Source organism: Candidatus Flexifilum breve (assembly GCF_016713355.1).
Genome location: NZ_JADJPI010000019.1, coordinates 173,014 through 230,684, shown reverse-complemented (window position 1 = coordinate 230,684; position 57,671 = coordinate 173,014). Strand labels below are relative to the sequence as shown.

Sequence of the window (57,671 nt, the reverse complement as noted above, 5' to 3'; positions counted from 1 at the left end):
TCGGCTCAATCGAGGACGCCGTCCAGCCAACCGCAACCGCGCAGGGATCGCTCGCCTTCAACACGATGGTCGAGTTTGGCACGCGCGACCCGGATGTGACTGAGCTTTTGCTCGCCCATCACGCGGGGATCACGCAGATTGTTGCGGATGTGCTGCGCGCCGGGCAAGTGGCTGGAACGGTCACCAGCCAGCAGCACCCGCTCGAATTGGCCTATGCGATTGTCAGCGCGCTCCATGGCGTCGCGACCGTCAAAGGCGTCAAAGCGGATTTTCCGTACGCCGCCGCGATCACCCGCGTTATCCTCCGCTTACTGTATGTGTGAAAAATTCAACAAACCCTAAGCATTCTTCGACCCCAACCTCTGCTACACTAGTCCGCATTCTGAAACGACCGTTTCAAAATCGAGCACCACCGCACACAGTCAGAGTAGTAAGAGGGCAACAGCATGACAGTCACTGTACCTCCGATGGTTTCCGGCGGACTGCCCGTCATCGGGCATCTGGTCGAGATGCTGCGAAATCGCGAGAGCTTATTCAAACGAGGTTACGCCGAACACGGCGACCTGTTCACGATCAAGCTCGGGCCGCAGCCGTTCTGGTGATGATCAGGGGTGCGGAGCACAACCGCGTGTTTTACAGCGAAACGGATAAAGCGCTGAATATGCAGGAGGGCTATGCCTTCCTCAAAGCATCGATTGGCGAGGTGTTGTTCACAGCCAGCGCCGAAGCGTACTACAACCAGCGCCCGCTGCTGCAGGAGATCTTCAAGCGCGAACGCATGGTCGGTTATATCGAAGCCATGAATGTCGAAGTGCAGAAGTGGCTGGACGCGCTCGGTCAATCCGGCGAGATGGACATCACCGCCGAAATGCTGCGCCTCACGCAGTATGTCGCCGGGCGTGCCCTAATCGGTAAAGACTTTGCGCGTGAACTGGGCGACGAGTTCTGGCAGGAATACGCCGCCATCAGCGCTTCGCTCGACCCGGTGCTGCCGCCGAATCTGCCGCTGCCGAAGTTCAAGCGCCGCGACCGCGCCAAGGTGAAGATCGCCGCGACGCTCAAGCGGGTGATCGCGGAGCGCAAGCAGAACCCTGGCCAATACGACGACCTCGTCACGATTCTGCTGACAACCCAGCTCAAGGATGGCACGTTCCTGCCGGAAGAGCAGATCGTCACGATCTTCATGGGGTTGCTGTTCGCCGGGCACGAGACGACGGCGGGGCAGGCCGCGTGGTTGATCGCGCTGCTGCTGCAAAATGCCGAGTATCGGGCGCTCGTGCAGACGGAAATCCGCGAGAAGGTCGCGTACGGCGCGCAGATCGACGCGGGTGTGCTGCACGGGCTGGATCATCTGTACTGGGCAATCGACGAGACGACGCGTCTGCGTCCCTCTGCCGACACGCAGATTCGCACGGTGACGACGCCCACGCAGATCGGCGCGTACGAAATCCCGGCGGGCTGGCGCATCATGGTCAGCGCGGCGACGTCGCATATGAAAAGCGATGTGTTCGCCAACCCGGATCAGTTTGACCCGCTGCGCTATGCCCCAGAGCGCGCTGAGGGCAAGAATCCGTTTGCGATTGTCGGGTTTGGTGGGGGCATCCACAAATGCACAGGTATGAACTTCGCCAAGAACGAAATGGCGATCATCACCGCGCGCCTCTTCCAGCAGTTTGACCTCGAACTGCTCAGCCGGGAGATCCATGTTGTCACGGGCAACGGCGCAAATCATCCGTCGGCGGTGCGGGTGCGCTATCAGCGCAAGCCGCTCAGGGAATTGACCGACGCGGCGACGATCCGCGAAGCGGTCGCGGCGGGCTGCCCGCACATGAGTCAGCACGCCGCGGCGGAAGAAAATTGATCAACCTCTTTTCGATCTGCTCCTCACCCAGCTTAAATGGGTGAGGAGAAATATATATTTTCCGCGCGCTTGCCAACCCCGATTCGATGAGATGCCGCTGACAGCCGTTAGGTACGGATACCGAAGATTAGCTGACGATGATTGTGGCTAGGACTATTCTCCTTTTTTTCACAATCTAAACTCAAGATCGTTCCCTATCGCGTATAAACTTAGAATTGCATATTGCCCTACTACATTGGAGACCTCATGGGTTATCTGAATGCCACTGTGCTGTCCACAAGTCCGCGCATGCTCTGGGACAACCTAACAGCGCCAGCTTCAAGTCTTGATTTAGCCAACAAACAACGCGCCCGCTTACTGGCCGCTGTGATCCTTGGCTTTGTTCCCGTCGCCGGGATTGCCATCTTTGCGGGGACGATCAGCAGCCTGATCACCGGGGTAGACGCTCCGCCTCCCCCAGCTGCGCCCATCGTCGCCTGGATACTGGCATTCATCGCCTATTTTCTGAGCCGCACCGCCAATTATCGCTGGGGCGCACTGCTCATCATCGCCATTCCGCTTCTGGCGACAGTGGGTATTGTCGCAACCGCTGAAGGTAGTAACACCAATCCGACGATCTATTTCTTCATGTCGCTGTCCATCTTGTTAGCCAGTTTGCTGCTCACGGCGCAGGCGACGGTGATCACCGGCATTGTCGCGATCATCGCCATCATCATCGCTTCGTATGAGAGATCACAGACCGGAACTATTGATGTCGGTTCGATGTCCTTCGCGCTGATTATCACCGTCACCAGCGCGCTGGTGAGCAGCATTCGCGACCAGAACCTGAATGCGCTGCAAGCTTCTCAGGCGGAACTCCAACAGCAGGTCATCGAGACCCGCCAAGCGCGTGAGCGGGCTGAACAATCAGACAAGGTGAAATCCGCCTTTCTTGCGAGTATGTCGCATGAACTCCGGACGCCCCTGAATGCCATCATCAACTTCACTCGCTATGTCGCCAAAGGTTCAATGGGACCGGTCAACGAGCAGCAGTCGCAAACGCTGGGCGAAGTGGTTGACAGCGCGAAACAACTGTTGAATCTCATTAATGACGTGTTGGATATGTCGAAAATCGAGGCAGGTTCGCTGAATCTGTTCATCGAAGACAACGTCAATGTGCGCAACATTCTGGATAATCTGCTCTCAACCGGAAAAATCCTCTTGGTTGAAAAGTCCGTTGAGCTGCAAGCAGAGATACCCGACGACCTCCCGACGATCCGTGGTGATCGGCAGCGCATTCTCCAAATCCTTTTGAACATCGTTGCAAACGCTTGTAAGTTCACCGAAACCGGCACAATAAACGTCAGTGCTGTGCATTCTGGCGATGAAATCGTCTTCTGCATTCGCGATACCGGGCCGGGAATCGCTCCCGAAGACCAAGCGGATGTCTTTCAAGCATTCAAGCAAACGACATCCGGATTGCGGCAGGGTGGCGGCACCGGGTTGGGGATGCCGATTTCCAAAAGCCTGGCCGAAGCCCATGGCGGACGCTTGTGGTTGGAAAGCGAATTACATAAGGGATCGAGCTTCTATGTTGCTCTGCCGATCAAGTCTGCGCTGTTGGCCCCGTCCATTTCAGCCTGAACTGTAGAGGAATAGGTCATGCACAGCAAACCACATATCCTGTATGTTGAGGATGAAATTCGCAGTCGTCGTGTTATGCAGATGATCACGAGTGATCTCGACCTGCCGGCTGTCACGCTTTTTGAGGACAGTACTGACTTTCTGGAACGTGTCCTCGCCCTATCGCCGAAGCCCGACCTGATTTTTCTCGACATCCATATGAAGCCCTATACCGGTTTCCAACTGCTGGAAATGCTGCGTGCGTCAGGTGGTTTTGAGACCATCCCGATTGTCGCGATGACGGCCAGCGTCATGAATGAGGAAATTCAAGCACTGCGTACAGCGGGTTTTGATGGGTGTATCGCCAAGCCGATTGATTTTGACTCGTTCCCGGAGATTCTGAACCGCATCATGAGCGGCGAAAAAGTCTGGAGGATTCTGGGATGAGCACGATAACTGAACCGGGGTCGCTTAGGCACAAGACGATCTTCATCGTTGAAGATAACATCCAGAATCGCCTTGTCTTTCAAATGACCTTGTCCATGAGTGGTGCCCGGGTGGAATTTGAACGTACCGGGCGTGAAGTCGTCACCCGCTTGCGCGCGCTGCAAACGGTGGATCTTATTATCCTCGACTTAATGCTCTTCAACGGGCGGTCGGGGTTTGATGTCTATGCCGACATTCGGGCGGTTGAAGCCTTTGATCCTATTCCCGTGGTCGCGGTGTCCGCGATGGAGCCCGCCATTGCCCTGCCCAAAACACGCCAATTGGGCTTTAACGGGTTCATCGCCAAACCCGTTGATGATGAGCTGTTTCCCGGGCAGCTTGTCCAGATTCTTGCAGGTGAACAAGTTTGGTACAGTGGCGGACATTATCACACGGTAGCCCCGTAAATCGACCGTATAAACACAGCAGGAGTTCGTTGTGAGCAAAGCGCATGTCCTAATCATCGACGACAACGTCAAAAATGTGAATGTCCTCGCCAATCTGTTGGATGACGAAGACATCAGTCATACCGAGGTCACAAACCCGCATCGATTGGAGCAGACCTTCGAGAGCATTGAAGGCGTGAACCTGGTCTTTCTCGATCTCGAAATGCCGGGTATCGACGGCTATCAAGTCCTTGCCCGCATCAAATCAGATGAACGCTTTAATGGCGTGCCGGTCATCGCCTACACCGTTCACGTGAGCGAGATTCACGCTGCCAGCCAATCCGGTTTTGACGGCGTTTTGGGTAAGCCAATCGACCCGGATCGCTTCCCCGATCAGATTGCGCGTTTACTCCGTGGCGAGGCCGTCTGGACGACGACCTAATCCGGAATCAACTCAAGGCATTGCACTCTGAAAAAGACAGGCGTGGACAATATCCACGCCTGTCTTTTTGGACCCCCCCCCGGCCCTAACAGGGTAGGGTTTTCGCTTCCCCTGAATACGTTTTTCTCCGCTGGGGACCTGTAGGGACGAGGCATGCCTCGTTTCCTCTGGATTAGGCAATGTTGTCTGTGAAAGCAAAAGAGGTGTTTTAACGGATAGGGTGGTTGTGAGCCAGGAGGACGAGGCGCCTCGTCCCTGCGTTAGAACTACCCCTGAGAGCCCCGGCCCCTCCCCGAATTCAGGGAGGGGAGCCAGCAAAAACGCTGTTCAGCGCCCCTCTCCCCGCTTGCGTGGGAGAGGGGTTGGGGGTGAGGGGGAGACGCGAATAAGGCTTATCCCTAACTGACGTTATTTTAGTACTGTCCGTTAAGGAGGCTGCTGGTTGAGCGCTTCACCCGCCGGCCATCGCGCCGATGATGCGGAACGGTTGCTTACCGGCGGTGACTTCTTCGGGCACGGGGGCATCCGGCGATTCATGTGAGATGTCTTCACCATTCGCATAGAAGCGCACGAACGGGCGGCGCTGTTTGGTCGCGCTGTCGCGGATCGTGCCGCGCAGCATCGGGTAGGCGGCTTCCAGCGCATCAAGAATTTTGCGCTGCGTAATCGGCTCCGCGACGTCAAGCTCAACCGGCCCGGACACACGCGCCAGCGTGCGCAGGTGGGTGGGCAGCGTCACGCTAATCATGGCAGAACCTGCACCTCAACCGACAGTACCGGGGGCAGATCGTGCACAATCGCCTGCCAGTGATCGCCGGAATCAGCGGAGACGTACACCTGACCGCCGGTCGTGCCGAAGTACACCCCGCACGAGTCCAGCGAATCAATCGCCAGCGCGTTGCGCAGCACGTTCACGTAACAGTCACTTTGCGGGAGGCCGTCCGTCAACGCTTCCCACTCGTTGCCGCCGGAACGACTGCGGTACACGCGCAGTTTGCCATCCGGCGGGAAGTGGTGTGAATCGCTGGTGATGGGCACCACATAAATCGTATTCGGTTCGTGGGCGTGCACGCCGATGGGGAAACCGAAATCGGTCGGCAGGTTGCCGCTGATCTCGTGCCACGAGTCGCCGCCGTTATCGGAACGCATAACGTCCCAGTGTTTTTGCATGAAGAGAATATTCGGGCGCGAGGGGTGCATGGCAATACTGTGCACGCAGTGTCCCACTTCTGCGGTCGAATCCGGGAGTTCGTAGGGTGACACCAAGCCCTGATTCGCGGCGCGCCACGTCTGCCCGCCGTCATCGCTGCGGAACGCGCCCGCCGCTGAGATCGCGACGAAGATCCGGTTAGGGTCATTGGGGTTGAGCACGATGGTGTGCAGGCACATACCGCCCGCGCCGGGCTGCCACAGGTTGCCCTTCACATCGCGCAAGCCAGACAGTTCCTGCCACGACTTCCCCCCATCGGCGGAATGAAACAGGGCGGCATCTTCAACACCCGCGTAGAGCGAGTCCGGATTGGTCGGCGAGGGTTCGAGATGCCACACGCGCTTAAACTCCCACGGGTGCTGCGTGCCGTCGTACCATTGGTGTGTGCCGGGCGTGCCGTGGTAGGCGAACTCATTGTTCATCGTCTCCCACGTTTTGCCACCGTCGTCCGAGCGCTGAATGATCTGCCCGAACCAGCCGCCCGACTGGGAAGCGTAGATCCGGTTGGGATCGCTCGGCGTCCCCGTGATGTGATAGATCTCCCAGCCGGGGAAGTGTGGGCCTTCGACCGTCCAGTTTTTGCGCTGTTCGTCGGAACGCAATACGAAAGCGCCTTTGCGTGTGCCAACCAGTACACGGACTTCGCTCATATGATTACCCCTTGAGATGCGGATTAGGCAAATATCAGAATAGAACAATTGTTCATTTATGTCAAGCCTATGCCGGACTCGAGTGCTGGCGGCTGGGGAGTGCGCCGCCCGATTTGGTTGTTGTACGCTAAATAGCGTATAGTGATAGGGCACGAGTCCGACAACAGCCAGTCCTCTCGACCGCTGCTTGGTTCAGCGCAGGGTGGTTTCTGTATTTCCTGAGTACTCTCGCTCAGGGAGTATTGACGTCTATGGGCGCCTTCAGCCAGATTGCTGGCTCGTGCAAATCCGTTTCGAACGTAGATAGGGTGTATAAGGGCAGCGTCACATGCAGCAAACGTCGAACAGCAGTCAGAATATCGTGTTTAAATTCCTACTTGCTTCACTCCTCGTTTATGCCCTGATGGGCGTGTTTTCGGGCGTACCCGCCAGCGCGGATTTCACCGCGTTTATCGTCGGGTTGGTCATCCTGTTTGCCGGGTTAGTGGGGCTGCTCGCTTTCGGGTGGTATGCCGTTGTCAAACCGCTGCCCGCGCACCTCACGCCGAGCAAAAATCTGCCGCTGACTCGCGGACTGCGTCAGGGCGTGGCCTTGGCGCTCACGCTGCTGAACACCATCGGCATCATCGGCGGTCTGTGGGATGTGACGTGGCATGTCCGCTCCGGGCTGCCTTTCGGCGAAGACTTTTTCTGGGAACCGCATCAGTTCATTTACGTCGCGCTGCTTGTGCCGATCCTTATCGGAGCGTTCCTGTGGGTGCGCGTGCTGCGCAACAGCACCGGCACGCTGCGGCAGCGCCTCAAAGCGGATATTCCGGTCACGCTGATCATCGTCGGCAGCATGTTGAGTCTGTTCACGCTCCCCGCCGATCCGCTGTGGCACTTCCTCTACGGCGAAGACCTGACCGGGATGAGCGTCCCGCACCTCGTGTTCAGTGTGTCGAGCACGATCACCGCGGTCGGCGTGTTGAGCATCCTGCTCTCGTATACGCCCGCTCGGAAGACGTGGGCGAGCATTTTCAAGCTCAGCCGCCTCGAACTGCTGATTGTGTTCTCGCTGGCGCTGATGTTCGTCTCGCTGCTCATCCCCATGCTCGGGGATTGGGAAGCGGTGGTACTCGCGCCGGATACGCTGCCGCGCCTGCCCGCGCTGGTCGAAGCGCGACCTGATTGGGCGCTGCCGTTCCTCGCCGCGTTCGCCGCGTTGTTCCCTACAACGATGGCGCTCCACATCACCAAACGCTTCGGCACGGCGACGTCTTTGTGGCTGATCGCAGCGGTCGTGCGCAGCGGTTCGTTCCTGATCCTTGGCTACGGTGATACAGGCTTATCGACGATGCTGCTTACCCTGCCCTTGGTCATCGCGTTGGACATCGCCGTATGGTATCGTGTCTCACGCGGACAGGCTATCAGCCCGATCTTCACGGCGCTTGTGGTTACGGTGGTCGGGACGGTCGCGCTGCTCCCGCAAATTCCGCTGTGGTTTACCGATCCAATTCTCAGCACTGGCAACGTGCCGCTGATGATCCCCGCTCTGTTCGTGGGCGCGCTGGTCTCCACGTGGATGGCCGGGCAGCTCGGCGAGGTGGTTGCCAATACACCGCGCTTCGCCCAGCCCGCCGAACAGCCGATTATCGTCCGCTCGGCGGCGCGGGTCGTGTCGGTGGCCGCTGTGGTCATCGCCGTGATCGCCGCCTTCTTCATCGTCACCTCGACCATGCCCGGCGCATAGTCGGATTCGCAGCGGGGCAGCGCCGTCGAATTTTGGTGGGCTGCCCCAGCGTACCCTATATTAAAGCGGCTGTCCTGAGCACGTCAGGACAGCCGCTTTTTTGCCGTTAGACCTTACTCCGCTTCGCTCACCGTCAGCGTGAATTCACCCGTGCCGATGTCGATGAACGTCGCCGCCTCGATGATGAACGTCCCAGCATCCAGCTCGATTCCATTCCAGCCGGCGTCGAAAATCCCTTCGGCGTTATTATCCTCTGTCAGTTCTCCATTTTCATACAGTAGGTTCCCCGCCGGATCGTAAATCCGCGCAACAGCATCCAAGCCTGCCGCGCCAGACTCGACGATATCGAGTACGGCTGGCTCAGCCAGTGTCAGGGTGAACTGCACACGCTGACCCATTTCCGTGAATTCAACGGGCAGCGCATCTCCCACCGCGATGGGGCCGCCATCGAGGATGGTGAGTTCACCCTCAAACTGCCCGGTGTACAGCGCCGTATAGCCGTCCCACTGAGCGCCGGAGAATGCCCCCGAAAACACGAAGACGGCGAAAAAGTGCGCCGGGCTGCCAACGGCCTCGGGCACATCGAGGACCACTGCCTCCGGGTTACTGTCGGCGATGATGAGTGTGCCGCTGCCTTCGGTTGCGTCTTGCAGGACGAAATAGTCGCCGTAAACCAGATCATCGAAGTACAAGTCACCGTCAAAGAAACCATCGATTGACTGAATACCCGTGAGGTTATTGATGATGATCGAGACGGCGCTCAGGTTGATGTCCGCTTCGGCGATGGCTGCCGTTTCGTCAATCAACGTGAAGTGCAGATCGTTCAATGACACATTCCCCAGCACTGCCAGCATATACCGGTGTCCCGCTTCGAGCGTGAACTCCTGTTCGCCGATGAGCGCCGATGCCAGCGGTTCAGCCTCGGCGGTCACCGCGAACGTGTGTACGCCTGCTGCCAGATCGAGATAGCTGGCAGGCAGCGTCATCGAGCCATACAGCACGGGCGTGCCGTCGGTCCCCGCCACAAGCTCCCCGTCGATGTAAAGATTGACAGCGGGCGCGTCGAAAACATAATGCCCGACGCGCAGTTGCGCGCCGTCAGTCTGCGCTGAGGTTACGGTCGCGCCAAGCAGCAGCAAGCATAGGATCAGCAAGCCTATCCGTGCGAACCCGCGAAACTTCCCGTTTAATTGAGCTGAATTCCATTGGTGTTGCATGGTCTTGCTCCTCAAAATGGGTAAGTAATATCCTTGCACGGGGCGCATCTGCCCCGCCATTGCATGACTTGCCAATGGCGGGCACAAACGACACCAACCGCTAGAACCCTTGCGCCTCATAGGTGATACCGGGGAAGCTCACCGCCTCCGGCGCCAGCGCGGCATGAGCGTCCGCGTCGCCCTTCAGGATGTCGAGCAGGAATGCTGTGGTGAAGTGACCACGAGATCATGGGCGCGATCCCATCCCATACGGGATCGGCACAGTCGTAATAGTAGATGTCACCGAGCCACGGGACTACCGTACACGAATTGATGATCACTCCGTGCTCAGCGTTTTCAAAAACGACGTGCGTTTTGACCGTACTGCCGAGGTGAGCATAGATCGGGATACTGGAGTGTTCAGGGACGTTAGATGTATCGCCCGTTGAACCAAAAACCATCGTTGGGACAGTGACCGAGGTTATACCGCTGTAATCCGACCCCCAAATGTCGCCGTCAGCATCTAGCGCGATAACGGCATCCACCCGCGCATCATACGACTGTGGCCATGCGCCCTCCGGTGCTGCATCTAATCCGTACAGTGCGGCGATTTCGTCCTGATGCGGTGCGAACTCCGTACAATCATATACCCAAGCTGCGCCGTCAGCTTGGCTTAAGAAGGTCGGGCAGCCGCTCAAATTCATCTGCGCGCCGCCGCCCACCAACGCCGTCCAGCCACCCGACGAGACACCCATGACCGCCAACGTGTCAACGTCGATCAACCCCTCAAGTTCGCCTCCTGCCGCCGTCAACTGATCGGCATACTGGATCGTCAGTTGGGTTTCAGTGGGACGCGAATACGCACCACCCCAGCCATTCCAGACACCGTCCACGTCTATCGTTTCGCCGTTATGCTCCATCGCCATGACGACAAAGCCATGTGATGCCAGATGCTCCATCAAGTAGCTGGACTGCTGACGATACCCGAGCAGCCCCGGCGAGTTGATCACTAACGGATAGGGCCTGTTTCTCGTGTCGGGTACCGCATTCGCCAGCGCGTGCCCGGTGATCGGACCTTCAAAGTCAGCGGGGAATCCAACCGACACATTCCATTCAGCCGAGGTGAAGTAAGTGATGCCTTCGGCCGCTCCATCCGGGTTAAGGGCGGGATACCAGACCGTCACCCAGAAATGATTCTCGCCTTCCGCAATCGAATAATCACGCACGCCAACCCAATAGGGACCGTGGAGGGCATACGTCGGGGCGTCGGGGCGGAGACCGACCTGAGGCGGAACAAGCGGCGTCGTATCCTGCGCCGCGATGGGGACGACCACGACGGAAACCAACAGCAGAAACAGCATGAACAAGCCTATCCGCGCGAACCCGCGAAACTTCCCGTTCAATAGAGCCGAATTCCATTGGTGTTGCATGGTCTTGCTCCTTAAATTGGGTAAGTAGTTGCCTTGCACGGGGCGCATTTGCCCCGCCATTGCATATGTTTGCCAATGGCGGGCATAAACGACACCAACCGCTAGAACCCTTGCGCCTCATAGGTGATTCCGGGGAAGCTCACCGCCTCCGGCGCGAGGGCGGCATGCGCGTCCGCGTCGTCCATCAGGATGTCGAGCAGGAAGGCTGTGGTGAAATGGTTCATCAGGTCATGGGCGCGGTTCATGTCCCAGACCGGATCCGAGCAGAAGAAGAAGATTCCGAGATCGACAATCGAGGGCGCATCAGCACAACTGGAACTAGCGACGAAATGGCCGGCGTCTGTGAGTGTCACCAAAATCTTCTGTTGGCTGGCGACATTGTCGTAGGTGGGGCGGACACCCCACATATAGGGCGTGGAGGTATCGAGCGTGCCACCAATCGCGAGGACGGGCATCGTGATTTCCGCCAACCCCTGTTCGCCGAACATATACGAATCGCCCGCGATCGTGACGATGGTGTCAACGCGTGGATCGCCCGTAGAAGGCCACAAGCCTTCTGGCGCGGCGTCCAGCCCGGCCAGTTCGGCCATCTGTGCCTGTGAATTGGCGAAGACACACAAAAACTGATCGGGATCATCCGCTGCCAGCCCCGCGCAGCGCTCGGCGTAGGCGTTCATGTCATAACGCGCACCGCCCGCGGCGAGCGCCGTATAACCGCCATAGGATTGTCCCGCCACCGCAATGCGCTCCATATCGATCAACCCGGCCAAGTCACCATCGGGTGCAGTCAGGGTCGCCGCGTAATCGATCGTGTGCGTGATAGCATACGGACGGTCAACGGTGGTTCTGACCAGATCGGAAGACGTCTCGTCCGTGAACTCCTGATGATCCGGCCCAACGACGACGAAGCCATAAGAGGCGAGGTGCTCAACGAGCCAAGCATAGAAGATATCTTCGCTCCCCCACCCATGTGAGAACACGACCAGCGGGTAAGGCGCAGCGGTCGTATCTGGCGCAGCATCAACGAGGGCGTGCCCCGCAATCTCGGAACTGCTATCCATCTGATACTTGGCCCAGCTAATGACGTAGGTGGTCGCTTCCGCAGCGCCATCGGGGTTCAGCGCCGGATACCAAACGCGCACCGTCTGCGGATTGTCTTCACCTTCCAGCGCAAAGCTCTGCGTGCCGACCCAGTACGGGCCGTGCAGGGCATAGGTCGGCGCGTCGGGGCGGAGACCGACCTGCGGCGGTGCGACGGGCGCCGTGTCCTGCGCCGAAATGGGGATAACCACGGCCGAGCCTAACATCAAGCACAGGATCACCAGCCCCGTCCACGCCAATCTGCCAAATTTCCCGCTGAGTCGAGCTGAATTCCATTGATGTTGCATGGTCTTGCTCCTTCAATTGGGTAAGTAGTAGCCTTGCACGGGGCGCATTTGCCCCGACAATCACCGAAAGCCATCGTCTGTTGGATAAATCAGTGTGTGGTTAGGTTGAACGGATCCGGGTCATGGTGTGCCTCCGTCAGCCGGGCACTGCGGTTCGATCTGATAGAGCGACCGTTCCGCGCAGGTGAACTCGCGCACATAGCGCTGAGTCTCAATCCAACTGAGCAGTTCGCTCAGGCTGGGCTGCGCGACATTCCACTCGGTAGGAATACCCGGGAAGGTTAAGGAGAATGCCGATTCTCCATCTGGACGAAAACGCAATGAGAAGATAAAACTGCTCTGACGGGGGGCGCGCCAGATTTCGCGCCCTGACTGATAACCCCACAGGATAATCTCACCGTTGTCGCTGCCCGTGATGACCTGCTGTTGATTGGTACTCAACTCAATCTACCACTCTCCTGCCGTGCCGCTACCGCTGAACGAGCGGATCACCTGCCCGCTCTGATAGTCGCGTTCCTGTAAGGTGGCGCTCAAGTCGCCAAGGAAGAAGGTGGCAGGCGTCGGTCCCCACTCTAAGGCATAGCCTACGCTCGTGGTCGCAATGGTCCGCAGCACCTGACCAAACGTGGGCGAAGCCGGATCAATGTCCCATTCCGTAATGCCCGTCACATACGCCGACACGGTGAACGCGCGCCGGCCATCGGCGGTGGGGAGGATGCTCGACACATCCTGACCTGTTTCGAAGCGGGTCATTTGCGTTCCCGTCCGGGCGTCCCACATGACGAATTCGCCCTCCCCGATCAAGTTCTGCGTGCCGACGAGCATGTAGTGACCGTCAGGCGTGAAGGCAAAGGCGCGCGGGTAAAACTGCAAGCCGTCGAAGGCGTAGATAAGTGTGCCATACGCGGGTGAAGCTTCATCAACGTTCCATAAGTTAAGGTCTTCGCCGTGCTGCCACCGAACCAATCACCGGAACCAACGAGCAGCGCAGCCCCATCCGGACTATAGACGCCGGGGAATACCGCGCCTTGCTGTCCCGGCAAGCGGGTGCGGCTGGTGCCGTAGGTGGGCGACTGGGGATCGACATCCCACAGCAGCACCTCGCCTGTATCGACCGTCCCGACTGCCATGCGCCGCCCGTCCGCGCGCAGATCAAGCGATTCGAAGCCGGTGCTGATCGTGGGATCGGCATAACGATGCACAACGTGATCAGCCGTCATCGTCCACAGCATGACGCCGCCGTTGGGCAGACCACCGAGTACAAACTCACCGGATGGGGCAAAGGCGAGTGCGGTGACATCATACATCGTATCGTAGCCGCCCGTCGGATCGGTGATCAGATAGCCGGTCTCACTCCACTGATCGAATTCTTTGATGATCAGTCCGCCGCCGAACTCGACGACGAAGCGATTTCCATCCGGCTGGACGGCGAGTGATTGCATGAGCGTTGCGCCGTTGACCTGCTGTAGCTCCTCGCCCGTTTCGAGTGACCAGAGGCGCGCACTGAAATCTTCACCGCATGACACCGCACGCTGCCCGTCCGGGTGGAAGGCGAGGGCAAGCACAGACCCCGTATGCCCGACCAGCCGGCGCACAATTTCGCCCGTTTGCACATCCCACAGGATCACTTGCGTATCTGCGCCGCCGGACAGCACTTGGAGTCCATCGGGGCTGAAGGCGACCGCGTTCACGCTGCCGTCATGCGCTTCCAAGCGCCGGAGGATCGTTCCTTCTGTCGGATCGATCACGGCGATCACACCCCTGTCAGTCGCTGCCAGCAGCAGCGTGCCGTCGGGACTCTGCGCGATCTGCTGGATACCGCCCAAGTCGAGATCGTATTGGTGGACGATGCGCCCGCCGTCGATATTCCATAAGGCAAGGCTGCCATCGGCGGACGCCGACCAGACACTCCGACCGTCGGGTGTAAAGACAGCGCTTGTGATCGTGTCAGTCTGCCCATGCAAGCGTTGGGTTTCGGTGGCAGTCTCAATATCAAAGAGGACGATTTCGCCAGAAGTACACCGTTCACCCTGTAAATCGGCACAGCCCGCCGCCAGTATCAACTGCGAATCCGGGCTAACGGCGACGGCCTTGACCGGACTCGTGAGCGCCGTAAGTACGGCGCGACTGCCCGGCTCATCAGCGACGGCACGCAGCACCCGCTCAGCCTCGGCGGGCGGATCCGGGATGTGATAGGCTTCGAGCGCCAGCATGAGCGCCAGTTCGGTGCTGCCGGTGGCTTGTTCATCTTCGGCGGCGTTCGCTAGAACCAAGCTGTGGTTGACTTCGGCTTCGCGCTCCGCCCGCGTCAAATTGGCTTGACTGGTGGCGTAGGCGCCTTGGATTTGGGTTTCTCGATCCAAGGCAAACAGCGCGAAGATCGTCACGCCGATGAACGCCAGCGCTAACATGATGACTAATCCGCGCAGGAAATTGCGTGATCGGCGTTCCAGCCGCTGCTCGCGCGCCTGCCGTTCCTGCTCATCGGTCTGTTCCTGCTGACGTTGGGCGAGGCTGGCGTCCAGATACGCCCGTTCTTCCGGGGTGAGCGCGAGCGTGGTGCTGGCGGTCCACTTCTCAAATTGCTCTAGGCGCGCCCCACGCAGCAGGAAACTGGTATCGTTGTGCGCGGCACTCCAGTCGGCGACGGCGGCGGCGAGCTGGCGCTGCGAGCGAATCTCATGGCGGCTGGCGTTCAACCACGCGCGCAGGCGCTCCCATTCGCGCAAAATCGCCTCATGCGCTACTTCGACGGTTGGGGCGCGGGTGGCGGGATCATGGGCGAGCGACAGCAGACGATAGGCAGCAAACGTGTCGATCAGGTCGTCCATCACCTCGGCATCGGCGGCGATAGCAATCAACTCCGTGCGCAGCGTGCGCCGCCGCGTATCCTCAACGCCTTCGCCGAGCGTGACCAGTCGCAGGAACATCTGTTGGGCGGCCGACTGCTGGGTTGGTGTCAATTCCAGATAGATCTCGTCGGCGCGTTTGGCCAGCGCCCCGCTGATCTTGCCGAGCGCTCGGTAGTTTTCATGCGTGATGACCTGTGACTGCCGCTGTTCGAAGAGTTCTGTCAGGGCATACTGCAGCAGCGGCAGCGCGCCGGGTTGATAGTGGATTTCCTGAATGATGGACGGGATTAAGCCCGTCTCATAGGTCACGCCGACGCGCGCCGCGGGTCGGGCAATCGCGCGCTCCAGGCCTTCAGCCGACAGCGGCAGAATCGTTTCCATGCGACTGCGGACCAGTTCGCCAAAATCGGGGTACTGCAGGGGACGGTCGTAGAAATCGGCGCGTAGGGTAATCACGACGCGTACCCGACTGCGTGGTTCCGTCACCGCCGCGTGAATCAGATCGAGGAAGTGAATGCGCGCGCGTTCATCGTCGAGCAGGGTGAATACTTCCTCGAACTGGTCAATGACCAACAGGAGGTCGCCATCTTCCGGGAGTACGATTTGCGCCGCGCGGATCAACCCGCGCGCATCGCGTTCAAGATGGTCGCGCACATGGTGGGCTTGAGTCGCGGCAATCCGCGTGAGCGCGACCTCCAGTTCGTCGAGCGGGTGGCTGGAGGGCAGCATTTCGGCGATATACCAGTGTTCCGAATCGGGGACAGCGCCGCGCCACAGTGCCGGGATCAAACCCGCCTTAACCAGACTGGATTTGCCGCTGCCGCTGGGGCCGATCACCGCTAAAAAGCGGTGTTGTTCGCCAGTTTCACTCAACCGTTTGACCAGCTTGTCGATCAGCTTCTCCTGACCGAAGTAATCGGCGTAGTCTCCCGATTTGACGGCGCGCAGTCCCTTGTCCGGGTTTTCTACGGGCAGCATCGACGTGGTGAGGGTGAAGCCTTCCAACGTGGTGATCGCGCCCGCCGCTGGGTCGGCACCCGCGCGGATCAGGTTGAGTTCACGCGCGCGGACAATCGCCTGAACGCGGCTGCGAACGCCCAATTTGCGGTAGATCTGCGTGATGTACCATTTCACAGTTCCCACAGTGAACGTCAGGCGCTGCGCGATCTCTTTGTTCGGCAGCCCGGCGATGATTAGACCGAGGATTTCCTGTTCGCGCAGCGTGAGGATTTCGACCAGATTATCTGTTGGCTCCACACCCGCTGCCGAAGCTGCTTGCCGGAAGGCCGCGCCCAGTTCCGCCGCGCTGGTGTAGCGCTTGGCCGGGTCCTTGGCCGTGGCTGTGTGGATCACAGCGTTGATGGCGAGCGGAATATTCGGCAGCGTGATCGCTGGCAGCGGCTCGTTGAGGTGCTTATACAACCGTTCCACGGAGGTGATGTTGGGGAAGGGGTGGGCTCCGGTCAGCATCTCGTACAGGACGACGCCGAAGCTGTAAATGTCAGTGCGCGGGGTGATCGGTTCGCTGCGCGCCTGCTCCGGCGAAATATAGTCGAGCGTTCCCAGAATGACATCGGCGCCCGTGTTTTCACCTTGCGGGTTGGTCAGGTCTTTGGCGATTCCAAAGTCGCCTAAGTAGGCATTTCCATCTTCATCCAGGAAGATATTGGCGGGTTTGAGGTCCCGGTGCACCACGCCGCTGCGGTGAGCGGCTTCCAGCGCCGCCGTGATGTGCTCGGTTATCTGGAGGACGTTTTCCAGACTCAAGGGGCCGTCGGTGAGCGCTTGCCGCAGCGTGCCGCCTTTCAACCAGCGCATGACGAGATATGCCCCGTCGGGGTCGCGCCAGTAGTCATATAACGGAACCACATGCAGGTGCTCAAGGCGGGCGATGAGTTCGGCTTCCGTTTCAAAGCGGCGGATGAAATCGGGCAGGTTGGCGATCTCCGGCAGCACAACTTTGATGGCGACGTCCCGTTTGAGACCTCGTCTGGTAAGCGCGGTAGACTGCACCACTCCCACCGGTGCCAAGGAGTTCGCGTAGTTCGTAACCCTTGATCTGCTGTCCGAGCGCCGCCGATTCCATCGTGTGTCCTCCGCGCTGCATTGATGTTATTTGTAGTATAAGCCCGGACATTACCGCATGGCGCACGGACCTGACCTTTTCCTGACCCCCTTGATCTTGATTGCCAATCTGGGCGTTCATCAGAAAACTGTATAGTTAACCTGAGTTTCGGATAGCTAGAGTACTAAAGCAATGGCCGGAGCCTAACGAGCCGACCAGTCGATAGTGAGTTTCTTGGGTTGCTACATGTAAGCAAGAAACCCGTCACGACATTGACCACGAAGTTGACCGGGCTGCGATGGCGCGAATGCTCGATTTGCGACTGATTCTTCAACGGATCATTGATCGTCTCGATTATGAAGCGATTACGCAGTAGCAGCTTGTCGCTCAGGAGCATCAAACGGTCTTTCATATTGGCTTTGATCCCCGTGCTGAACTAAGCCAGTGTCCGAAATACGACAAAACAGGCCACGGCAGGCCAATCGCTACGTAGCATAGAGTCTTTTGGGGGACAGCGGACGCAATGATGCAGTTTAACTTATGAATACGGAGATCGTAGGGACAGCGCAGGCGCTGTCCGCTGCGAACGGACAAGGCAGGCCTTGTCCCTACAAACACCGTCTTCTTTTCTTAAAATGCATAATTGCGTCCCTACGAGAAAAGTGTGGTTGTGTAGGGACGCGATGAATCGCGTCCGCAATAGCCCAAGACCGACAGGTAACCCGGTTTCACGGCATGCTCCGCACTTACCGGCCTGCCTTGTCCTTTGGCTGACAAACGGTCATTGGCTTAGAACCTCTAGTTCAACAACGCATGAAAGAGCGACTGCGAGCGATAGCCCTGATCGCCAAAGAGTTTTCCAAAGAAGGCGTGAACCAGTTTGGAAACGGGTTTACGGTCGTCAACATTCCCCAGGGTAAGTGTGAAGGCAAGGATTTCCCCATATTCGTTGATCACCGGATGAAGTTTGAAGCCATAAACCATCCAAGGGGACATTGACCACACGCCGCCAACCCGCAAAGCCGTGGAGTCTACGAAGGTAATCCCTGTGCAGTGACCACTGAGCGCTTAGGCGTGGCCCATAATAGCAACACCACTCGGTGCATGAGCGTGACGAAGCGACTGTAGCGCACATCACCAGGAAATTCGACCCGTAAGTGCACTTGTGTCTCTTTGGTGTAGTCGTCTTTGAAATCGCGATACCCGCTTTGATGAAAATGGATCACTATCATCATGATCTCACTGAGGCTGAGTCGGAATTGGCGTACGCGCTGTCCGGCGCGCCGGGGCAAGGCGGGCGGTAGCGCGGCAGTCCATGCCCCGGCAGAAATCATCGACATCACAGAAAAATTCCCAGTAGAGTTCGTGGGTTGCCGTTCTCGTTAGGGTAACGAGAAGCTTAACCGCTTCTCGAAAGGTAGCCCATGCCTATCCAAAACTCAGGTTACTTAGCAAAAGATCGATAACCAGTGGTACAAGTTGAAATCGTCATGAGAATCCTGCAGACTTTAGGTGTCGAAGCCAAAGAAGCAGGTTCGCATGACGACAGAAGAGATTATCATCCACATATTTTTGTGCTGTCGATGATAAGCTGGGTGACGTGCCGAAAGTGCTACACGGATGACCATTGCAACCTGTTTTCCCTACTGACCGTGATCTGTCAGGCGAAGCACATGTTCCATCGGACAGCGGCGCATTCGGATGCCCGTTTTGCGTATACCGCTGCCATGTTCAACGTTTTGACTGGCTTGGATCGCCAATTGCGTCCTGATCGTGCTTACACACTCAGTATTGCAGAGTTGTCGTTATAACTTGCACCACTGGTTAGATAATCAAATTGGCGTTATTTCGACCTCTGTTCTAAAGCTTGAAAAGGCATACATCATGTTGATGAAGCAGTTTCCTTTTCGTGTGGTTCTTTTTCGCTTCTCCTAGCCTTCTTCGTGCTTCTGAATGCTTCCAGATCTCACTGGCCTAAGCGCTGATGCATCGAGTTCAACGACAGGTAACGTATCTTATACTCTTCAAGAATCTACACGGGAGCCGATGTTTGTACCGGAAGACGAGCTTATTACTGACGAGAGTGAGCCGACCCCAGTACAAACACTGACGGAGATTGCTATCGATGATTTTTCCCGACGGCAACGTCAACCCAAGCATACTTCCCGACCGCGCTACCCTTCCCAACATTGCCTCTGGTTGCCCCCTCTACTCAGGTCGGTACAGACCAATCAGATTCTGAACTTCAGTTACCTGTACCAACTCAGGTTGTGCTGACCTTCTCCACAGAGATGACTGTCGAGGAACGAAAAGCATATGTTACGGAGCGTGGGGGTGAAATAGTCGCAGAACTCAACGCCCTTAATGCGCTCGTGGCTGTGCTGCCGATGCAAGCCTTATCACTCGATGGCATGCCGGACGCCGAGACACTGGTTACAGTAGAACCAGACTATTTTGTGAGTGCTCAGATTGAAGTGCCGCCGAACGACCCACTGTATTCCGACCAGTGGGCCTTGCCAGCGATTGGCGCAGCAAACGCTTGGGCAGCACTCCCCGTGAATCTGCCAACTGTGGTAGTTGCTATCATCGATAGTGGGGTTTGTTTGGAACATCCCGATCTGCAAGGGCGTGTTTTGCCCGGTTGGGATTTCGTGGATGGGGATGCAATCCCTCAAGATGAGATGGGGCACGGTTGCGGGGCTGCAGGGATTATCGCGGCGAACATCAACAATGGTGTGGGGATAGCGGGCGTTGCACCGAATGCGATGGTCATGCCGCTCCGAGTTCTGAATGCCCAAGGAACCGGTACTTACTCCAACGTGGCAGCAGCAATAGTGTACGCAGCTGATCACAGTGCGCAAATCATCAACCTGTCGCTGGGTGGAACGTATGCCTCAACCCTACTTGAGAACGCAGTGAACTATGCTGTTGGACTCGGAGTGACGGTGGTTGCAGCAGCGGGGAACACTGGGAGTGAGCAAATTCTGTACCCTGCTGCCTATGAACCTGTGATTTCTGTTGGTGCAGTTGATCAAAACCTGCTAATTAGCAATTTCAGCGCGCGTGGTTCTGGAATTGATATATTGGCACCGGGACAGAATATTCTGACAACACGTATGGATCAGTCATTCACTCCAATGACAGGAACTAGTTTTGCGGCCCCTTTTGTATCCGCGGCAGCAGCACTTGATCTCGCTATAGGAATAGCACAAGCGATTACCCTTGACGGTGGGCTATTAAACCTTAGTAATAGCATCCCGCCAACAGCTACAGCAACAGCGACTCCGGTGTCAGGGAGGGGAGATTTCGGAATGGGGCTGTATAACCCGGCCAATGCGGTCTGGATGCTTCGAGACAGCCTGACGAATGGCGAGCCGAACCGGATCGCTGTCTATGGCGGGATCGCTGGAGCATTGCCGGTGGTGGGGGACTGGAACGGGGACGGGAGCGACACGATGGGGATGTATGTGCCGCACCTAGCGTACTGGTTTCTACGAAACAGCAATACGACTGGGACAGGCGATATTTTCCTAGTCTATGGCGGGATCAGTGGCGCAGTGCCAGTGGTGGGAGATTGGAACGGGGATGGGGTAGATACCATTGGACTGTACAACTTGACGACGGGGATGTGGTATCTACGCAACTCGAACACGAACGGGGAGGCAGATGTTGCTTTCCTGTATGGAGGAATTCCCGGTGCAGTTCCGGTAGCCGGAGACTGGAACGGGGATGGGATCGACACAGTGGGATTGTATGTGCCCGCGACAGCACTGTGGTTGCTTCGGAACAGCAATACTGGTGGGGAGGCGGATGTATCGTTAGTCTATGGCGGAATCAGCGGCGGGGTTCCAGTGGTAGGCGACTGGGACAGCAATGGGACTGACACGATCGGGATATATGTGCCGAACCTGGCGTACTGGTTCCTGCGCAACAGCAACACAACGGGAACGGGGCAAATCTTCTTGGTGTACGGCGGGATTAATGGTGCGCCGCCAGTCGTCGGCCGATGGGGATGAATATTATAGAGTCTACCGGTAACGACGAATAAGCTCAAGGATCATACGCACAATCAACCACTTTGCTGGCACGGTAACCGGCATAAGCCGTGCCAGTAAAGCTATTGTGGCGGCCATGATGGATTGTGGAACTGAAACTGAATCCAGTTGACGTGCTTGCGTTATTATTGAAGCTGCCTCTTCAAACTCCCCAGTGTAAAGGCAGCGAAGGGTGACATCGCGCAACAGTGTAAACTGTACGGATGAGGACAACTGATCAAAGGCTGGTAGTGCGATGGCGCGCTTTTGGATTGCAACTGTTGCGCATGCTGCTTCATATCCTGCATGAGAAGACATGTTTGGATGAATTCGATAATAAGCAACGACTGCTGGCAAATGGTCAAATGTCGCGTGTGTCGCAAGGCGTATCCAAAAATCCCAGTCTTCTGCCACTGTAAGTTTAGGATCAAACCAATCAGCCCTTGACAAGCAAGAACGCTTGAACAAATAGGCATGAATTGGAGCTAGATTTTCGAGCGCAATAACAGCAAACACGTTTCCTGCGGGATGCTGCCGAGCAACGCGCGGCGATCGATTTATCAAGTGATCCTTATCATCAATCATGATGCTGTTCCCGTACAGGACTTCCACAGCAGGATGATCTTCAAGGTAACTCAAGCGTCTTTTCAGACTATCTTTAGGCATAAGATCATCATCGTCATGGAGAAGTAACCATGTGCTTGATGCCAGCGCCAATCCTTGGTTACGTGCACTTGATCGTCCCTGTTGTGTTTGATGAAATATGATGAAACGCCTATCAGCTGTGGACAAGCTGTTCAAATAATCGCTTGTTCCATCCGTTGAGCCATCATTTACTATGATGATCTCATCGGGAGGACGAATTTGCTCTAAAATATTGTCGACGGTGCGCCTTAGCCAACCCAATCTGTTATAGGTTGGAATGATAATGCTTACTGTTTGCAAGACAACCTCGGCGTGGTAGACGTTCGATGAAAACGATGACTATGCATTTCTCAGCTAACTCGCCATGTATCGAATTTTGCAACGCAAACTGAGTTTAATAGTGAATTCTAGTCTGTGATACCCCAATTAGCACTAGTAAAACTAGGTTCCATGCGGAATAATCAATGCTGATTAGTCGAAATAGGTGAGATGAGTGAATCAATTACCTCCCGTGATCGACATTGTTCCACCTGCCAAATGGCGCTTGCCAGATCTCCGCGAATTGTACGAATTCCGTGAGTTATTGTATACATTGACGTGGCGCGACATACGTGTCATGTACAAACAAACGATAATTGGCGCCCCGTGGGCGATTCTCCAACCTCTTTTACTGATGATAATTTATACACTTGTATTCGGCCTCATTTTGCGGGTTCCAACGAATGAAATCCCTTACACACTTTTCATCTTCGCGGGTTTGCTTGGCTGGAATTTTTTCGCGACCGGTATTATGCGCGCGTCTACCAGTGTTCTCGCAAACGCTAATCTAGTTCGTAAGGTCTATTTCCCGCATCTTTTGTTACCCGTTGCCGCTGTTTTTGGTGGCATCATCGACCTCATCCCCGCGCTACTGCTTAGTTTACTGTTGGCTTTAGTGTACGGGTTTCTTCCGACTTGGAACTTATTCTCTATTGTGCCAACCCTTATCCTTCTATTAATAACAACTCTGGGTGTTGGCTTTTGGGTTGCTGCATTACTAACAAAATACCGAGATGTAAGTATCGCGCTGCCGTTAATATTGCAGATCCTCTTCTACGTATCGCCAGTACTTTATACCAGCAGCCTGTTCGGGGAAACGTGGCGTATTCTGATGGGCATTTTTCCCGTATCAGTGATTGTTGAATCCTTTCGTTGGTCACTTACGAGTACTGGTGAACCTCCTTTGTTGATAACTAGCATAATTGCTTGGTGCAGCGCCTTCCTCATTTTGGTTGGGGGAATGCTATTTTTTCAGCGAATGGATCCCGAGTTTGTGGATTTGGTGTAGCCATGAGTGATGCGGTCATTAGAGTCGAGAATTTGTCCAAACGATTCTTGATTGGCGCAGCGCAATCTCAACATCTCAATCTAGGGGCGGCTGTCCAACGCTCACTTGCCCAAGCTCTGACACGTAAACGCGTTGCCCAGCATGCAAACTCGAAATCCAGTGAGATTTTTTGGGCACTGCAAGAAATCACTTTCGAGGTAAATCGAGGTGATGTTTTTGGCGTTATCGGGCACAACGGGGCAGGTAAGAGTACCCTTCTTAAGATTTTGGCGCGGATTACGCCGCCCACCTCAGGCAGAGCACGCATTGATGGCCGACTGGGATCTCTACTCGAAGTTGGTACTGGTTTTCATCCCGAGTTGACCGGTCGCGCCAACATCTTTCTGAACGGCGCGGTACTCGGTATGAAGCGGAACGAGATTGCTAAACGCTTTGACCAGATTGTTGACTTTGCTGAAGTCGAACAATTCATTGATACACCAGTGAAGTTCTATTCAAGCGGGATGTACATGCGGTTAGCGTTCGCCGTAGCAGCGCATCTCGATACCGAAATACTGCTAATCGATGAGGTATTAGCAGTTGGTGACGCTGCCTTCCAGCAAAAAAGCCTAGGTAAGATGAATGATATTGCATCAAATCAGGGGCGGACAATCCTCTTTGTGAGTCACGCCCTAGGCGCAGTCAAAGCCTTGTGCAATCGTGCCATTCTGCTCGATCATGGACGTATCACGAGATGGGGTACAGCCAGTGAAGGAGTTGACCATTATCTAGGATCAGTTGAAACTCCCCTTACTCAGGTGGACTTGCCCGAAGATCCCGCGATACGCGTGCAAATTCTGTCGGCAAGAATCGATCCGCTGCCAACTTCGGACGGTGACACGGAGATTCTGTTTCACTGTACTTATCGAGTTAAACAGGAGCTGGAGAATTTGCTCCTATGCGTGGAGGTATTCAATGAGCGCAATGTCTCGGTCTACTACTCCAACAACGACTATCTCGAGGATAATCGCAAGCGCCGCTTGGGAACTCACACTGTGACACTGCGCATCCCGACTTCGATGTTCTCTCCTGGGGAATACCAAGTTGCTTTCGGATTTTGGGAGCCTGGGTTCGATTATGCTGAGCATTTTCCACGTGAGAGATTGCGTTTCCGACGAGAAGAACAGCCATCGCGGCTCACACGGCATGCAGTGAAATGGCCCAGTGTCATCTATTCCCCATTTGGTTGGAATTATGTCGAGGGAAAGCTTGATACATCTCACAACAGTGAACTATCCGAAGAGTATCGTTAAACCATGCTGACCCCTGAAGAAGAACGTGTGTATAACAATGGAGAACGCCTGATTCCAGGGATCAGTCATGATTTGCGAGAACTGCTGCGACATCGTGGTGTCTATCGGTTTTGGTATGAAATAATCCGTCGTGATATGGCGGCGGGGCGTACGGGAACACGCATCTCAATTGTTGACTTGGGTTGTGGCGTAGGACATGGATGTGCCCTGTTGTCGAGGTTGCCAAATGCGGTAGTTACTGGCGTGGATTTTTCTGGTGAAGCAATTGCCTATGCTCGTGCACATTACGCGGCGTCAAACATTTCTTATGTTCAGGCGGATCTCTCAGACTTCGTTGCAACAATGGAACCATACGATTATGTTGTGTCGCGCAATGCTCTAGAGCATATCAACAATGGGCTGGAGATAATTGAACGTATTTCTTTCAATCATCGCCTTGCTTTTGATGTGCCATACAACGAAGCTCCCGTAAACCCCTATCATTACTTACATTATGTTCGCGCAGAGTCGTTTGCGGGGCTAGCAAATACTGAAGTCATCTACGAAGATATGCGTGGCACACTGTATGACGCACTGACTGGTAATCGAAGTATAATTAATATTATGGGCTTGAGCCATCATGATAGCTTTCCACCTATCTGCGAACTAGGCTTACACTTTCCTATAGAAGCTTTGAGCTTTTCCGATCTTATGTCTATCCCAGACCTCGTTCGAGCTATCATCCAAGTGGAAGATCGCCTTGATCAACTAACGGCTGCGATATATGAACACGGTGATGCAATGCAACAAGTTCGCAGTGCCAGCCTGCAATCGGAACAAATGCATATTGCTTCACGTGAGATGATTAGTGAACTCGTCCAATATACGAGTGACCTTGAACTGCGCCAGAATCGCATGGCGACAGAACAGTCAGCAATCATCGCGAACCTCAATCGCCAAGAGTCCAAAATTGAGCGTTTAGCTGCAACCTTGTCCAATATCATTAACCGAGTTAAAAACTTAAAATAATCCTAGTAAGGAAGTGCAGCGTCGCCTTCGAGAATGGATTAGGAGCATAATCGTGTCCAGCTCACCATTAGTAACCGTCATTACGCCGACTTATAATCGTGCGGACTATCTACCTAGCGTGATCGATAGTGTACTAGCTCAGGACTACACACAACTCGAATACATAATACTTGATGACGGATCGACGGACAACACAGAATCAGTGCTCAAACGTTATGGCATGCGGATTCAGTGGGAATCACAGCCCAACATGGGCGAAGGCCGCACCGTCAATAAGGGCTGGAAATTGGCTCGCGGTGAATTTATTGCAGTGGTCAATTCTGATGATCCTGTCATGCCCGGATGGCTTAGCACCATGGTTCACTATATGCAGACTCATCCTGAGGTACTGGTTGCGTACCCGGATTGGGTGATGATCGATGCTCAAGACCAACCAATCCAGACTATATTCACCTACGATTATTCCTACGCCAACATGATCCGTTGGCATCATTGTTTTCCAGGCCCAGGAGTGTTAATTCGGCGTTCTGCTTTCGAGATGGAACCAGAACGTGACACAAGTTTTCGCTATGTTGGAGACTATGAGTATTGGATGCGTCTCGGGCTCCACGGTCCTTTTGGACGTGTCAACCAGGCGTTAGCAACTTTCAGATTTCATCAGGGTTCAGCATCCTTGGCGGCTAAGGGATTGATGATGGCACAGGAACACATTGCCATGCTGGACAAATTCTTTCAGCGTTCAGATATCCCGAGGTCGATCCGAGAGCTCAGGCGAGAAGCATACAGTGCAGCGAACTATATTGCTGCGATCCAATGTATGTCTGAGCGACAGTCTGCGGCGCGCTACTTCATCCGCTCGTTGCTGCTGCATCCTCGCAGCAAACCGAATGGTTTATCGCGCTCGGCCGATTTGATGGCTCAGTTTATCCTTACGCCCAAACTTTATGCCTTGGCCAGGCGTTCGCTCGATTATTTGAGCCCTGTGCGACAGAAACAACCAGCATGATCCCCACGGTAAGTGTTATCATACCGACTCGCGATCGTTCGAAGTTGCTGCGGCAAGCCATTGAAAGCGTTTTGACCCAAACGTACAGTGACTACGAAATTATCGTTGTTGACGATGGTTCTAGCGAAGATATCGCGGCAGTAGCTGGGTCATATGATAATCGCGTCCGCTACGAACGTCTACCTTCGGGTGGTGTGTCCAAGGCACGAAATCATGGGATTCGTTGTGCCAAAGGACGATATGTGGCGTTTCTAGATTCTGACGATTTGTTTGCGCCGGATAAGTTGCAGCGGCAAGTTGCGTGGTTGGAAAGACATCCAGAAATTGGAATGACGTACTCGGGTTATCGGAGTGTTAATGAAGCGCTTGAGCCAATAGCAGAACATCAGGCAGTTGTTTACTCGGATAGCAAATCTATGTTGACCACCTGCACAATTGCCACGCCAACGGTGATGGTTCGACACGAGGTGTTTGAGCAAGTCGGTTACTTTGATGAGTCGATGCATCTGGCGGAAGATATTGATCTGTGGACGCGAATTTTTCGACTGTATCCGATTGCACCCATTCCCGAACTTTTGACGTTGGTTCGCATTCATTCACACTCTACACCTCGGGATCCTGAAGCTGTTCTGAATGCCTATATACACCTCCTGACTAAAGCATTTCGCGCGGATCCAACAATTGGTTTCCTAGAACGCAGACGCTTGCTCGCTCGAGTGCATTACTTGTGTGCTGCAGAAGTATTAGCACTTGTTGATCATCAATCAAGCGATCCGAACAAATACCAAACCTACAATTACTATTTTGTCAAAGCGACACGCTATTTTCCCTTTTCGCGATCAGGGCTGAAAACATTAGTACGTCACTATTCAGTCGGCGGTCGTCGCCTTATGCGGCGCCTGCTTCGAAGAAATCAGCCTTATCCTTCCGATTGGACATTCGTTGATAAATTTACTGTGGCTGACTGGCATGCCATAACAGGGTGGTTAAAAAAGAATCAACCCGAATATGTTTTTGAACTCCTGTTACGGGGCGATATGCTACTGGTTACGCGTGATAGAGAACGGGAGATTCCGGTCGATTGGGTCTGTACTTTGCTTGAGCGGCTACCCAATGATCAAGTTCTCAAATGGATCAACGAAAATATCGATGACATGACGGATCATACGATAGCCGATGACTCAGAAAGGAATTCCTGAATGCGTGTGTTGATTCTAGGAGCAGCAGGTATGCTCGGTCATCGCCTCATGCTTGATTGGCAGCAAAAATACGATGTGTGGGGAACGGTTCGTGGAAGCGCAGGTAGACTGCCGATTGACATTGAACGTGGACACATCATCGAGGACGTTGATGTACTGCATTTCGACTCCGTCATCGAGGCAATGGAACAAGTTGCCCCAGACGTTGTCATAAACTGCATTGGAATTATAAAGCAGCGTGATGAAGCGAAACAGACAAAGCTCGCCATCGAGATCAACGCATTATTCCCTCATCGGTTAGCACATTTTTGTCATGCTGCTCGCACTCGACTGATCCTAATCAGTACTGACTGTGTGTTTTCGGGGCAAAAGGGCAATTACACCGAGTCTGATCCAACCGATCCACTCGATAATTACGGAAAAACAAAGTCATTAGGTGAAGTTGCTGAGATTCCTGGCTGTGTTACGATACGCAGCTCGATTATTGGCCATGAATTAGGAACGCAGTACGGATTGATCGAATGGTTCTTAGCCCAGAATAACCCGATCAAGGGCTATACTCGCGCGATATACACCGGATTTCCGACCAAGACATTTGCAAAAATCCTCGATCAGTATGTTCTGAGGAGTGATCTTGAGGGTTTGTGGCAGGTATCCTCTGATCCGATAAGCAAGTATGAATTGCTGCATATCGTGAAACGCGTTTATGGACGCACTATAGAGATCATTCCCGACTCTGACGTGATGATAGATCGTAGTCTGAACTCGATGCGCTTTCGCGAGAGAACGGGGTACATGCCCGCACCTTGGGAAACCATGATAAAGGAGATGGTTGCTGATGCTTCATAAACCGTTTGAGGGTAAACGTATCCTAATTACCGGTGGTACAGGATCGCTTGGAAAAGTGTTGGTACGTCGATTGCTGAGCGGCGTCAATGGTAAACCGGAATCTGTGACTATCATGTCTCGCGACGAGGCCAAACAGCATTATATGCGGCAGGAATATTTGCAGCGTGCGGCAGCTACGGACGAAGTGATCTATCAAGACTCTCAGCGCGTGTTGAAGTTCCGCATTGGCGATGTGCGAAACTTTGACTCGGTCTGTCAAGCACTCCGCGGGGTCGATATCGTTTTCAACGCAGCAGCCCTTAAGCAGGTACCTTCTTGCGAATACTTCCCGAACGAGGCGGTACAAACCAATGTTCAGGGCGCAGAAAACATTGTTCGCGCCATCATGGAATTTCATCTGCCCATTGAAGTCGTCGTTGGAATTTCAACTGACAAAGCATGCCGACCAATCAATTTGATGGGAATGACAAAGGCTATTCAGGAACGTATATTGCTGCGCGCCAATCTTGAATGTGATTGGACGCGTTTTGTCGCTGTACGGTATGGAAATGTACTAGCATCACGTGGGTCAGTAGTGCCGCTCTTTCTCGATCAAATACGCAATGGCGGTCCAATCACAATTACTGATCCTATCATGACGCGGTTCCTGTTAAGTCTCGACCAAGCGGTTGATGTTGTTTTTGCCGCCGTAAGCTGGGCATTGCCGGGAGAATTAGTCATTCCACGAATTCAGTCTGCTCGGATAGTCGATCTAGCGACGGTCTTGATCGGAGATCTACCGGTTGAGACTAAAGTGATAGGGATCCGCCCGGGAGAGAAGTTGCACGAGATCCTGATTTCGGATGACGAAGCTTTGCGAACTTATCAGCGCGACGAATATTTCGTCGTACAATCTATCCTGCCTGAACTGCAACGTCCTGTACCCAACAACCAGTTAATTTTGACGCGTGAATTCAGTTCCGCAGACACAGTGATGACGCCAGAGGTACTACGCGAGTACTTGACGCGTTTCCGCTTGCTTCCCAACATGATTGGCTCAGGCGAACTAACGAGTGGTGAGTTACTAAGATGAAAGTCTTGACTCTGCTCGGTACGCGTCCAGAGATCATCCGGCTCAGCCAAATTATTCCCCGTCTAGACAACGTGTGCGAACATGTACTTGTGCATACTGGTCAAAACTACACACGCAGTCTGAGCGACGTGTTTTTCGAACAAATGGGAATACGGATCCCAGACTATAGCTTGAATGTGCGTGGGGATACTTTCGGTTCGATTGTCGCCGCCGTTCTAACTGAGAGTGAAAAAGTGCTCAGGGCGGAACGCCCAGATGCAGTATTGATCCTTGGTGACACTAACAGCGGCTTGGCCGCCATCACTGCTAAACGTCTAGGGATTCCTGTCTATCATATGGAAGCGGGAAACCGCTGCTACGACGATCGGGTTCCAGAGGAAATTAATCGTCGTATCATTGACCATACCAGTGATGTCCTCATGCCCTACACTGAACGCAGTCGTGCGAACTTAATTCGTGAGGGCATTGCAGGTGAGCGGATTTACGTCACAGGAAATCCAATCAAAGAGGTGCTCGATCATTATGGGAATTCTATTGATACAAGCAGCATTCTCGAACAAATGGGTGTCGAACGAGGACGTTACTTCTTGGTAACGCTGCATCGCGCAGTGAATGTTTATGAACCTGCGCGTCTCAAGGCTTTCATTGGATCTCTGCAACGTCTTGCCGCCGAATATGCTCTGCCTGTACTCTGTAGTTTGCATCCACGTACCCGTTCACAACTCGATAAGCAGGGGCAAACGTTGGCTGGCAACGGAGTTATCGCGTTTGAACCGGTTGGTTTTTTTGACTTCATAAAGTTGGAGCAACACGCTTATTGCGTATTGAGCGATAGCGGCACTGTACAAGAGGAATGTTGTTTGTTGAAGGTGCCGAACGTTACGCTAAGAGATGTGACCGAGCGCCCAGAGACCCTTGAGGTAGGTAGCAACATCTTGAGCGGGGCACAGGTGGAGTCGATTATGCGCGCGGTGGCGCTCGCAACATCTTGTCCTTGCACATGGATTGCTCCACCAGAATATCTGTTTCGAAATGTCAGCGAAACCGTTGTCAAGATCATTCTGTCTTACCGCCCGAACGTCTTGCAGCGCGGTGTTTGATCATACGCCAGTACGCAAATATAGAACTCGCGATTTGGGCTGGGAGCTGAGTCACGAGCATGGAAAAGAGAGCACGTGGGTGCTGCACCATGTACTTTGGTGAATAGGTGAATGCTCTTCTGAAATACGCCCTCGACTCCAACGGTTTAGCTGGCAGACAATCTGCTGCAGCTCGGGTATACGTGGCGGCGCGGACCTGAAGTTCCATGGGCCGGAGTGCCTCTGGAATATCGGTACGGGCAAATAGCTCATCGATGACCGTTGTGCGTTCAGACGCCGCTCCGCAGTCGATTTGGCTAGATAATGACTGCCGATGAACACGAAAGTAGGCAAGACAGCTCGGAATACGCTCCATATTTCCATGTAACCCGATGCGTAACCAAAACTCCCAGTCACCCACGAACCGGTAGGTTGGGTTACGCCCACCTACTTGCTCTATGAGTTTCGTCCGAAAAAACGTTCCCGGTCCGGGTAGACAGACGCCATAAAGCAGAGTTTTGTAATTATATGGGCGTCGGTATACTGGTCCGAAAGGATTCGACTCGAGATCGACGGCTTGCCAATCGGGATAAATAGCAACCAATTCCGGCATCGCAGTTAAGCGTTCAACCACACATTCGACTAGATTTGGAGCGATGAAATCGTCCGAATTCACCACTCCAACGATTGACCCGTGTGCCCGTACAAACCCGTGATTGACCGCTTGTGCCTCGCCTTGATTCGTTTGCTGTACCAGGGTGATGCGGTTAGCATAGGGCGCAAGGACCTGGCTTGTGTTATCGGTTGAGCCATCATCAACGATAATGTACTCAATCCGGGGGTACGTTTGATTCAAAATACTCTCAACCGTTTGTATGATAAGGTGAGAGCGATTGAACGTTGGTGTAATAATGGTTACAAGGGGTTCGGTGGAGGCTTGAATGTTCATTGCGGAGTCTTGCATATCTGCAAACTAGAATGCTCCCTTGCCCGTTAACACAGTTCTTAGAGTACACAAGAGAATGTACAAATCGAACCGCAGAGAGAAGTTTTGGACATAGAAAATGTCGTAATGCGTGTTCTCATGCAGCGGATTTAGTGCGCGCCCCGTTACTTGCCACCAACCAGTGATTCCCTGCGGGACAAGTAATCGTTCTTTCTGCCAAGGTTCATAAGATTCCGCAATCCACAGGACTTCTGGTCGAGGACCAACGACACTCATGTCACCTCGTAGAACGTTCAAAAACTGCGGCAATTCATCGAGACTGGTTCGACGCAACCATCTGCCGACATGTGTGACTCTCGGATCATCGGGTCTTTTGACGTAAAAGCCCGCACGTTCGTGTGGAACTATCTCATCAGCATCAGTGAACATGGAGCGAAATTTGTAAATTGTGAATATGCGCCCATACTGCCCAATGCGAGACTGTCTAAACAACACCGGCCCGGGACTGTCGAGTTTGATGAGCAGCGCAATCAGAAGCATCACCGGCGACATGAATACCACAACGAGCAAGGCGAAGGTGACGTCAAACAGACGCTTAACAAGCTGCTGTGTATACGTCATTGGCCGAGCAGGCAGAACCTCTTTATGCGCGTGGGGCAGCTTAATCTCTGTCCTCGGGTATATTTGCTCTGGTTGATTTCCCCAAACAGCCATACATTCCTCGAAAATCCTTTTGACAGCACCAATAATAGTTCAATAGAATGCACTTTACAATGTGGCTTAGTTTAAGAAATCCCCACTGGATTAGGGCAATTGCCTGGTTCTTACTAGTTTCCATAAGAACAGTGCATTATAGAAAACATACCTGCGCCAAAGACGACGAGGCTCCTGCACCAAGCGATACAACCATTCTAAACCGCGTTGGCGCATCCACTGCGGGGCTTGTCGTTTCCGACCTGTCAAAAAATCAAAAGCGGCTCCCACTCCAATCATCAATACTGGTAGATTCGATTTGTGGTGCGCCATCCATAAGTCCTGCTTAGGTGAGCCAAGGCCAACCCAGATTACATGGGGTGAGGTGTCGAGAATCTGCTGAACCAGATTTGTGTCGAGTGTGTACTGAACTATCTTCGGGCTTGCGGTTCCCGCTATCTGGATGCCGGGAAACCGCTGTTTCATCGCGGCCGCCAATTCGTCCGCGGCGCCAGGATCACCACCCAGAAAGTAGTGACGTAGCCCCTGGTGACTCGTACGCTCACAGAGAGCGAGCAGAATGTCTGGACCATAAACCCGTTCGGCAAATTCAGCACCCCCACGGCGCTGAAGCCAGACGATCGGCATCCCATCAGCCGTTACCATATCAGCCGTTTCAAGCGCTTTTCTGACATCTGGTCTCTCTAGCGCTTGCATTAAGGTGTAAACCGGACACGTGGATACAACATGCGGAGTAGCGCTTTTCGCCCATTCTGCTAAGAGATCAATTGCTTCCGTAAATGCGAAAGCGTGAGTAGGGATATCCAGTATCCGAATAGTTTTCAGAGATCAGGCCTTTAATTGCTTAGTGAACACCGACTTGAAAGAACTGTCCGGGACAAAAATGCCACTTTGTCGCTCTTGATCATACTGACAATGTGGAAAAAACTTAGACACTCCCACTGTTAACATCGCGCGGAGGGGCAGCGTTACGAACCGCAGCTGCGGAGGCGTTTTGACGCCGATTTCCATGTAGTAAATGTCCGGAGTTGCCGTCTTTTGTGCTTCGTGAACGCGGTACGCCCCCAGCTTTGCCTGCACGAACACTAAATCCGCATAAGATGCAAACCGCCGCCATAGATCAAAGTCGAGTCCGTAGTGCATGTCCTCATTAACGTACCCACCCGCTCTGTCCCAGAGCGACCGCCGCCAGAACGTACTTTCTTGGCGGATAAATCCCAGCAAACGACCGTGGTACCAACCACGCTGGATCCAGTCTCGTTTATAACCTACCGGTTTTGTTGTAGAAATAGTTTCCCCATGAGCATCAATGTTCACTCCAATACCGGTTATCCAAGAGATTTCTGGAAAATGCGCAAAGAGAGTGCCGACGGTCTTCAGGGTGTTGGGAAGCAGGATATCATCACTATTGAGCCATCCCATAACTTCGCCAGAGGTCTGCGAAAATCCTTTGTTAATGGCATGAGCTTGGCCACGATCCGACTCGCTGACCCAAAAATCAATTCGACTCGAGTAGCGCTTGATGATATTGACTGAATCATCAGAAGAACCGCCATCGATAACGCCGTATTCAAGATTGGAGTAACCTTGATCGACGACCGAGCACAAGGTCTGTTCTAGGAACTGCGACTGATTATAGGATGGTGTGACCAATGAGATACGGGGCAGGTCATTCATAGCCTAGTAAAACTTACCTCACTGTAACTTGTCCTGCCATTAACCATGAGCCCGTTGTTCCATCCGGTTGAACAGCAGTCAAATAGGCTCCGTTTTCCTCCTGCAAAGCGACCATGACAGAGTATGTTCCGTTGGGTGCGTCTATGGGAAATATCATTTGACACTGATCGAAGTACACGTTTTCACCTCGCCGCCAAGAGTTTATCGGAATAGTTCCCTCGGACGGTGAGCCAATGCAAGTGTAGCTAGTATCGCCTTCTTGCGCAATGAATTCAAAAATGCGTCGCAACGGCATGTCGGTGGCCTCGAGAACCAGCCAGTTTACGGATGGCAGGTAGAGTTCGCCAGCAGAAATCTCGAAGGGGGAATTCCACTTGGTAAGTTGAAACTGATCGGCAATCACGCCGAGATTCTCAGGGCAGGTGTCGGCACGTGCGAGCACGCCATCAAGCCTTGTGAGGTAATTGGCTGGGGTTCTCTTAACCGGGGTTCCATCCGGATTGTAGGCCGTCCAGCTGAGACCCAATTGGAGATCTCGGGGTAAATTTGCCTGGCAGTTGGGAATCCGGGCGTGGCTTACTACGATTTCTCCCGGAGACCAGCGCAGCGTGGGGTATTCGCCTCGTGTCGGAAGGAATTCGCAAGTGCTTACCACCATCTGCTGGTTGGCAAGTTCCACTTCTGCTGCGTAATTAAGTTCTGTTTGCCCACTAAGCGTGACATAGAGTGTAAGGTCAAGCCAGCCAGCATCAAGCTGCTGCTCAAGTTGATATCCCACAATTTCTGGCTCATCTTCGGTCGCTGGCAGCGAGACACGGTTCACCCCTTCCAGGGCTGCAAAGGCTTCCTGTGTCAGCACTTTCTGGGAACCATTCTGAATGAACAGCAATATGGATAGCCCTGTTAAAATCAACCCGAAGGCAAAGGGCAGGATAGCTGCGAGCCAGCCACGTGTGAGCCGCGGCAGCAACCACCCAAAACCAACGACCAGCAGCACCGCCGCGGCAGGAAGTGCGGGAATATAGTAACGCAAGGGAGCAAAGATCATCGCCGTGTTGTACGCAGTGGTGTTGTCCGCATTGGCTATCAGTGTGTTGCGAAAAATAACCAACCCTACGGTCACAATGATTGCTGTGATCAGACCTGCAATCGCAGTTAGTTTTGTTTTGTTGTGCAGCAGGAAGTTCGCAACTCCCACAATTAGTGCGAGACAACACGAAATGAACAAGAGACGATAAGCACCAAAAAACACGGCACGCGCCTGAAGTATGAACAGCGGCGCAAACAGGTCTGAAATTGTGTTTTCAAAGATCGCACGAACGACTAACCAAGGAACTTCGAACCGCTGAAGGAGCGATATGGCTCTCGAGTCGATGGCTGCATAGCGACCGAAGACACCTCCATAGACCAACTGGTTCAAGAAGGCGATACCGACCGTAAACAGCAACATCAAGCCAATGCCTAACAAAGGAAGCCGCCAATTTCTGGTTCTGGATATGAACAGGGCAGCTAGCGTGAAAGCGGTTACGGCCAGCATCGACCAACCAGGAAGTTTGACGAGAGGGACCGTGCCTGTCAACACAATCAGCAAAACGAGATTTCGGCGTGACGATTCCTGATGCGTCAACAGTTTGACGCAGAGAAAGAGAATCCAAGCGCAGAGCGCCAGCAGGAGCGCATCATTGCTGATCACAACGATGGAGCGCTGTGTTACAGGTTCGAAGGCCAAGATCGCCGCGCCGAACAACGGCAATGAGGATGGCTCAGGAGAAATGCAGCGCCCAATCTTGTAGGTGAACAGCACTGCCACAGCACCCAGAGCCACATTGAGCAGCCTAAGGAGATAAGCGCCCGCTATCGTTCCGCGAGATGGGTGGTTGTAAGCAGTATCGCTAACGTAAGGTGTCAGGAGGCTGTTGGCGCGTTCACCACCAACGCAGAATGGTACTGGGTGAATTCCATATGGCACCGGTTGGTTATCATCCATTAATGCAACGATCGGCGCGGCCAATAAGAAATAGATTGGGGGTTGAGTTGCCTGTCGAATTTCGGCATCGCCAGCGGGATAATCAGCAGCAGTTGGAAGACGTTGGTGCCTCACCAAAAAGCGCACGACATTATAGTAATCGGCTTCGTGACCTTGCCAGAGTGGTGTAGCAATCGCATATACTGTGCCGAAGATGAGCTGTAAAAGCAACACAATTACGACCATATAAGCGCGGTTCTTCATATCGACTTCATATTCCTGATTTTGACGCAGTCTGAAAACTCGATTGCTTGTGAGGGATGAACGGTTAGTAGTTGCCAGCAGAGTCACATAAATTCAAATTTACTTGGTGGTGCATAGAATTGCAATTGTTTTCAGATAGCCCGTGCTCGTACTAAGCTTTAGCTTGTAGAATGGCACAGAATTTCGCGACAAAATTACTATTGAAGTTAGTTTTTGATGGAAAATCTAAGCCAGAGGTCGAATGTCGCCCAATATCGGCGGAGCGATTTCATGGAGACTTGCCGCGATTATGACCGAAAGCCCTTTACCCTTCCAATCGGCCCATAAGTCCTTCTCGTTTTCCAAATGCGCTCAAACGATGTGCACGAGGTCGTCATTTGGGAGTGGAACACGCCTACTACCGCGCTGGCCCTGTGCTGTCCCGAATGATCAAATGGGGCGTGAGAAGTTCCTGCTCAGGCTCGTATTCGCTTTCCTGCAGCATGCGAATGAGCATTTGCGCGGCGCGTTCTCCCATGAGGTAGGCCGGGAACGTGATGGCCGTCAAGGGTGGCGAAATGAGCTTGGCAATCCGATCGATGACGATGCCAATGAGTGAAAAATCCTGCGGGATGCTCAATCCCCGGCTTTGAACTGCCCGCACGATGCCTACGGACGAATCCGGGTGCAGGGTAACCATGGCCGTGATTTCAGGATGCTCGTCCAGCATACGGTGGGTGGCCGCATAAGCATCTTCGATGGTGGTTGGAGCTTCGTAGTACAGCGGGGTCAGCCCGAAGCGCGCGCAAGCTTGGGCATATCCGCGACCTGTCCGGACAACGGGGCCGTAGCCAGCATCCCGCAGGGCTTTAGACATACTCAGCAAACCGATGTGCCGATGTCCCAACTTATACAGATGATCCACTGACACCAGCATCGACGTTTCAAAATCGAGGTCAATGTACGATAGCCCCTCGTTGTCCGCGCAATGCCCAATCATGACGAAGGGGTAATGGTTCTCTTGCAGGAGATGCACTCGTTCATCCTGCAGGTGGATTTCCATCAGGATGACCCCGTCGATCTGATTGCTGCGGTACAGATTGAGCAGTGTGTGCTCACTGAGCGTGTTCACAAACAAATTGAACAGAAACCCGCGTTTAGCCGCAATCGTCGAGGCGCCGACGAAGAATTCAAATTCCAGTTCGGACAGCCCGTTGGAATGGGCGGGATACAACACCGCAATTGAACGGCTCTTGCCCGCGGCCAGATTCTTCGCCTGAGCGTGGGGCGTGTAGTCGAGTTGGACGATCGCTTCGAGTACTCGTTTGCGCGTCTCGGGGGAGACATCTGGTTTGTTGTTCAGGATACGCGAGACGGTGGTGATGGAAACGCCCGCAGTTCTAGCGACATCGTTGATGGTGACCGTTTTACTCATGGACTGACCTTGGTATGAAGCATTAAAGATTATTGACTAGAAAAATAGAATCCGCTACAGTGTTGATATGACTGAAAACGCTTTCGGTAGCGTTTTCAGTATCCTACAACTTTAGCTGACAATAAAACTTTATAACATGAAGGAGGTGAACCGGGACGCTGCGCGTTGACGAGTTTGGTTTTGCATCCCTTCAAAATTAGTGGACGAGGAGAAATACGATGTTCCGCAATTCTTTCCGCCTGTTTCTTTCCATTCTATTGGTTCTCGCGTTGAGCAGCGCTTTGATCATGCCGGCGGCCGCTCAGGATGATGGTAAGTGGTGCACGGGCCAGACGATTCGCTTCTTTGTCGGTGGCGCGGAAGGCGACGCTTTCGGTTCAATTGTGCTGCGCGGCGCGCAAGCGGCAGAAGCTGACTTGGGCGCGACGGTTGAATATGTTTTCTCCGGGTGGGACGTTGAACGCATGATTCAGCAGCTGCGTGAGGCTATTGCCGCCGAGCCCGATGGCATCGCCATGATGGGCCATCCCGGGAATGAAGCGATCATGCCGCTGGCTGAAGAAGCGGCTGCGGCGGGCATCAGCATGATGTATCAGAACGTGGATGTGCCGGATGTGCGCGCCCGCTTTGGCGGCGGCTACATCGGCGCGCAGTTGGTTTCGCAGGGGCGCGCGCTGGGCGAAGAAGTGGTTCGCCAGTATGGTTTGGGTGCCGGCGATACCGCTCTGGTGTTCGTGCCGCTGGGGCAGCCGGGGCGTGACCTGCGCGAAGGCTCGACTGCGGATGCGCTGGAAGCGGCGGGCGTGACGGTTGTCCGGTTGGATAGTCCGCCGGAATACGCGTCCGATCCGAACCTGGCGCTGCCCGCGCTGACCGCCGCCGCGCTCAATGCGGAAAATCTCCGCCTGATCGTCTATCCCGGCGGTCAACTGCTCGGCGCTGTGCCAGTGTATATGGACGCCCTTGGCTTCGCGCCCGGCGACATCGTCAACATCGGCTTTGACACCAGCCCGGCGATTATGGAAGCGTTCCAGAGCGGCTACGTGCAGTTGACCTCCGATCAGCAGCCGTTCCTCCAGGGCTACCTGCCCATCCTCAGTCTGTGCGGTACGCTCACCTACGGCTTCGGCGCGCTCAACGTCGATACGGGCGCGGGCTTCGTCGATACCACGAATTACGCGAGCGTTGCCGAGCAGGCGATTGCTGGCTACCGTTAAAGCGATTACCCTGCCTGACATCGGGCAATGAGTCTGTTCCTGTCCTCCTTCAGCCATGATGGAGGACAGGATTTCCATCCCATTCGCTGGTAGCCATCGGAGGATGCGAGCATGACACAACGGCTCGTGGAACTGAAAGAAATCACCAAGTCATTCGGCAACGTCAATGCCCTTACGCGCGTCACCATGCATGTCAACAAAGCCGAAATCGTCGGCTTGATCGGCGACAACGGCGCGGGCAAATCCACGTTGATCAAAATCTTGTCAGGCGTCCATTCGCCGGATTCGGGCGAAATCTGGGTGCGTGGGAAAAAAGTTGAAGGGCGCTGGACAGTCGAAAAGGCACACAGCGCCGGGATCGAAACCGTACATCAGGACCGGGCGCTCGCCGTGCAGCACACGATCCAGCGCAATATCTTCATGGGACGAGAAATCACGGGCTTTCTCGGATTCATCCGTGTCAAGAAGCAGAATGAAGAAGCGGAGCGCCTCATGCGCGAGATCGGCTTCACGTCGAAAGTCTTCACGCCCGAATCAGTCGTCGCTACACTCTCTGGCGGCGAACGTCAAGGTGTGGCGATTGCCCGCGCCCTCTACTTTGAAGCCGAACTGCTCGTGCTCGACGAGCCGACAACGGCGCTCTCCCTGACTGAAACCCAAAAAGTTTATAGCTTCATGCTGGCAGCTAAGGAAAAAGGCAGTTCAGTCTTGTTCATCAGTCACAACATTTACCACGCTTATGATATTGCGGATCGCTTCGTCATTCTCGACCGCGGCACGGTGGCGATGACCGCCGATAAATCGGAAATCGAATCGGCGGAGCGGCTGGTCCAGCATATGAAAGATTTCGCCCGCGCGTCGCATCACCCGGAGGGGAAATCATGACCGCTGCCAGTAAACCTTTACCGACATCCCCTAAGGCGCGCCCGCAGACCAGCCCGTTCATGCAGTGGGTGAAGCGCAACCGCCGCGCCGTGAGCGCTTTGGTCATCCTCGTCGTCATGCTCGGCATTTTCACTCTGCTCAACCCGCGTGTCTTCACCAACCCCATTACCTATCGTTCCATTTTCATCAGCCTGCCGATTTCGATGTTCGTCGTCGTGCCGATGGTCTTCATCGTCGCCAGTGGCGAAATCGATCTATCCTTTCCGGCGACAGCGGGCATCACGTCCTGGGTCTTCGCCGCCGCTGTGCGTGATGGCTGGAATCCGTTTGCCGCTTTTGTCCCGGCGCTGCTGCTCGGCATGATTGTTGGCGTGATTGTCGGCACCCTCGTCACGTATGTGGGGCTGTCGTCGCTGGTCGCCACGCTCGGCATGAATTTCCTGCTGCGCGGCATCATCAACATGGGGACAGAAGGCGTCGCGATCCAGTTCCCGCAAATGCGCGAAACCGCGATGTGGCAGTTGTTCGTCGGGCGCATCGAAGACTTTCCCTGGATGCGCGGTTTCCCAATCCAGATGTTCTGGGGGGTTCTGTTCGTGCTGCTCGGTTGGGTGTTGTTCAACCGGCACAAATTCGGCACGCAGGTGCAGATCGTTGGGGATAACCCGGACAGTGCCACCGAAATGGGGATCAACGTCAAGCGCGTCAAAATCAGCGCCTATGTCTTTATGGGGGTTGGGGCGGCGTGCGCGGGGGTGCTCTCCGTGCTGGTCAACCTGAACTGGTGGCCGACGACGGGCGACGGTTTACTGCTGCCGACGCTCGCGGCGGTTTTCGTCGGCGGGACGCCCACGTGGGGTGGAATCGGTACGGTGGTTGGCAGCGCGCTCGGATCGGGTATCATCTCGTCGATCGAGACGGGGATTATCGCCGCGGGGCTGACTGGGTATGTTACTCAGTTTTTCAACGGGCTGGTGATCATCATCTCGCTGGTAGGGCATCGTTTCAATGGGCCGCGCTACCGCTGATTACGCGCACAAACAGGGAAACACGCGATGAAAGTCATACAGTGTGGTTTAGGGTTGATGGGGCGTGCCTGGATCAACACGGTGCAAGCCTCATCCAACGTGGAATTTGCCGCGCTCGTCGAGGTGGACGCGGCGACCGCGCAGAAACGCGCGCAGGAATTTGGGCTGGACCCCGCTTTGATTTACCCATCGCTGGAGGCAGCGCTGGCCGCGGTCAAAGCGGATGGTGTGATCGACGTGACTCCACCCGCCGCGCACCAAGCGATCTCGTTTGCGGCCATGGACGCCGGGCTGCCCGTGCTGTCGGAAAAGCCGCTGGCCGGAACGCGGGCAGATGCGCGCGCCATCGTCGCCAAAAGCGATCAAACGGGCGTCCTGCATATGGTCACGCAGAATTACCGCTACACACCGCTCGCGCAGACCATCAAGCGGGTGTTGCAGTCCGGGGACTTGGGCGACATCGGCGCGGTGAGCGTGCGCTTCTTCAAAGGCCCGCATTTTGGCGGCTTCCGTGACGAAATGGACTATCCGCTCATTGTCGATATGGCGCTGCATCACTTTGACATGCTGCGCTATTTCCTGAATGCTGATCCGGTCAGCGTGTATGGCAAAAGCTGGAATCCCCCGTGGAGCTGGTACAAAGGGGATGCATCTGCCGCTGTGACCGCCCATTTCAGCAGTGGGGCGGTTGTCAACTACACGGGGTCGTGGTGTTCACAGGGTCAGGAAACCTCGTGGAATGCGGATTGGCGCTTCGAGTGCGCTAACGGGGTGCTGACCGTGCAGGATGACAGAGTGTACGTGCAGCATTTGACGGGACTTGAGGATCACGGCGGTGTTCATTTCACCACACACGACGCGCTGACAGAAGTGCCGCTCGTGCCTATGGAACTTCAGGCGCAGGCTTATCTGCTGCACGAATTCTATGAAGCGGTCACGAACGGCAGGACGCCGGGGACACCGTGCCAGGATAATATCAAAACGGTCGAGTTTGTTTTTGACGTGGTGGAATCGTTCAAGACTGGTGCGCCAGTCACAAGTTGAATCTATTGAAGACATTGAAGGACGAATCATGAAACTTGGCGTGTTTATCGCAGCCTTTGCCAATATGGAATTTGAGCCGCTTCTGGATTATGTCGCTTCGGTCGGTGTGAATGCCATCGAGATTCCCGTCGGTGCCTATGTGGGCGATGCGCACCTCAAACCCGCGCAAATGCTGCACGATGAGGCGGGTTGTCGGGAGTTGAAAGCCAAGATCGCTGCGCGCGGGCTTTCAATCAGCGCGTTGAGTGCTCATGCCAACCCGCTGCACCCGAATCCCGCCATCGGTCAACCGCACCGAGAGGCGGTCAAGAACGGGATCTTGATGGCGGAAAAACTCGGCGTGGAGACTTTTGTCACTTTTTCCGGCTGCCCGGGTGGCGCTCCCGGAGACATGACTCCGAACTGGGTCACGTGCCCCTGGCCGACGGATTTTAGCGATACCGTCAAATACCAGTGGGAAAAGGTCATGATCCCGTATTGGAAAGAGATCAATGCCTTCGCCGAGCAGCGCGGCGTGCGCATCGCCATTGAAATGCATCCCGGCTTTTGTGTCTACAGCGCCGAGCACGTCCTCGCACTCCGTGACGCGGTCGGGAGTAAGAATATCGGTGCCAATTTCGATCCCAGTCACTTGTTCTGGCAGGGTGTCGATCCGGTGTTCGCTATCCGCCGCCTCGGCGATGCGATCTTCCACTTTCACGCGAAGGACACAGTGATCGATCCCGTCAATGCCAACGTGAACGGGGTTCTGGATACCAAGAGCTACAGTGACTTCATCAACCGCAGTTGGATTTTCCGTACTGTCGGTTACGGTCACAGCGAAAGCGCGTGGCGCGATATGGTGAGCAATCTGCGCCTTGTCGGGTACGATGGGGCGCTGTCCATTGAGCATGAAGACGGCTTGATGTCGCAGAAGGAAGGTTTCGAAAAAGCCGCGCACTTCCTCAAGAACATCCTCATCAAAGACGATGCGGGGCACGCATTCTGGGCATAGAGGCAGCGCGGCGATGCGCGGTTTCTGGCAAAGTGTTGGGGCTTTTTGTGAAGTCGGATCGATCAATCGTCGGAGCTTCTTCCAGCCCCATAGCCGGCGAGGTGGTCTCCACCCCCCCCCATACGCCGCGCTTCGCCCAGCCCGCCGAACAGCCGATCATCGTCCGCTCGGCGGCGCGGGTCGTGTCGCTGGCCGCTGTGGTCATCGCCGTGATCGCCGCCGTCTTCATCGTCACCTCGACCATGCCCGGCGCTTAGCCGGATTCGCAGCGGGGCAGCGCCGTCGAACTTTGGTGGGCTGCCCCAGCCTACCTGCAACAACCTTCCCCTCAGTGGAGTATAATTGGCGGTCGTGATCCTTAGAGTTAGGCGGCGACATGGCCAATTCTCTACGTCCCCAAGCTGAACTGTGGCTGCGGCAAGCGCTCGGCCCGCAGGCTGGTTTTCGCGATGGGCAGTGGGAAGCGATTGAAGCGTTAGCCCAGCAGCGGCAGCGGGTGCTGGTAGTGCAGCGCACCGGTTGGGGCAAGAGTCTTGTCTACTTCATGGCGACACGCCTGCTGCGCGCACAAGGGGCGGGCGTGACCATCCTCATCAGTCCGCTGCTCTCCCTGATGCGCAACCAGATCGAGTCGGCGGCGCAATGGGGACTGCGCGCGGCCACGCTCAACAGCGATAACGCGGACGACCACCCCCTGATTGAACAGGCGCTGCTACGCGGCGAGATCGATCTGCTGCTCATCTCACCGGAACGCCTCGCAAATGACCGCTTTCAGGCGCAAGTCTGGACGAGGCTGCGCCAACAGGTTGGTTTGCTGGTCGTCGACGAGGCGCACTGTATTTCCGATTGGGGGCACGATTTCCGTCCGAACTACCGCCGCATCATGAATCTGCTGACGGAGATCCCGGCGGGCACTCCGGTGATCGGCACGACCGCGACCGCCAATGATCGAGTCGTCAAGGATGTGGCGGAAATCCTCGGCGCGGGCTTACATATTCAGCGGGGATCGCTCACCCGGGAAAGTCTGTCGCTCTACGTCTATCCCGATCCGTTGGATGCGGCCACCCGGTTGACCCTGCTGTCACATCTTTTACGCAGTATTCCCGGCAGCGGCATCATCTACTGCACCACGACCCGCGACTGTCGGCTGGTGGCGGATTGGCTGCAGGCCGATGGTGTGAACGCCAAGCCGTACTTTGCCGATGTTGAGGCGGTGGGCTCGGAGGATCGCGCGGAGCTGGAACGGCAGTTGATGCACAATCAGGTCAAGGCGTTGGTGTCGAGTGTCGCGCTCGGCATGGGCTTTGACAAAAGTGACCTGCACTTCGTCATCCACTATCAACTGCCCGGCAACATCATCAGCTACTACCAGCAGATTGGGCGCGCCGGACGCGGGATCGATAAGGCGTACATCGTGCTGATGCATGGCCCCGGCGATGAAGACATTCAGCGTTACTTCATCGACACGGCTTTCCCGCTGCCCGAACAGGTCAGCGCCGTGATTGCCGCGCTGCGCGCCCAGCCCAAGTCGCGCGCGGAACTCCAGCGCGATGTGAATGCCCGGTTGTCCGTCCTGGAGAAAATCCTGACCCACTTGGAAGTTGAACGGATTATCGAGAAGCAGGACTCAGCTTATGTGCTGCGGCGGAGCAATACTGAACCCGATTATGCGCGGTGGCAGACGGTCACGCAGATGCGCTATGCCGAACTCCGGCATATGCAAGAGTATACGCGGGAGCAGGGCTGCCTGATGCGCTTTATCGCTGCTGCCCTTGATGATCCGCACCCGCCGCAGCGGTGTGGTCGCTGCAAAAACTGTACCGCGGCCGCGAGTAAGTTTCAGCCGGACGCCAGCGCCGTCGCGCGCGCCCAGCGGTTTTTGCGGGAAGGCAAACCGCTCACCTTTGAACCGCGCCGCCGCTGGTCAGCCGGACTGCCGGGCTTCGCCAAAACGACCGATATCCGCGTGAATCAGACAGGCTTGGCGTTGTGTACGTATTACGATGAGGGCTATGGCGTGCTGGTCCGACGGGAACGGACGCACAGCGTCCGCTACAGCGACGAACTCGTCGCGGCCTCCGCCAAAGCCGTGAGCGAGCACCTGCGCTCGCTGCCCACGCCGCCGCGCGTGATCGTGCCGGTACCCTCGCTGCGCCGCCCGACGCTGGTCGCCGACTTAGCCGCGCGGCTCGCGCAGCAGGTTGGTTTGCCGGTGGTAAACGTTCTAGAGCACACTGTGCAGCATCCGCCCCAAACCGAGATGCGGAACAGCTTTCAGCAGGCGCTCAATGTTCTGGAACGCTTCACAATGGTCAGCACTTTGAATGGGGAAGCAGTCCTGCTCGTGGATGATCTGGCTGACTCGCGTTGGACGCTGACGGTACTCGGCGATCTGCTCCAGCGGCACGGGGCTGGAGCAGTGTATCCGTTTGTCATCGCCGTCACGAATACGTCGGATTAAGCGCCTGACACAGCAGGGGCGGGTTTCTCAGCCGCGCAGCGGTCGCCTAGAACCGGCGGCGCTGCTGCGACTCAGCCCGACCCAGCACGCGATATTCGTACGGTGTTTTCCGCGCTTGATCAGCGTCCGACAGCGTCAGGCTAACCGGGCAGTGGTTCGGGCGTGGGCTGCGCGGCTTTGGTGAACGCCCACGGCCCGCCTTCCAAACACTCGATCTGGCGGAAGTTTTGGTCGAGCGGGTACACGTACCAGCGATACGTCCCGCCGGCGGGCAGTTCGCCCAAATCAATCGTTTCGTTTTGCCGCAGTTCTATCACCCGCTCGAACATGCCGCCATCCGGCTTGTAGATGCGAATGAGGTTGCGCGGCGCGCGCGGGCCACGCCAATTGAAGGTGATCGACCCCGTGCCGCTCACGTTCAGCGTGCCGTTCATCGGCGTCAGCACTTCCCACGGCACGCACTCAATGCCCGACCCGCCCACGCTCCCCGGCACACGCAGTTCGACTCCCACCGAGATAATATTGATATCGCGCAGGCAGTTCGCTTCGGCAATCTCCTGCACGGTCGTGTTGAAGCGCGCGGCGATATTCACCAGCACGTCGCCGGGTTGAATGGTATAGCGCCCGCCCCAGTCGTCGCGCCGGCGGCATACAACCGTGGCGGTGGGCGACGGCGTTTCCAAACCATGCACACCTTCCAGCGCCGTGTCGAGGTTGAGCGTGGGCGTTTCGGTGGGACGCGCGGTATTCGTCGGGTAAGGCGTGAGCGTCGGCGGTTCGAAGGTCGGCGGCGGCAGTAGGGTGCGCGTTGGCGTCAGCGAGGCGAGCGGCGTGCTCGGCGGGATGACTTCAGGCGGCAGCGTTTCGTTGGTGAGGATGAGTTCGGTCGCCTGCACTTGAAGCGCTTCGTCGCTGGGGCGCATGGTCAGCGTACACGCGGTCGCCAGCAGCACCAGCAGGGATAAGGCCAATAGATTACGGAGCATGAGTCAACCTCACAATTACGAGTTAGGACGTTTGACGGCCACGCCGTCGCGCAGGTCGTAGACGGCATCCACACGCGTCGCCAGCGCCGGATCATGCGAGACGATCAGAAAGGTCGTGCCGTGTGCCGCCGCCAGTGACCGGAACAGATTGAGAATGCGGCGGGCGGTCTGGGTGTCGAGTCCGCTGGTCGGTTCGTCGGCAAGGATGAGCGGCGGTTGAGCGGCCAGCGCCCGCGCAATGGCGATGCGTTGTCGTTGGCCGCCGGAAAGTTCCGCGGGCAGATGATCCGCCCACGCGCTCAAGCCAACCGCTTCCAATCCGTGTGCCGTTCGCCGCCGCCGCTCACCGTAGCCGAGACCACGCAGCCGCAGCAGCAAATCGATGTTTTCCGCCGCCGTGTAGGTGGGCATAAGCGTGTAATTCTGGAAAATGAAGCCGATCTGCTGGCGGCGAAACTGGATGCGGCGGCGTTCGCCCAACCGGGTAATGTCCACGCCCTTGATCGTGATGCTGCCCGCCGTCGGCATATCCAGCGCGCCGATCAAATTGAGCAGCGTGGTTTTGCCCGAACCCGACGCGCCAAACAAGGCGATCAGCTCACCCGGCTGCACGGTGAGGTCAACGCCGCGCAGGACCTGCGTCGCCCCGTAATGCCTGGTCACACCGCTGACGATCACGCTCATGCTGACCGTCCCCGACGCAGCAGGGAGAAGCGGCGTTTGGGTGGTGGCGCGTCCGCGGGGAGGGCGTCGTCGTCGCTGGGAGCCGCTTCGGGACGCAGCAGCACGCCATCGGGGCGAATTTCGAGCGCGATGCGCGCGGCGCTGCTCAGATAATCGCGCGCGGTCTCTGGCAGGCGAACGCGCCCGCCGTCGTCCAGCAAGGGGGTATCGTCGTCAGTCACATCCTGCCCTAGGGCGCCATCGCGCAGCGTCAGCACGCGGTCGGCATGCTCGGCAATTTCTAGATCATGTGTCACCATGAGCACGGTCAGACCATGCTGACGGCGTAGTTCCGCCATGAGCGCCATGATTTGCGCCGATGTGCTGCGATCCAGCGCGCCCGTCGGCTCATCGGCGAGCAGCAGCGGCGGCTGATTCGCCAGCGCGACGGCCAGCGCGACCCGCTGCGCCTGCCCGCCGGAAAGTTCGCCGGGACGTTTGTGTTGGTGCTCACTTAAGCCAATCTGATCGAGCAGTGTCCGCGCTCGCCGATCCCGTTCACGGGGCGACACCCCGGCCAGCAGCAGTGGCAGGGTGACATTGTGCAGGGCCGTCCGCTGACCGAGCAGATTCTTGGTCACCCGCTGCCAGATGAACCCGACGCGGCGCAGTCGATAATCGGCCAACTGACGGCGGGTGAGCCCCAGCAGATTCAGCCCATCGACGCTCACCGCGCCCGCCGTCGGTGTGTCGAGCGCGCCGATTAAATTGAGCAGCGAGCTTTTGCCCGCGCCGCTCGGCCCGACGATCGCGACCATTTCCCCGCGCCGCATCTCGAAATCGATGCCGCGCAAGGCGACGAGCTCGTGCCCGCCCACGCGATAGACTTTGACGACCCGCCGACAGGTGATCATGTGCCCACCACCACATCGCCCTCGTTCACACCGCTGAGAATTTCGACGCGCTCGTCGGTCTGCAAACCGATCTGGATGTCTGCGCGGCGCTGACCTTCCGGCGTTTGCAGTACGACGAAGATGCGATTCTGGAACGTGCGAATCGCGGTCGGCGGCAGCCACAGGACATTCGTCTGCGTCTCCAGCGGCATAGCGATCTGGATGATCTGACCGGACGGGACATCGGGCAGGGTCGCCGCCACGCGCACCGTCTGATCGGCGTCGTTGGGCGTGAGCGGCACGCGCCGCACAATGCACTGCACAGCGGTTTCCGGCTGATTCAGCACGTTGCACACCCCCACCAGCCCGACCCCCATCTTCTGCGCATCGGTGTATGTGACATTCGCAATCGCTTCGAGCGGCTGTAGGCGACCAACCGTGATCGCAAGTTCGTAGGCACTCGCCTGATCGCCCGGCTGAATGGCAATTTCCAGTACCACCCCATCAATCGGCGCATACAGGGACGACCGGGCGATATCCGCCTGAATTTGGTCGACGCGGAGCTGCGCGGTTTGCAGCGCCTGCGCATCTTCCGACGAACTCGCGCCGGCCCGGGCCCGCTCCAGCTTGATCTCGGCATCGCGTACTGCATTTTCGGCCTGTTCCAACTGCACCTGATAGTTCGCCCACGCCTGCCCGGCGGAACCGACACTGATCTGCGCGCTGCGCACCCCTCCCTGCGCGAGAGATCAGCGCCTGATAGGCCGAATCAACCGCGGTCGCCGGGCTGTCGGGTCGGCTGATCGCGTCGTCATAAGCGCGTTGGGCTTGTTCAAGCTGGCGCTGAGCGGTTTCCACTCCCAGCCGCGCGGTCTGACCCTGCTGCCACGGGCTGTTGTTGCGCGTCGATTCCAGCGAGAGATTTGCATTCGCCAGCGCCAACTCTGCGTCAACGATGCTGTTCACACTGCCGGATTCATCGGCGGCCTCGGCTTGTGCCGCGTCCAACGCTAGCTGCGCGCTGGCCAGCGACTCTTCCAGATCGGTGATGTCGAGATCGGCCAGAAGCTGCCCGGCGGTCACCGTATCACCACGCCGCACGAGCACCCGCCGTACCGTGCCGCCGGTCTCGAAGCCGAGCGCATTCTGATCCCGCGGGAGCCAGCGACCTTGAAATTCGTACAGATCAGTGACATCACCGCGCTGCACCACATAGGTCGTCGGAGCCAGCGCGGGCGGCGTCGGGATCGGCGTGGAGGTCGGCGGGAGGTTCTGCGCCGCCGAGTCGGCGCCGGGTTGTCCGGTACACGCGGCGAGCAGCGAGCCAAATAACAGCACGACGAACGTTCTACGCGTATAGGTCATCGGCTTAATCTCCTAGTTTGATGACGGCACTCAGGCTCGCCCGGCTCAGCGTCAGTGTGGTGGTGAGGATGACGAGCAGCAGGCCACCGCTGAACACCGCATGGACCAGCGTGATCTCACCCCAGGCCACGCGGACGAAATACGGCGGCAGCCCACCGCTGAAATCGAGAATGGGCAGGTACAGCAGCGTGGTCGCCACGCCGATCAGCGTGCCCCGCCGACCGCGCCGAAGGCCGCCAGCCCCTGCACCGTAAAAATGTAGGCGGAGGCCGCCGCCCGTCCGAAACCCATCGCGCGCAGCATGCCCAACTGGGTGGCTTGCGCCCGAAACGTCGCCGCGTTTTGAATGACTGCGCCGATCAAGGTGAGCCCGACCGCCGCGAGGAAGCCCACCGAGAGGAAGCCGAGCACACCCCGGCGCAGGGGCGCGAGCAGCGCGGTTTGCAGTTCACGTTCGGGATCACGCCAGTCGAGAATCGGATAGCCGAGCGCGGCGGCTTGTTCGCGAACAGCGTCCCGGTCGGCGTCCGCCGCGACCGCCAGCCAGTACTCGTAGGGGAGTTCGCTGCCCACCGTCTCGAACACCACATCTAAACTCATCAGCCCGAAGAACGTGGTGGTCGCTGTGGGGTCGAGTGTCGGGAAGTAATCGACGAGGCCGATAATGGGGACGGTGATCTCCGCCCAGGTGTTGAGCGCGTTGATCTGCACGGTCAGCGCGCCGCCGACCGCCAAATTGTGGGCATGAGCGAAGGCGGCGCTGAGAATGATCCCGGTGCGCTGGACCGCCAGTTGGTTGAATAGGTCCGCCAACGGAACCGCGCTGAAATCCGCCCGGTAGCGCGTGACCGCCGCCATGGAGGCGCGATCAATGCCCAACACAGTCCCTTGCGGACGCTCGTTCGGCAAAGCGATCTGCGCGGTATAGCGCCCGACGCGCGACACCGCCGCAACGCCGGGGATGGTGGCGAGATCATCGGCAGGCAGCACGTTGAAGCCCTGCACATCCACACCCGTTTGCTGACCGGAGCTGTTGCGTTCGGCTTCGGTTTCGGCGTCGGTCGGCGGCACGAGCACCACATCCGCCCCAACCTGGTAATCGATGGAGTCGCGCAGGCTGGCATCGAGGGTGCTCGCCAGTGAGGCCGTGAAGCCCGTCAGACTGAGCGTGAAGCCCATCATCAGCAGGGTGCCGCGATAGCGATCCAGCGACCGGGTCAGTTCGCGCAGCGCCATGAGCAGACTCAGGCTGCGCGTCAACGTGAGCAGGCGCGCCCCCAGCCCAAGCAGAAACGGATAGACGCGCAGAAACAGCAGCGTGAGCGCCAGCGAAAACAGTGTCGGCGCGCCCAACGTGAGCGGATCGCTGAACGGATCGGCCACCGCCGCGGTCAGCCCGCCCGAGCGCGTCAGCGTGACGAGGATGTAGACCGCCGGGATGAACAGCAGCACGTCGAGGTAGGCGCGCTGCCACCACGCGCGTCCCGCGCGCACCGGGGACGAATGGACGATGCCGTAGCGGGTCGACCGCCACGAGAACCACAAGCCGCCGCCCGCCGCGCAGAGCGCGGTCGCCGCGCCGACGAGCAGAGTCTGCGCGGTAAAGGCCACCGGGAGCCGCGCGCCCGCGTTATCGAAACGCAGAAACGACGACGTCTGCCCGACCACCTGCACCACCGCCGGGCTCATCACCAGCGCGAGCCCGAGCGCCGCGCCCGCCAATATCAGCCAGGCCACGGCGTGGATGAACAGCACGACGCGGCGGCTCATCCCGCGCGGCCAGCACCGCATCCTCATCCGCCTGCCGGCCGACGAGCAGCCCGGCAACCAGCATCACGAAGTACAGCGTCAAGCCGCCAACGGGTAGACTGGTGATCGCCAGTTGCGCCGTCAGTCGCTCAACCTCGGCGTTGAAGGCGCGCAGCCCCGCGACCGGCGACACATCCGACCGGACGCCGGGAATCTGGTTACTGGCGTCGCGTTCGGTCGTCTCGATGCGGTTGAGCAGCGCGGACACGTCGCCCGTTTTCACGCCGCCGCCGTCAAAGATCACGCCCCAATCGGCCTCTTCAACGGGCGTGGGCAGCGCACTCGTCGCGCGCCAGAAATCGTCCCGCGCGACGAGCAGCGCCGTTTCGAAGAAGCGCGGCGGCAGCAGCCACGCCGGGTCATTCGGGTCGACCGGGCGCCACGTCGCCAGTGAGCCCAACGTCAAGCCGCCGAGATTGTAGCCTTCTGAGTTCACCGTCCACACGCCCGCGCCGATATATTCGGTGAGCTGAGCGGTCGGCAGCGCGATGTTCGCCGTGAAGTCGCGCTGCATGTAGGTGCTGGCCGCCTCAAACTGGCTCTGACTGATGTTCCCATTCCACACGCCCAGGTAGCGATAGCGGAAGTTGAACGGCGGTTCCCCGAGCCGGGACGCCAGCAAGCCCGTGTTGACCGCATCGACATACAGGATCAGGCTGACGGCCAGCGTCACCGCCGCCAACAGCCCGACCAGCGTCCAAAAAGCGAGGCCGCGGTGCTGCCACAGCCGTTCGACCGCCAACCGCAGCAGGTCGAAGGGGTAAGTCACGCTGCGGCGGGCACTGAGTCCGGTCACTGGCTCGCTCAGGCTCGGCGTCTCCGTGGATTGAGCTAAACGCATGTGGTAATTCCTCAATCTGACCGGGCAGACGCGCTGCACATCACTGACTTACACCGGTTGCTGAGCCAAACATCGACCCCATCTCGGGATCGACCGCGCTCGCGCAGGTTTGCAGATCAGCTTGGTAATCCATAGGATTAGCGGCATCATACGGCGGCAGCGCAGCCGTGCAGGCCTGGAATGCCTCAACCTTGACCTGCGCTTCCGTGAGCGCATCCAGCAGATCGGCATCGTGCAGCACATAGTCGTCAAAGGCGGCGTCGAGCCAGCGGCGCGTGATGAAATCACCCATCAGCGACAGCTCACCCGTGAACGGCGAGGGGATGGTCACCGTATTCGGGTCTTGTAGGAGCGCATCGAACTGGGTGTAGAAGTCGAGGGCGCTCGGCCCCACGCTGGCCAACAGGGCTGGGTTGCTGAACTGCGAACGCAGCGCGGGCATGCTGCCAAATAGTTCCGGATGTTGGGCGAGAAACCCGAACAAACGATAGCAGGCGTCCGGGTTCTGGCTGGTCGCGCTGATGTAGCCCGTGCCGATCTCGTAAGCTACCGCGCGGTAGGTTCCGGTCGGGTAGGTGGTCATGCGATACGGATTCGCGCCCATCTGAATATCACCACCCACCAGCATGAGACCCGCACCGCTGGCTTCGGCGTAGATCGGATCCGGGTTCTCGCCGTCGCCAAGCATGATCATGAAACCATTGCCCGCCAGTTCCTGATAGGCGATCAGCCCGGCCTTCGCCATGTCGAGCACGGTGCGGATGGCCTCCACGGTCGCCGGATCAGTGAAGTTGAAGACGGGCGGCGTCGTCCGGTAATCGATGGGCAGGCCGCCGTACGCGGCGATCAACATGAGCAGACTGGAGTCGCCAAAACCGCGATCCGTGAATGGCTTCTGATCGGCGGGGATCACGGCGTCCAAGGCGCGTAAGGCATCGGCAAACGCGCTGATCGTCCAGCCTGTGCGCGGTTCGGCAATACCTGCCTGCGCCAGCAGATCGGCATGGTAGTTGAGCAGCGTCGGGCTGATGCTGAAGGGATACGCCCACGTGCGGTTATCCCGTTGGAGCAAGGCGAGTGTGTTCCCGGCGACATCGGCGGGCGAAAACGTGGGGTCGGCGCTCAAAAACGGGTCGAGCGCGAGGATCTTGGTGAGATCGGCGGCGGGCACGGCATTGTAGTTCACATAGAAGCAGTCGTTCTGCTCGGCGTAATCGCTCAGAACGCCGTAGTCCGACGTGAGCGTCACCTTGCCGACCTGCGGATCAAGCGCGGCAAATTCGCGCAGCAGACGTTCCCAGTCGCCAACTTGCGCGGCGAACCCGGCGCTGAACGTGAGCTCAATCTCGCCGGGAGCAAGCACGACTTCGGGGATCGGCGTGGCGACAATCAGCGGGGTGGCACCCCGCAGCGCGCTCGCAGTCTGCAGGTTCGCCGCGGCTTTCACTTCCGCGTCACTGAGAGCGGTCACCGCGTCTGTCCCTTCGGTGACCGCATTGATTGCGGCATCCAGGTAATCCGCATAGCGCAGCTCCGCGCCTGAGAGCGCCTGACCGAGCAGCGCGTCGATCTGTGCGGCGATTTGCGGGTCGACGAACGCGCTCACCGCGAGCACAAGACCGCTCTCATCCGGCGCGGCCGGGGCGGCGGGCACTGGCGGATTCACACGCGCCGACCGGTAGCCGACGAGCGCCGACTGAAAGGTCGCATTTTCGGTGAGGAACTTGGCCAGTTGATAGGCTTCGGTCGGGTGGGCGGTGCCGCCGCTCACGGCAACCCCAGTCGTGGTGATGCCGAGGCTGCCACCGGGCAGCGCTGCCGCCACTCGGCTGGGCGTATCTGGGTTAAGCGGATCCGGCCCCAGCGCAAAGCTCCCCCCGATCATCATGGGAATGGAGCTATCGACCAGATTCTGCGTGGTGAAGGTGCTGACGACGCCTTCGTCCACCAATTCCGCCCAGCCTTCCAGCAGCGCTGCCAGTTCGGGCGTGTTCAAGCGCGGGTTGCCCGCTTCGTCGTTCAGGCTTTGGCGATAAAGTGAGCGCAGCAGGGCGGCATCACTGCCATTCGTGACCAGACCGGGGATGCTCACCGCGCCGCTGCTGTCGTATTGCGTGAGCGTGCGTGCGGCGTGCGCCACGTCCTCCAGCGTCCAGCTCTCATCCGGGTAGGCCAGCCCCGCTTGATCGAACAGCGCCGGATCGTACGTCAGCAGGAGCGGCTCGATTTTGGCGGGGAGCGCCCATAAGCCGTTGTCCCAGCGGAAAGACTCCCACGCCGCGGGAATGAAATCGGCGGGGTTGAGCGCCGCATCTGACGCAGCGAGCGGGGTGAGATCGAGGAAATAGCCCGCGCGGGTGCCTTCAGGTGATAGGCTCTCACCGTCGACCAGCGCGACATCGGCGGCAGCGGCGAGCGCCTCTGCTCCCTGCAGATGCTCGTCGATATTCTGCGCCGCCGCCGTGTAGTAGAAGCTCGTGTAGGGAAGGTAGACGGGCTGCACCCGGATGCCGGGGTTTTGCGCTTCAAATTCCGCCAGCGCGTCATCGACCGGCAGGTTGCGCATAAAGTCGGTCAGCGCGAGCGTGATCGTCGTCGTGCCGCTTTGCGCCGCCGCGGGCACGACCGCCGGAGCGGTGACGGCCAACGCCAAGATCAAGATGAGCCAAAGAGTTTTCCAACGCATGAGCAAGTGCCTCCTCTATACCATAGGTACAGCATGCCGGAGGCGGATTTCGTCGGCGTTGCGACGCGATTACGGTGTCGTAATCAGAATTTGAGGTTAGGGACTCAGCACCGGGGAGGTGACGAGACGATAGCCGACCCCCGGCACGGTGAGGAATCAGCGCGGGGTTCGCCTGGTCAATCTCGACCTGTTCGCTCAGACGGCGGATGTGCACATTCACCGCGCGTTCGCTGTCCATGTCCGCATCCAAACCCCACACCGCGTCGATGATCTGCCCGCGGCTGAGCGCCTGATTCGCATGCTGCGCCAGAAAGACCAGCAGCCGAAATTCCGTCGGGGTGAGCGCGAGAAACTGCGTTCCGCGCCAGACCTGCCCCCGTCCACGGTCAATCACCAGATCGGAGACATACAGCAAATCAGCTTCGGCGTTGGAAAATTCGCCGTAGGCGCGGCGCAGCTGTGCCCGCACCCGCGATAGCAGTTCGCGCAGGCTGTAGGGCTTGGTGACGTAATCGTCCGCGCCCATCTCCAGACCGAGCACTTTATCGAGTTCGTCGCGTTCCACGGTGAGCATGAGAATCGGCTGGCGTAAGCCGGAGGCGCGAAGCTGACGACAGAAGTCGAAGCCTGAACCATCGGGCAGCCGCACGTCCAGAATGATCAGATGTGGCAGGCTTTCGCGGGCGAACGCCACCCCGTCCAGCCCGTGATCTTTCCAGGTGACCATGTAGCCCTCGCGTTCCAGCCCGTCACGGAGCGAGCGCGCGACGGCAGGATCATCTTCAATGAGGAGGATATGCGCGTTCTTCATGCTCAGGCCGCCGGAAGCTGGACGACGAACCGAGTCGCGCCGGGCGCGCTATCCACGCTGATACCGCCATGATGCGCATCAACAATGGCGCGGATGATGGCTAAACCGAGACCGCTGCCCGGATACGTGTTGGCGTTGCGCGCCCGGTGGAAACGGCTGAACAAGCCTGGCAGATCGTCGGCGGGAATGCCGATGCCCGTATCATTCACGGTGATGGTGATGCAGTGATCTTTGCGGGCGGCGCTGACCACCACCGTGCCGCCTTCCGGCGTGAACTTGATTGCGTTGTCGAGCAGATTGCCGACCGCACGCCGCAATTGCAAATCATCGCCGCGCACGGTGAGCGCGCCTTCCGGAACGTTCAGCGCGAGTTCACCCCCGCCTGTTCCGCGCGGGAGGCGTAGGTTTCGCTCAGCTCGCGCACGAGCTGCGCCAGATCGACGGGCTGGAAAGGTGTACTCCGCGTTTTCGCTTCAAGGCGAGAGAGATCGAGCAGATTATTGGTCAGGACTTCCAACCGATGCACTTGCGCGTGTGCCCGGCGAATATAAGCAGTTTGTTGAACGGGGTTGGTCTCCGTCGCCGCGAGTTCGAGATCGGCGCGCAGCGCGGTGAGCGGGGTATGCAGTTCGTGCGCTGCGTCGGCGACAAAGCGCCGCAGCGCTGTCACGGTCGCTTCGACCTGCGCGGCCATCTCATTGAAGGTGGTCGCTAATGCGCCAAGCTCGCCCCGCGCTTTGGAGTCTACGCGGGTATGCAGTTGGCCCTGCGCCATATGGCCCGCGCCCGCGGTCAGCGCGAGCACCGGGTCGGTGATTTGCCGACTGGCCAGCCAACCGATGAGCGCGGCGATGACCAGAGCGAGGCCGCCTGCATACACCAGCGCCGTCGCCACACTTTCGATGATATGCGCCCCAAATCCTGCTCCTTCCGAGAGTTCCACGTACCCATTCAGCGTGCCATCGTCGGTTTGAATGGGCAGCCGCACCATCTGGTCAGAGGTCACGCCGGGTGTGACTTCACCCGCGAGATCAAAGCCATAGGGCGTGCTGGACACGGCGAAGGTAATGACATCCTGATGACCGATACTCACGTCACTCTGAACCAGACTTAACGCCCGGAAGGGCACCATGGTATCGACTGGCACGGCCTCAGTGTACCTCCATGTCGATCAGAGGGCATCACGTCGCCGGACGGGGCGGCCTCGACAATGATCTGACCGATGCCTCCGGCGACATAGGTCCCGTCGAAAGGGGCAGGGTTGGCGAGCATGGTTTCGGTTGTACCAAGGGAAAGGAGTGTTGGCGGCGATCCGCTGTCGGTGACCACGTTCCCGGCGGTGTCCAGAATGCGCACCCGCGCCTGCATGAGAAACGACAGGCTGCGCATTTGTTCGGCAATCTCAGTGCTCGAACGGTTGGTGCTGCGCAGGAGCTGGACCGTCTCGCTGATCACCACCGCATTATCTTCCAGATGTAGGCGTTCCCGATTAGCATAGTAGCCCCGCAGCGTCGCCAGCAGCGCCGCGCCGAGGATGAGCGTCGCGATGAACGCAATGCCGACGTAAGTGAGTGGCAGTCGCCAGCGAATGGATTGTGGTAACACCGTCATTCTCGCCTCAAATTGATGTTCCCCTCATCATAGCAGATCCCGGCATTACAGACGTTTACGACCTGATTACGGAGTCGTAACCTCAACGGTTGACCGAAAGTGTGTGATGTTTTTGGCTGACTGCGACAGGCGTTAGCTGAGGTGATTGTTTTGCCACCAAAACTCTTGGCATAATCTTGTGGTCACAAGACGCATGCTTTTGGAGGAGACCGTGAGTCTGACATTTGCCAATTTCAAGCAGGTCATTCCTTCGCAAATTCTCACCCGTGGACGTGAGTATCTGCGCCAAGGTCAAATCCTTGATTTGTCGTTCGACGAGGAAGAACTCATTTGGGAAGCGCAGGTGGAAGGCACCGATCTCTATGATGTGCGGATCGAGTTAGTCGTCAACGGCAGCTTGAATACTTCGTGTACCCGCCCTATGATCTGGGTGAACAGTGCAAGCATGTTGCTGCTGTGCTTTACGCTATCGAAGACGCTTTCCCCGATCAACTGGGAACGAGACCGCGCAAGAAACCCGCAAAACGGCAGACGCGTCACGACAAGCTGCGTCAGCGCCTCGAAAAGACCTCCCGCGAGCAGCTG

Annotated in this window: 55 protein-coding genes and 1 pseudogene (2 of these 56 only partly in view); 26 read left to right on the top strand and 30 right to left on the bottom strand. The window is 56.8% G+C overall.

The features are described from left to right. From IPK17_RS18175 to IPK17_RS18145, 7 genes are all read left to right on the top strand, one after another. Nucleotides 1-323, top strand: the 3' portion of a protein-coding gene (locus IPK17_RS18175; protein ID WP_343419103.1) for a TetR/AcrR family transcriptional regulator. The gene continues 262 nt to the left of window position 1, outside the view; the window shows 323 of its 585 coding nt (coding positions 263-585); its start codon lies off the left edge, out of view; the stop codon is at nt 321-323. Nucleotides 324-446: 123 nt separating this feature from the next. Continuing rightward, a complete protein-coding gene (locus tag IPK17_RS18170) occupies nt 447-602 on the top strand; it encodes a hypothetical protein (RefSeq protein ID WP_343419102.1) in 156 nt (51 codons plus the stop codon). A gap of 26 nt (nt 603-628) precedes the next feature. Next, nucleotides 629-1,861: a cytochrome P450 gene (locus IPK17_RS18165; RefSeq protein ID WP_343419101.1), complete on the top strand. Its 1,233-nt coding sequence runs from the start codon at nt 629-631 to the stop codon at nt 1,859-1,861. A 246-nt stretch (nt 1,862-2,107) separates the two neighbouring features. After that, nucleotides 2,108-3,484, top strand: a complete 1,377-nt coding sequence (locus tag IPK17_RS18160) for a sensor histidine kinase (RefSeq protein WP_343419100.1) — start codon at nt 2,108-2,110, stop codon at nt 3,482-3,484. 18 nt (nt 3,485-3,502) lie between these two features. Then, nucleotides 3,503-3,910: a response regulator gene (locus IPK17_RS18155; protein ID WP_343419099.1), complete on the top strand. Its 408-nt coding sequence runs from the start codon at nt 3,503-3,505 to the stop codon at nt 3,908-3,910. Beyond that, entirely contained in the window at nt 3,907-4,356 is a 450-nt protein-coding gene (locus IPK17_RS18150) for a response regulator (protein WP_343419098.1), read from the top strand. The genes IPK17_RS18155 and IPK17_RS18150 overlap by 4 nt, the downstream gene beginning before the upstream one ends. A gap of 31 nt (nt 4,357-4,387) precedes the next feature. After that, the gene (locus tag IPK17_RS18145) at nt 4,388-4,777 is read left to right on the top strand and encodes a response regulator (protein ID WP_343419097.1); all 390 of its coding nucleotides are present in this window, start codon (nt 4,388-4,390) and stop codon (nt 4,775-4,777) included. A 451-nt stretch (nt 4,778-5,228) separates the two neighbouring features. Here the strand turns inward: IPK17_RS18145 and IPK17_RS18140 are convergent, their stop codons facing one another. Both IPK17_RS18140 and IPK17_RS18135 read right to left on the bottom strand, forming a co-directional pair. Then, a complete protein-coding gene (locus tag IPK17_RS18140; RefSeq protein ID WP_343419096.1) occupies nt 5,229-5,525 on the bottom strand; it encodes a MoaD/ThiS family protein in 297 nt (98 codons plus the stop codon). Continuing rightward, the gene (locus tag IPK17_RS18135) at nt 5,522-6,637 is read right to left on the bottom strand and encodes a WD40/YVTN/BNR-like repeat-containing protein (protein ID WP_343419095.1); all 1,116 of its coding nucleotides are present in this window, start codon (nt 6,635-6,637) and stop codon (nt 5,522-5,524) included. The genes IPK17_RS18140 and IPK17_RS18135 overlap by 4 nt, the downstream gene beginning before the upstream one ends. Before the next feature lie 328 nt (nt 6,638-6,965). Here IPK17_RS18135 and IPK17_RS18130 point away from each other — a divergent pair, with 328 nt between their 5' ends. Further along, nucleotides 6,966-8,369 carry a hypothetical protein gene (locus IPK17_RS18130; RefSeq protein ID WP_343419094.1) on the top strand — a complete coding sequence of 468 codons (1,404 nt, stop codon included), beginning with the start codon at nt 6,966-6,968 and terminating at the stop codon, nt 8,367-8,369. Nucleotides 8,370-8,482: 113 nt separating this feature from the next. Here IPK17_RS18130 and IPK17_RS18125 read toward each other — a convergent pair whose 3' ends face one another. The 9 genes and pseudogenes from IPK17_RS18125 to IPK17_RS18085 form a co-directional block, all read right to left on the bottom strand. After that, complete coding sequence (locus IPK17_RS18125; protein ID WP_343419093.1) at nt 8,483-9,523, bottom strand: DUF4397 domain-containing protein; 1,041 nt, start codon at nt 9,521-9,523, stop codon at nt 8,483-8,485. Nucleotides 9,524-9,702: 179 nt separating this feature from the next. Further along, complete coding sequence (locus IPK17_RS18120) at nt 9,703-10,995, bottom strand: alpha/beta hydrolase family protein (protein ID WP_343419092.1); 1,293 nt, start codon at nt 10,993-10,995, stop codon at nt 9,703-9,705. Between the two features lie 101 nt (nt 10,996-11,096). Next, nucleotides 11,097-12,383: an alpha/beta hydrolase family protein gene (locus tag IPK17_RS18115; RefSeq protein ID WP_343419091.1), complete on the bottom strand. Its 1,287-nt coding sequence runs from the start codon at nt 12,381-12,383 to the stop codon at nt 11,097-11,099. 120 nt (nt 12,384-12,503) lie between these two features. Continuing rightward, complete coding sequence (locus IPK17_RS18110) at nt 12,504-12,824, bottom strand: WD40 repeat domain-containing protein (protein ID WP_343419090.1); 321 nt, start codon at nt 12,822-12,824, stop codon at nt 12,504-12,506. A 6-nt stretch (nt 12,825-12,830) separates the two neighbouring features. After that, on the bottom strand, nt 12,831-13,208 hold the full coding sequence (locus tag IPK17_RS18105) for a hypothetical protein (protein ID WP_343419089.1): 378 nt from the start codon (nt 13,206-13,208) through the stop codon (nt 12,831-12,833). Continuing rightward, a complete protein-coding gene (locus IPK17_RS18100) occupies nt 13,184-17,248 on the bottom strand; it encodes an nSTAND1 domain-containing NTPase (protein ID WP_343419088.1) in 4,065 nt (1,354 codons plus the stop codon). The genes IPK17_RS18105 and IPK17_RS18100 overlap by 25 nt, the downstream gene beginning before the upstream one ends. 236 nt (nt 17,249-17,484) lie before the next feature. Continuing rightward, nucleotides 17,485-17,730: pseudogene (locus tag IPK17_RS18095) on the bottom strand (transposase); the annotation flags it as partial. A 368-nt stretch (nt 17,731-18,098) separates the two neighbouring features. Further along, nucleotides 18,099-18,296, bottom strand: coding sequence for a transposase (locus IPK17_RS18090; protein ID WP_502748919.1), 198 nt, complete (start codon nt 18,294-18,296; stop codon nt 18,099-18,101). Nucleotides 18,297-18,331: 35 nt separating this feature from the next. Next, nucleotides 18,332-18,643, bottom strand: a complete 312-nt coding sequence (locus IPK17_RS18085; RefSeq protein ID WP_343419087.1) for a hypothetical protein — start codon at nt 18,641-18,643, stop codon at nt 18,332-18,334. Nucleotides 18,644-18,769: 126 nt separating this feature from the next. On the opposite strand from IPK17_RS18085, the gene IPK17_RS18080 reads away from it, so the two are divergent. Next, on the top strand, nt 18,770-19,111 hold the full coding sequence (locus IPK17_RS18080; protein WP_343419086.1) for a hypothetical protein: 342 nt from the start codon (nt 18,770-18,772) through the stop codon (nt 19,109-19,111). Between the two features lie 459 nt (nt 19,112-19,570). After that, complete coding sequence (locus IPK17_RS18075; protein ID WP_343419085.1) at nt 19,571-21,316, top strand: S8 family serine peptidase; 1,746 nt, start codon at nt 19,571-19,573, stop codon at nt 21,314-21,316. A gap of 12 nt (nt 21,317-21,328) precedes the next feature. On the opposite strand, the gene IPK17_RS18070 is transcribed toward IPK17_RS18075, so the two are convergent. Next, nucleotides 21,329-22,279, bottom strand: coding sequence for a glycosyltransferase (locus IPK17_RS18070; RefSeq protein WP_343419084.1), 951 nt, complete (start codon nt 22,277-22,279; stop codon nt 21,329-21,331). A 193-nt stretch (nt 22,280-22,472) separates the two neighbouring features. On the opposite strand from IPK17_RS18070, the gene IPK17_RS18065 reads away from it, so the two are divergent. Genes IPK17_RS18065 through wecB form a run of 8 tightly spaced genes read left to right on the top strand, consistent with a single transcriptional unit; the run spans nt 22,473 to nt 30,832 of the window. Continuing rightward, nucleotides 22,473-23,306: an ABC transporter permease gene (locus tag IPK17_RS18065; RefSeq protein ID WP_343419083.1), complete on the top strand. Its 834-nt coding sequence runs from the start codon at nt 22,473-22,475 to the stop codon at nt 23,304-23,306. A 2-nt stretch (nt 23,307-23,308) separates the two neighbouring features. After that, a complete protein-coding gene (locus IPK17_RS18060) occupies nt 23,309-24,598 on the top strand; it encodes an ABC transporter ATP-binding protein (protein WP_343419082.1) in 1,290 nt (429 codons plus the stop codon). A 3-nt stretch (nt 24,599-24,601) separates the two neighbouring features. Continuing rightward, a complete protein-coding gene (locus tag IPK17_RS18055) occupies nt 24,602-25,606 on the top strand; it encodes a class I SAM-dependent methyltransferase (RefSeq protein WP_343419081.1) in 1,005 nt (334 codons plus the stop codon). Nucleotides 25,607-25,658: 52 nt separating this feature from the next. Continuing rightward, nucleotides 25,659-26,612 carry a glycosyltransferase gene (locus tag IPK17_RS18050; protein WP_343419080.1) on the top strand — a complete coding sequence of 318 codons (954 nt, stop codon included), beginning with the start codon at nt 25,659-25,661 and terminating at the stop codon, nt 26,610-26,612. Continuing rightward, nucleotides 26,609-27,811: a glycosyltransferase family 2 protein gene (locus tag IPK17_RS18045; protein ID WP_343419079.1), complete on the top strand. Its 1,203-nt coding sequence runs from the start codon at nt 26,609-26,611 to the stop codon at nt 27,809-27,811. Before IPK17_RS18050 ends, IPK17_RS18045 begins: the two co-directional genes overlap by 4 nt. Further along, the gene (locus IPK17_RS18040) at nt 27,812-28,660 is read left to right on the top strand and encodes a dTDP-4-dehydrorhamnose reductase family protein (RefSeq protein WP_343419078.1); all 849 of its coding nucleotides are present in this window, start codon (nt 27,812-27,814) and stop codon (nt 28,658-28,660) included. Further along, nucleotides 28,650-29,732, top strand: coding sequence for a polysaccharide biosynthesis protein (locus tag IPK17_RS18035; protein WP_343419077.1), 1,083 nt, complete (start codon nt 28,650-28,652; stop codon nt 29,730-29,732). Before IPK17_RS18040 ends, IPK17_RS18035 begins: the two co-directional genes overlap by 11 nt. Beyond that, a complete protein-coding gene (wecB, locus tag IPK17_RS18030; protein WP_343419076.1) occupies nt 29,729-30,832 on the top strand; it encodes a non-hydrolyzing UDP-N-acetylglucosamine 2-epimerase in 1,104 nt (367 codons plus the stop codon). Before IPK17_RS18035 ends, wecB begins: the two co-directional genes overlap by 4 nt. On the opposite strand, the gene IPK17_RS18025 is transcribed toward wecB, so the two are convergent. The 6 genes from IPK17_RS18025 to IPK17_RS18000 form a co-directional block, all read right to left on the bottom strand. Further along, a complete protein-coding gene (locus tag IPK17_RS18025) occupies nt 30,789-31,760 on the bottom strand; it encodes a glycosyltransferase family 2 protein (protein ID WP_343419075.1) in 972 nt (323 codons plus the stop codon). The genes wecB and IPK17_RS18025 overlap by 44 nt on opposite strands. A 24-nt stretch (nt 31,761-31,784) precedes the next feature. Then, on the bottom strand, nt 31,785-32,471 hold the full coding sequence (locus IPK17_RS18020) for a sugar transferase (RefSeq protein ID WP_343419074.1): 687 nt from the start codon (nt 32,469-32,471) through the stop codon (nt 31,785-31,787). Between the two features lie 90 nt (nt 32,472-32,561). Further along, nucleotides 32,562-33,278, bottom strand: a complete 717-nt coding sequence (locus IPK17_RS18015; protein WP_502748931.1) for a WecB/TagA/CpsF family glycosyltransferase — start codon at nt 33,276-33,278, stop codon at nt 32,562-32,564. Between the two features lie 21 nt (nt 33,279-33,299). Next, a complete protein-coding gene (locus IPK17_RS18010; protein WP_343419072.1) occupies nt 33,300-34,148 on the bottom strand; it encodes a glycosyltransferase family 2 protein in 849 nt (282 codons plus the stop codon). Between the two features lie 13 nt (nt 34,149-34,161). Further along, nucleotides 34,162-36,378, bottom strand: a complete 2,217-nt coding sequence (locus IPK17_RS18005; protein ID WP_343419071.1) for an ArnT family glycosyltransferase — start codon at nt 36,376-36,378, stop codon at nt 34,162-34,164. Nucleotides 36,379-36,775: 397 nt separating this feature from the next. Beyond that, nucleotides 36,776-37,792, bottom strand: a complete 1,017-nt coding sequence (locus tag IPK17_RS18000; RefSeq protein ID WP_343419070.1) for a LacI family DNA-binding transcriptional regulator — start codon at nt 37,790-37,792, stop codon at nt 36,776-36,778. Between the two features lie 218 nt (nt 37,793-38,010). On the opposite strand from IPK17_RS18000, the gene IPK17_RS17995 reads away from it, so the two are divergent. From IPK17_RS17995 to IPK17_RS17965, 7 genes are all read left to right on the top strand, one after another. Next, nucleotides 38,011-39,009, top strand: coding sequence for a substrate-binding domain-containing protein (locus IPK17_RS17995; RefSeq protein ID WP_343419069.1), 999 nt, complete (start codon nt 38,011-38,013; stop codon nt 39,007-39,009). Nucleotides 39,010-39,120: 111 nt separating this feature from the next. Further along, nucleotides 39,121-39,894: an ATP-binding cassette domain-containing protein gene (locus IPK17_RS17990; RefSeq protein ID WP_343419068.1), complete on the top strand. Its 774-nt coding sequence runs from the start codon at nt 39,121-39,123 to the stop codon at nt 39,892-39,894. Further along, on the top strand, nt 39,891-40,922 hold the full coding sequence (locus tag IPK17_RS17985; protein ID WP_343419067.1) for an ABC transporter permease: 1,032 nt from the start codon (nt 39,891-39,893) through the stop codon (nt 40,920-40,922). The genes IPK17_RS17990 and IPK17_RS17985 overlap by 4 nt, the downstream gene beginning before the upstream one ends. A 27-nt stretch (nt 40,923-40,949) precedes the next feature. Next, nucleotides 40,950-41,966, top strand: a complete 1,017-nt coding sequence (locus IPK17_RS17980; RefSeq protein WP_343419066.1) for a Gfo/Idh/MocA family protein — start codon at nt 40,950-40,952, stop codon at nt 41,964-41,966. A gap of 28 nt (nt 41,967-41,994) precedes the next feature. Continuing rightward, nucleotides 41,995-42,960 (top strand): sugar phosphate isomerase/epimerase family protein, encoded by a 966-nt coding sequence (locus tag IPK17_RS17975; protein ID WP_343419065.1) that lies wholly within the window; start codon nt 41,995-41,997, stop codon nt 42,958-42,960. Between the two features lie 101 nt (nt 42,961-43,061). Beyond that, a complete protein-coding gene (locus tag IPK17_RS17970; RefSeq protein ID WP_343419064.1) occupies nt 43,062-43,217 on the top strand; it encodes a hypothetical protein in 156 nt (51 codons plus the stop codon). 119 nt (nt 43,218-43,336) lie between these two features. Then, the gene (locus IPK17_RS17965; protein WP_343419063.1) at nt 43,337-45,421 is read left to right on the top strand and encodes a RecQ family ATP-dependent DNA helicase; all 2,085 of its coding nucleotides are present in this window, start codon (nt 43,337-43,339) and stop codon (nt 45,419-45,421) included. Between the two features lie 140 nt (nt 45,422-45,561). Here IPK17_RS17965 and IPK17_RS17960 read toward each other — a convergent pair whose 3' ends face one another. From IPK17_RS17960 to IPK17_RS17905, 12 genes are all read right to left on the bottom strand, one after another. Beyond that, nucleotides 45,562-46,407: a LysM peptidoglycan-binding domain-containing protein gene (locus IPK17_RS17960; RefSeq protein ID WP_343419062.1), complete on the bottom strand. Its 846-nt coding sequence runs from the start codon at nt 46,405-46,407 to the stop codon at nt 45,562-45,564. Between the two features lie 15 nt (nt 46,408-46,422). Next, on the bottom strand, nt 46,423-47,091 hold the full coding sequence (locus IPK17_RS17955; RefSeq protein ID WP_343419061.1) for an ABC transporter ATP-binding protein: 669 nt from the start codon (nt 47,089-47,091) through the stop codon (nt 46,423-46,425). Continuing rightward, nucleotides 47,088-47,984, bottom strand: a complete 897-nt coding sequence (locus IPK17_RS17950) for an ABC transporter ATP-binding protein (RefSeq protein ID WP_343419060.1) — start codon at nt 47,982-47,984, stop codon at nt 47,088-47,090. Before IPK17_RS17950 ends, IPK17_RS17955 begins: the two co-directional genes overlap by 4 nt. After that, on the bottom strand, nt 47,981-48,463 hold the full coding sequence (locus IPK17_RS17945; RefSeq protein ID WP_343419059.1) for an efflux RND transporter periplasmic adaptor subunit: 483 nt from the start codon (nt 48,461-48,463) through the stop codon (nt 47,981-47,983). The genes IPK17_RS17950 and IPK17_RS17945 overlap by 4 nt, the downstream gene beginning before the upstream one ends. A 4-nt stretch (nt 48,464-48,467) precedes the next feature. Continuing rightward, the gene (locus IPK17_RS17940) at nt 48,468-49,328 is read right to left on the bottom strand and encodes an efflux RND transporter periplasmic adaptor subunit (RefSeq protein WP_343419058.1); all 861 of its coding nucleotides are present in this window, start codon (nt 49,326-49,328) and stop codon (nt 48,468-48,470) included. Nucleotides 49,329-49,332: 4 nt separating this feature from the next. Then, nucleotides 49,333-49,527, bottom strand: a complete 195-nt coding sequence (locus IPK17_RS17935) for a hypothetical protein (protein WP_343419057.1) — start codon at nt 49,525-49,527, stop codon at nt 49,333-49,335. A gap of 5 nt (nt 49,528-49,532) precedes the next feature. Beyond that, nucleotides 49,533-51,119 (bottom strand): hypothetical protein, encoded by a 1,587-nt coding sequence (locus tag IPK17_RS17930; RefSeq protein ID WP_343419056.1) that lies wholly within the window; start codon nt 51,117-51,119, stop codon nt 49,533-49,535. Between the two features lie 899 nt (nt 51,120-52,018). Next, nucleotides 52,019-54,544: an ABC transporter substrate-binding protein gene (locus IPK17_RS17925; RefSeq protein WP_343419120.1), complete on the bottom strand. Its 2,526-nt coding sequence runs from the start codon at nt 54,542-54,544 to the stop codon at nt 52,019-52,021. Continuing rightward, nucleotides 54,522-55,475, bottom strand: coding sequence for a response regulator transcription factor (locus tag IPK17_RS17920; RefSeq protein WP_343419055.1), 954 nt, complete (start codon nt 55,473-55,475; stop codon nt 54,522-54,524). Before IPK17_RS17920 ends, IPK17_RS17925 begins: the two co-directional genes overlap by 23 nt. Before the next feature lie 2 nt (nt 55,476-55,477). Further along, complete coding sequence (locus IPK17_RS17915; RefSeq protein WP_343419054.1) at nt 55,478-55,813, bottom strand: sensor histidine kinase; 336 nt, start codon at nt 55,811-55,813, stop codon at nt 55,478-55,480. 23 nt (nt 55,814-55,836) lie between these two features. After that, the gene (locus IPK17_RS17910) at nt 55,837-56,622 is read right to left on the bottom strand and encodes a histidine kinase dimerization/phospho-acceptor domain-containing protein (RefSeq protein WP_343419053.1); all 786 of its coding nucleotides are present in this window, start codon (nt 56,620-56,622) and stop codon (nt 55,837-55,839) included. Then, nucleotides 56,586-57,086, bottom strand: a complete 501-nt coding sequence (locus IPK17_RS17905; protein ID WP_343419052.1) for a hypothetical protein — start codon at nt 57,084-57,086, stop codon at nt 56,586-56,588. Before IPK17_RS17905 ends, IPK17_RS17910 begins: the two co-directional genes overlap by 37 nt. A 211-nt stretch (nt 57,087-57,297) precedes the next feature. Between IPK17_RS17905 and IPK17_RS17900 the strand changes: the two genes are divergently transcribed. Then, on the top strand, nt 57,298-57,671 hold the 5' portion of the coding sequence (locus tag IPK17_RS17900; protein WP_343419051.1) for an SWIM zinc finger family protein. It continues 1 nt past the right edge of the window; only the first 374 of its 375 coding nucleotides appear in the window; the start codon lies at nt 57,298-57,300; its stop codon straddles the right edge of the window (only 2 of its three bases are visible, at nt 57,670-57,671).

Coding starts and splice junctions, on each gene's coding strand:
- IPK17_RS18025 (WP_343419075.1), bottom strand. CDS start 31,760: ATGAACATTCAAGCCTCCACCGAACCCCTTGTAACCATTATTACACCA.
- IPK17_RS17995 (WP_343419069.1), top strand. CDS start 38,011: ATGTTCCGCAATTCTTTCCGCCTGTTTCTTTCCATTCTATTGGTTCTC.
- IPK17_RS18155 (WP_343419099.1), top strand. CDS start 3,503: ATGCACAGCAAACCACATATCCTGTATGTTGAGGATGAAATTCGCAGT.
- IPK17_RS17965 (WP_343419063.1), top strand. CDS start 43,337: ATGGCCAATTCTCTACGTCCCCAAGCTGAACTGTGGCTGCGGCAAGCG.
- IPK17_RS17955 (WP_343419061.1), bottom strand. CDS start 47,091: ATGAGCGTGATCGTCAGCGGTGTGACCAGGCATTACGGGGCGACGCAG.
- IPK17_RS17925 (WP_343419120.1), bottom strand. CDS start 54,544: ATGCGCAACCTGCCGGTCGATGACGCGCTGGCGGAATTTGAAGCGCAA.
- IPK17_RS18035 (WP_343419077.1), top strand. CDS start 28,650: ATGCTTCATAAACCGTTTGAGGGTAAACGTATCCTAATTACCGGTGGT.
- IPK17_RS18005 (WP_343419071.1), bottom strand. CDS start 36,378: ATGAAGAACCGCGCTTATATGGTCGTAATTGTGTTGCTTTTACAGCTC.
- IPK17_RS17960 (WP_343419062.1), bottom strand. CDS start 46,407: ATGCTCCGTAATCTATTGGCCTTATCCCTGCTGGTGCTGCTGGCGACC.
- IPK17_RS18040 (WP_343419078.1), top strand. CDS start 27,812: ATGCGTGTGTTGATTCTAGGAGCAGCAGGTATGCTCGGTCATCGCCTC.
- IPK17_RS17950 (WP_343419060.1), bottom strand. CDS start 47,984: ATGATCACCTGTCGGCGGGTCGTCAAAGTCTATCGCGTGGGCGGGCAC.
- IPK17_RS18160 (WP_343419100.1), top strand. CDS start 2,108: ATGGGTTATCTGAATGCCACTGTGCTGTCCACAAGTCCGCGCATGCTC.
- IPK17_RS18140 (WP_343419096.1), bottom strand. CDS start 5,525: ATGATTAGCGTGACGCTGCCCACCCACCTGCGCACGCTGGCGCGTGTG.
- IPK17_RS18115 (WP_343419091.1), bottom strand. CDS start 12,383: ATGCAACATCAATGGAATTCAGCTCGACTCAGCGGGAAATTTGGCAGA.
- IPK17_RS17990 (WP_343419068.1), top strand. CDS start 39,121: ATGACACAACGGCTCGTGGAACTGAAAGAAATCACCAAGTCATTCGGC.
- IPK17_RS17930 (WP_343419056.1), bottom strand. CDS start 51,119: ATGCGGTGCTGGCCGCGCGGGATGAGCCGCCGCGTCGTGCTGTTCATC.
- IPK17_RS18105 (WP_343419089.1), bottom strand. CDS start 13,208: ATGCTCGTCGGCACGCAGAACTTGATCGGGGAGGGCGAATTCGTCATG.
- IPK17_RS18060 (WP_343419082.1), top strand. CDS start 23,309: ATGAGTGATGCGGTCATTAGAGTCGAGAATTTGTCCAAACGATTCTTG.
- IPK17_RS17940 (WP_343419058.1), bottom strand. CDS start 49,328: ATGACCTATACGCGTAGAACGTTCGTCGTGCTGTTATTTGGCTCGCTG.
- IPK17_RS18020 (WP_343419074.1), bottom strand. CDS start 32,471: ATGGCTGTTTGGGGAAATCAACCAGAGCAAATATACCCGAGGACAGAG.
- IPK17_RS18055 (WP_343419081.1), top strand. CDS start 24,602: ATGCTGACCCCTGAAGAAGAACGTGTGTATAACAATGGAGAACGCCTG.
- IPK17_RS18170 (WP_343419102.1), top strand. CDS start 447: ATGACAGTCACTGTACCTCCGATGGTTTCCGGCGGACTGCCCGTCATC.
- IPK17_RS18045 (WP_343419079.1), top strand. CDS start 26,609: ATGATCCCCACGGTAAGTGTTATCATACCGACTCGCGATCGTTCGAAG.
- IPK17_RS17905 (WP_343419052.1), bottom strand. CDS start 57,086: ATGACGGTGTTACCACAATCCATTCGCTGGCGACTGCCACTCACTTAC.
- IPK17_RS18090 (WP_502748919.1), bottom strand. CDS start 18,296: ATGTCCCCTTGGATGGTTTATGGCTTCAAACTTCATCCGGTGATCAAC.
- IPK17_RS17975 (WP_343419065.1), top strand. CDS start 41,995: ATGAAACTTGGCGTGTTTATCGCAGCCTTTGCCAATATGGAATTTGAG.
- IPK17_RS18000 (WP_343419070.1), bottom strand. CDS start 37,792: ATGAGTAAAACGGTCACCATCAACGATGTCGCTAGAACTGCGGGCGTT.
- IPK17_RS18135 (WP_343419095.1), bottom strand. CDS start 6,637: ATGAGCGAAGTCCGTGTACTGGTTGGCACACGCAAAGGCGCTTTCGTA.
- IPK17_RS18150 (WP_343419098.1), top strand. CDS start 3,907: ATGAGCACGATAACTGAACCGGGGTCGCTTAGGCACAAGACGATCTTC.
- IPK17_RS18130 (WP_343419094.1), top strand. CDS start 6,966: ATGCAGCAAACGTCGAACAGCAGTCAGAATATCGTGTTTAAATTCCTA.
- wecB (WP_343419076.1), top strand. CDS start 29,729: ATGAAAGTCTTGACTCTGCTCGGTACGCGTCCAGAGATCATCCGGCTC.
- IPK17_RS18120 (WP_343419092.1), bottom strand. CDS start 10,995: ATGCAACACCAATGGAATTCGGCTCTATTGAACGGGAAGTTTCGCGGG.
- IPK17_RS18010 (WP_343419072.1), bottom strand. CDS start 34,148: ATGAATGACCTGCCCCGTATCTCATTGGTCACACCATCCTATAATCAG.
- IPK17_RS17920 (WP_343419055.1), bottom strand. CDS start 55,475: ATGAAGAACGCGCATATCCTCCTCATTGAAGATGATCCTGCCGTCGCG.
- IPK17_RS17980 (WP_343419066.1), top strand. CDS start 40,950: ATGAAAGTCATACAGTGTGGTTTAGGGTTGATGGGGCGTGCCTGGATC.
- IPK17_RS17985 (WP_343419067.1), top strand. CDS start 39,891: ATGACCGCTGCCAGTAAACCTTTACCGACATCCCCTAAGGCGCGCCCG.